The 57,671-nt window shown below is 38.7% G+C and carries 66 protein-coding genes and 4 tRNA genes (1 of these 70 running past the window's edge); 3 read left to right on the forward strand and 67 right to left on the reverse strand.

Going from position 1 to position 57,671, the window contains the following annotated elements; all coding sequences use genetic code 11:
- From PHO70_04895 to hisG, 11 genes are all read right to left on the reverse strand, one after another.
- Positions 1-104: aminoacyl-tRNA hydrolase (locus PHO70_04895; GenBank protein ID MDD5432308.1), on the reverse strand; the 104-nt coding region annotated here is incomplete at its 3' end.
- A gap of 3 nt (positions 105-107) precedes the next feature.
- Positions 108-809 (reverse strand): 50S ribosomal protein L25, encoded by a 702-nt coding sequence (locus PHO70_04900; GenBank protein ID MDD5432309.1) that lies wholly within the window; start codon positions 807-809, stop codon positions 108-110.
- A gap of 37 nt (positions 810-846) precedes the next feature.
- Positions 847-1,785, reverse strand: coding sequence for a ribose-phosphate pyrophosphokinase (locus tag PHO70_04905; GenBank protein MDD5432310.1), 939 nt, complete (start codon positions 1,783-1,785; stop codon positions 847-849).
- 9 nt (positions 1,786-1,794) lie between these two features.
- Positions 1,795-3,042: an NTP transferase domain-containing protein gene (locus PHO70_04910; GenBank protein MDD5432311.1), complete on the reverse strand. Its 1,248-nt coding sequence runs from the start codon at positions 3,040-3,042 to the stop codon at positions 1,795-1,797.
- Positions 3,043-3,062: 20 nt separating this feature from the next.
- Positions 3,063-3,133, reverse strand: a tRNA-Gln gene (locus PHO70_04915).
- 51 nt (positions 3,134-3,184) lie between these two features.
- A complete protein-coding gene (locus PHO70_04920; protein MDD5432312.1) occupies positions 3,185-3,568 on the reverse strand; it encodes a SpoVG family protein in 384 nt (127 codons plus the stop codon).
- 76 nt (positions 3,569-3,644) lie between these two features.
- On the reverse strand, positions 3,645-4,544 hold the full coding sequence (gene ispE / locus PHO70_04925; GenBank protein ID MDD5432313.1) for a 4-(cytidine 5'-diphospho)-2-C-methyl-D-erythritol kinase: 900 nt from the start codon (positions 4,542-4,544) through the stop codon (positions 3,645-3,647).
- Positions 4,545-4,568: 24 nt separating this feature from the next.
- Positions 4,569-5,498, reverse strand: coding sequence for a transketolase family protein (locus PHO70_04930; GenBank protein MDD5432314.1), 930 nt, complete (start codon positions 5,496-5,498; stop codon positions 4,569-4,571).
- 5 nt (positions 5,499-5,503) lie between these two features.
- On the reverse strand, positions 5,504-6,325 hold the full coding sequence (locus PHO70_04935) for a transketolase (GenBank protein MDD5432315.1): 822 nt from the start codon (positions 6,323-6,325) through the stop codon (positions 5,504-5,506).
- Positions 6,326-6,327: 2 nt separating this feature from the next.
- Complete coding sequence (locus tag PHO70_04940; GenBank protein MDD5432316.1) at positions 6,328-7,305, reverse strand: tetratricopeptide repeat protein; 978 nt, start codon at positions 7,303-7,305, stop codon at positions 6,328-6,330.
- 144 nt (positions 7,306-7,449) lie between these two features.
- A complete protein-coding gene (hisG, locus tag PHO70_04945; GenBank protein MDD5432317.1) occupies positions 7,450-8,334 on the reverse strand; it encodes an ATP phosphoribosyltransferase in 885 nt (294 codons plus the stop codon).
- 289 nt (positions 8,335-8,623) lie between these two features.
- Here hisG and PHO70_04950 point away from each other — a divergent pair, with 289 nt between their 5' ends.
- On the forward strand, positions 8,624-10,021 hold the full coding sequence (locus PHO70_04950) for a SurA N-terminal domain-containing protein (protein MDD5432318.1): 1,398 nt from the start codon (positions 8,624-8,626) through the stop codon (positions 10,019-10,021).
- 131 nt (positions 10,022-10,152) lie between these two features.
- Here the strand turns inward: PHO70_04950 and PHO70_04955 are convergent, their stop codons facing one another.
- The 49 genes from PHO70_04955 to PHO70_05195 form a co-directional block, all read right to left on the reverse strand.
- Complete coding sequence (locus PHO70_04955) at positions 10,153-10,335, reverse strand: ferredoxin (protein ID MDD5432319.1); 183 nt, start codon at positions 10,333-10,335, stop codon at positions 10,153-10,155.
- A gap of 63 nt (positions 10,336-10,398) precedes the next feature.
- Entirely contained in the window at positions 10,399-10,878 is a 480-nt protein-coding gene (locus PHO70_04960; protein MDD5432320.1) for a ferritin-like domain-containing protein, read from the reverse strand.
- Between the two features lie 32 nt (positions 10,879-10,910).
- Complete coding sequence (locus PHO70_04965) at positions 10,911-11,786, reverse strand: thiamine pyrophosphate-dependent enzyme (protein ID MDD5432321.1); 876 nt, start codon at positions 11,784-11,786, stop codon at positions 10,911-10,913.
- Complete coding sequence (gene porA, locus PHO70_04970) at positions 11,779-12,960, reverse strand: pyruvate ferredoxin oxidoreductase (protein MDD5432322.1); 1,182 nt, start codon at positions 12,958-12,960, stop codon at positions 11,779-11,781. Before porA ends, PHO70_04965 begins: the two co-directional genes overlap by 8 nt.
- 3 nt (positions 12,961-12,963) lie before the next feature.
- Positions 12,964-13,239, reverse strand: coding sequence for a 4Fe-4S binding protein (locus PHO70_04975; GenBank protein MDD5432323.1), 276 nt, complete (start codon positions 13,237-13,239; stop codon positions 12,964-12,966).
- Between the two features lies 1 nt (position 13,240).
- On the reverse strand, positions 13,241-13,786 hold the full coding sequence (locus tag PHO70_04980; GenBank protein MDD5432324.1) for a 2-oxoacid:acceptor oxidoreductase family protein: 546 nt from the start codon (positions 13,784-13,786) through the stop codon (positions 13,241-13,243).
- A 78-nt stretch (positions 13,787-13,864) separates the two neighbouring features.
- A complete protein-coding gene (locus PHO70_04985; protein ID MDD5432325.1) occupies positions 13,865-14,899 on the reverse strand; it encodes a hypothetical protein in 1,035 nt (344 codons plus the stop codon).
- A complete protein-coding gene (locus PHO70_04990; protein MDD5432326.1) occupies positions 14,896-15,357 on the reverse strand; it encodes a pyridoxamine 5'-phosphate oxidase family protein in 462 nt (153 codons plus the stop codon). The genes PHO70_04985 and PHO70_04990 overlap by 4 nt, the downstream gene beginning before the upstream one ends.
- 4 nt (positions 15,358-15,361) lie before the next feature.
- Positions 15,362-15,748 (reverse strand): hypothetical protein, encoded by a 387-nt coding sequence (locus PHO70_04995; protein ID MDD5432327.1) that lies wholly within the window; start codon positions 15,746-15,748, stop codon positions 15,362-15,364.
- A gap of 5 nt (positions 15,749-15,753) precedes the next feature.
- Positions 15,754-16,050, reverse strand: coding sequence for a YbaB/EbfC family nucleoid-associated protein (locus PHO70_05000; protein MDD5432328.1), 297 nt, complete (start codon positions 16,048-16,050; stop codon positions 15,754-15,756).
- Between the two features lie 13 nt (positions 16,051-16,063).
- Entirely contained in the window at positions 16,064-16,690 is a 627-nt protein-coding gene (locus PHO70_05005) for a lactate utilization protein (GenBank protein MDD5432329.1), read from the reverse strand.
- A gap of 15 nt (positions 16,691-16,705) precedes the next feature.
- Positions 16,706-18,064: a nicotinate phosphoribosyltransferase gene (locus PHO70_05010; GenBank protein ID MDD5432330.1), complete on the reverse strand. Its 1,359-nt coding sequence runs from the start codon at positions 18,062-18,064 to the stop codon at positions 16,706-16,708.
- A gap of 1 nt (position 18,065) precedes the next feature.
- Positions 18,066-18,530: a TlpA disulfide reductase family protein gene (locus PHO70_05015; GenBank protein MDD5432331.1), complete on the reverse strand. Its 465-nt coding sequence runs from the start codon at positions 18,528-18,530 to the stop codon at positions 18,066-18,068.
- Positions 18,530-19,198: a cytochrome c biogenesis protein CcdA gene (locus PHO70_05020; GenBank protein ID MDD5432332.1), complete on the reverse strand. Its 669-nt coding sequence runs from the start codon at positions 19,196-19,198 to the stop codon at positions 18,530-18,532. The genes PHO70_05015 and PHO70_05020 overlap by 1 nt, the downstream gene beginning before the upstream one ends.
- Positions 19,182-19,493, reverse strand: coding sequence for a divalent-cation tolerance protein CutA (locus tag PHO70_05025; protein MDD5432333.1), 312 nt, complete (start codon positions 19,491-19,493; stop codon positions 19,182-19,184). The genes PHO70_05020 and PHO70_05025 overlap by 17 nt, the downstream gene beginning before the upstream one ends.
- Before the next feature lie 169 nt (positions 19,494-19,662).
- Complete coding sequence (locus PHO70_05030) at positions 19,663-20,139, reverse strand: NAD(P)H-dependent oxidoreductase (protein ID MDD5432334.1); 477 nt, start codon at positions 20,137-20,139, stop codon at positions 19,663-19,665.
- A gap of 20 nt (positions 20,140-20,159) precedes the next feature.
- Positions 20,160-20,393 carry a hypothetical protein gene (locus tag PHO70_05035; GenBank protein ID MDD5432335.1) on the reverse strand — a complete coding sequence of 78 codons (234 nt, stop codon included), beginning with the start codon at positions 20,391-20,393 and terminating at the stop codon, positions 20,160-20,162.
- 14 nt (positions 20,394-20,407) lie between these two features.
- On the reverse strand, positions 20,408-21,118 hold the full coding sequence (gene pgeF / locus PHO70_05040) for a peptidoglycan editing factor PgeF (GenBank protein ID MDD5432336.1): 711 nt from the start codon (positions 21,116-21,118) through the stop codon (positions 20,408-20,410).
- Positions 21,111-21,329 carry a DUF167 domain-containing protein gene (locus PHO70_05045; GenBank protein MDD5432337.1) on the reverse strand — a complete coding sequence of 73 codons (219 nt, stop codon included), beginning with the start codon at positions 21,327-21,329 and terminating at the stop codon, positions 21,111-21,113. The genes pgeF and PHO70_05045 overlap by 8 nt, the downstream gene beginning before the upstream one ends.
- The gene (locus PHO70_05050) at positions 21,326-21,631 is read right to left on the reverse strand and encodes a hypothetical protein (protein ID MDD5432338.1); all 306 of its coding nucleotides are present in this window, start codon (positions 21,629-21,631) and stop codon (positions 21,326-21,328) included. The genes PHO70_05045 and PHO70_05050 overlap by 4 nt, the downstream gene beginning before the upstream one ends.
- A complete protein-coding gene (locus PHO70_05055) occupies positions 21,624-22,610 on the reverse strand; it encodes a DNA recombination protein RmuC (GenBank protein ID MDD5432339.1) in 987 nt (328 codons plus the stop codon). Before PHO70_05055 ends, PHO70_05050 begins: the two co-directional genes overlap by 8 nt.
- Positions 22,611-22,640: 30 nt before the next feature.
- A complete protein-coding gene (locus tag PHO70_05060) occupies positions 22,641-23,360 on the reverse strand; it encodes an ATP-binding protein (GenBank protein ID MDD5432340.1) in 720 nt (239 codons plus the stop codon).
- Between the two features lie 525 nt (positions 23,361-23,885).
- Positions 23,886-25,715, reverse strand: a complete 1,830-nt coding sequence (gene malQ / locus PHO70_05065) for a 4-alpha-glucanotransferase (protein ID MDD5432341.1) — start codon at positions 25,713-25,715, stop codon at positions 23,886-23,888.
- 8 nt (positions 25,716-25,723) lie between these two features.
- A complete protein-coding gene (locus PHO70_05070) occupies positions 25,724-26,533 on the reverse strand; it encodes a prepilin peptidase (protein ID MDD5432342.1) in 810 nt (269 codons plus the stop codon).
- Entirely contained in the window at positions 26,530-27,381 is an 852-nt protein-coding gene (locus PHO70_05075) for a shikimate dehydrogenase (protein ID MDD5432343.1), read from the reverse strand. Before PHO70_05075 ends, PHO70_05070 begins: the two co-directional genes overlap by 4 nt.
- Positions 27,378-27,827: a hypothetical protein gene (locus tag PHO70_05080; GenBank protein ID MDD5432344.1), complete on the reverse strand. Its 450-nt coding sequence runs from the start codon at positions 27,825-27,827 to the stop codon at positions 27,378-27,380. Before PHO70_05080 ends, PHO70_05075 begins: the two co-directional genes overlap by 4 nt.
- The gene (locus tag PHO70_05085; GenBank protein ID MDD5432345.1) at positions 27,817-29,319 is read right to left on the reverse strand and encodes a 2-isopropylmalate synthase; all 1,503 of its coding nucleotides are present in this window, start codon (positions 29,317-29,319) and stop codon (positions 27,817-27,819) included. The genes PHO70_05080 and PHO70_05085 overlap by 11 nt, the downstream gene beginning before the upstream one ends.
- A gap of 42 nt (positions 29,320-29,361) precedes the next feature.
- Positions 29,362-30,354, reverse strand: coding sequence for a ketol-acid reductoisomerase (gene ilvC, locus PHO70_05090; GenBank protein MDD5432346.1), 993 nt, complete (start codon positions 30,352-30,354; stop codon positions 29,362-29,364).
- A 16-nt stretch (positions 30,355-30,370) separates the two neighbouring features.
- Positions 30,371-30,844 carry an acetolactate synthase small subunit gene (ilvN, locus tag PHO70_05095; GenBank protein ID MDD5432347.1) on the reverse strand — a complete coding sequence of 158 codons (474 nt, stop codon included), beginning with the start codon at positions 30,842-30,844 and terminating at the stop codon, positions 30,371-30,373.
- Positions 30,844-32,511, reverse strand: a complete 1,668-nt coding sequence (gene ilvB, locus PHO70_05100) for a biosynthetic-type acetolactate synthase large subunit (protein ID MDD5432348.1) — start codon at positions 32,509-32,511, stop codon at positions 30,844-30,846. The genes ilvN and ilvB overlap by 1 nt, the downstream gene beginning before the upstream one ends.
- Positions 32,508-34,160, reverse strand: coding sequence for a dihydroxy-acid dehydratase (ilvD, locus tag PHO70_05105; GenBank protein ID MDD5432349.1), 1,653 nt, complete (start codon positions 34,158-34,160; stop codon positions 32,508-32,510). Before ilvD ends, ilvB begins: the two co-directional genes overlap by 4 nt.
- 23 nt (positions 34,161-34,183) lie before the next feature.
- Positions 34,184-35,509, reverse strand: coding sequence for a class II fructose-bisphosphate aldolase (locus tag PHO70_05110; protein ID MDD5432350.1), 1,326 nt, complete (start codon positions 35,507-35,509; stop codon positions 34,184-34,186).
- 27 nt (positions 35,510-35,536) lie between these two features.
- On the reverse strand, positions 35,537-36,496 hold the full coding sequence (pfkA, locus tag PHO70_05115) for a 6-phosphofructokinase (protein ID MDD5432351.1): 960 nt from the start codon (positions 36,494-36,496) through the stop codon (positions 35,537-35,539).
- The gene (gene ahcY / locus PHO70_05120) at positions 36,496-37,752 is read right to left on the reverse strand and encodes an adenosylhomocysteinase (GenBank protein ID MDD5432352.1); all 1,257 of its coding nucleotides are present in this window, start codon (positions 37,750-37,752) and stop codon (positions 36,496-36,498) included. Before ahcY ends, pfkA begins: the two co-directional genes overlap by 1 nt.
- Positions 37,753-37,784: 32 nt before the next feature.
- Positions 37,785-38,951, reverse strand: a complete 1,167-nt coding sequence (metK, locus tag PHO70_05125; GenBank protein MDD5432353.1) for a methionine adenosyltransferase — start codon at positions 38,949-38,951, stop codon at positions 37,785-37,787.
- A gap of 32 nt (positions 38,952-38,983) precedes the next feature.
- Positions 38,984-39,727, reverse strand: a complete 744-nt coding sequence (locus PHO70_05130; protein ID MDD5432354.1) for a nucleotidyltransferase family protein — start codon at positions 39,725-39,727, stop codon at positions 38,984-38,986.
- 1 nt (position 39,728) lies between these two features.
- A complete protein-coding gene (locus PHO70_05135) occupies positions 39,729-40,808 on the reverse strand; it encodes a bifunctional phosphoglucose/phosphomannose isomerase (protein ID MDD5432355.1) in 1,080 nt (359 codons plus the stop codon).
- Complete coding sequence (gene ptsP / locus PHO70_05140) at positions 40,805-42,538, reverse strand: phosphoenolpyruvate--protein phosphotransferase (GenBank protein ID MDD5432356.1); 1,734 nt, start codon at positions 42,536-42,538, stop codon at positions 40,805-40,807. Before ptsP ends, PHO70_05135 begins: the two co-directional genes overlap by 4 nt.
- Positions 42,535-42,804 carry an HPr family phosphocarrier protein gene (locus tag PHO70_05145; GenBank protein ID MDD5432357.1) on the reverse strand — a complete coding sequence of 90 codons (270 nt, stop codon included), beginning with the start codon at positions 42,802-42,804 and terminating at the stop codon, positions 42,535-42,537. The genes ptsP and PHO70_05145 overlap by 4 nt, the downstream gene beginning before the upstream one ends.
- Before the next feature lie 2 nt (positions 42,805-42,806).
- Positions 42,807-44,051: a uridine diphosphate-N-acetylglucosamine-binding protein YvcK gene (gene yvcK, locus PHO70_05150; protein ID MDD5432358.1), complete on the reverse strand. Its 1,245-nt coding sequence runs from the start codon at positions 44,049-44,051 to the stop codon at positions 42,807-42,809.
- An 18-nt stretch (positions 44,052-44,069) separates the two neighbouring features.
- The gene (locus tag PHO70_05155; GenBank protein ID MDD5432359.1) at positions 44,070-44,540 is read right to left on the reverse strand and encodes a PTS sugar transporter subunit IIA; all 471 of its coding nucleotides are present in this window, start codon (positions 44,538-44,540) and stop codon (positions 44,070-44,072) included.
- A gap of 48 nt (positions 44,541-44,588) precedes the next feature.
- Positions 44,589-44,661, reverse strand: a tRNA-Gly gene (locus PHO70_05160).
- 38 nt (positions 44,662-44,699) lie between these two features.
- Positions 44,700-44,781: transfer RNA gene (locus PHO70_05165), tRNA-Leu, on the reverse strand.
- A 38-nt stretch (positions 44,782-44,819) separates the two neighbouring features.
- Positions 44,820-44,892 (reverse strand) — tRNA-Lys (locus PHO70_05170).
- Between the two features lie 7 nt (positions 44,893-44,899).
- Complete coding sequence (gene frr / locus PHO70_05175) at positions 44,900-45,457, reverse strand: ribosome recycling factor (GenBank protein ID MDD5432360.1); 558 nt, start codon at positions 45,455-45,457, stop codon at positions 44,900-44,902.
- 31 nt (positions 45,458-45,488) lie between these two features.
- A complete protein-coding gene (pyrH, locus tag PHO70_05180; protein ID MDD5432361.1) occupies positions 45,489-46,211 on the reverse strand; it encodes a UMP kinase in 723 nt (240 codons plus the stop codon).
- Positions 46,212-46,237: 26 nt separating this feature from the next.
- The gene (gene tsf, locus PHO70_05185; protein MDD5432362.1) at positions 46,238-46,762 is read right to left on the reverse strand and encodes an elongation factor Ts; all 525 of its coding nucleotides are present in this window, start codon (positions 46,760-46,762) and stop codon (positions 46,238-46,240) included.
- Between the two features lie 27 nt (positions 46,763-46,789).
- Positions 46,790-47,689 carry a 30S ribosomal protein S2 gene (rpsB, locus tag PHO70_05190; GenBank protein ID MDD5432363.1) on the reverse strand — a complete coding sequence of 300 codons (900 nt, stop codon included), beginning with the start codon at positions 47,687-47,689 and terminating at the stop codon, positions 46,790-46,792.
- Between the two features lie 194 nt (positions 47,690-47,883).
- Entirely contained in the window at positions 47,884-49,674 is a 1,791-nt protein-coding gene (locus PHO70_05195; GenBank protein ID MDD5432364.1) for an ABC transporter ATP-binding protein, read from the reverse strand.
- A gap of 205 nt (positions 49,675-49,879) precedes the next feature.
- Between PHO70_05195 and PHO70_05200 the strand changes: the two genes are divergently transcribed.
- Together PHO70_05200 and lpxB are read left to right on the forward strand one after the other, a co-directional pair.
- Positions 49,880-50,806, forward strand: coding sequence for a Gfo/Idh/MocA family oxidoreductase (locus PHO70_05200; GenBank protein ID MDD5432365.1), 927 nt, complete (start codon positions 49,880-49,882; stop codon positions 50,804-50,806).
- The gene (gene lpxB, locus PHO70_05205; GenBank protein MDD5432366.1) at positions 50,785-51,918 is read left to right on the forward strand and encodes a lipid-A-disaccharide synthase; all 1,134 of its coding nucleotides are present in this window, start codon (positions 50,785-50,787) and stop codon (positions 51,916-51,918) included. Before PHO70_05200 ends, lpxB begins: the two co-directional genes overlap by 22 nt.
- Before the next feature lie 54 nt (positions 51,919-51,972).
- On the opposite strand, the gene PHO70_05210 is transcribed toward lpxB, so the two are convergent.
- From PHO70_05210 to PHO70_05240, 7 genes are all read right to left on the reverse strand, one after another.
- Complete coding sequence (locus PHO70_05210) at positions 51,973-53,112, reverse strand: hypothetical protein (GenBank protein ID MDD5432367.1); 1,140 nt, start codon at positions 53,110-53,112, stop codon at positions 51,973-51,975.
- Positions 53,113-53,151: 39 nt separating this feature from the next.
- Positions 53,152-53,829, reverse strand: coding sequence for a transposase (locus tag PHO70_05215; protein ID MDD5432368.1), 678 nt, complete (start codon positions 53,827-53,829; stop codon positions 53,152-53,154).
- 83 nt (positions 53,830-53,912) lie between these two features.
- A complete protein-coding gene (locus PHO70_05220) occupies positions 53,913-55,022 on the reverse strand; it encodes a M48 family metallopeptidase (GenBank protein ID MDD5432369.1) in 1,110 nt (369 codons plus the stop codon).
- Positions 55,022-55,276: a 50S ribosomal protein L27 gene (locus PHO70_05225; GenBank protein MDD5432370.1), complete on the reverse strand. Its 255-nt coding sequence runs from the start codon at positions 55,274-55,276 to the stop codon at positions 55,022-55,024. The genes PHO70_05220 and PHO70_05225 overlap by 1 nt, the downstream gene beginning before the upstream one ends.
- Before the next feature lie 76 nt (positions 55,277-55,352).
- Entirely contained in the window at positions 55,353-56,747 is a 1,395-nt protein-coding gene (locus PHO70_05230; protein ID MDD5432371.1) for an MBL fold metallo-hydrolase, read from the reverse strand.
- Positions 56,737-57,432: a VTT domain-containing protein gene (locus tag PHO70_05235; protein ID MDD5432372.1), complete on the reverse strand. Its 696-nt coding sequence runs from the start codon at positions 57,430-57,432 to the stop codon at positions 56,737-56,739. The genes PHO70_05230 and PHO70_05235 overlap by 11 nt, the downstream gene beginning before the upstream one ends.
- A 26-nt stretch (positions 57,433-57,458) precedes the next feature.
- Positions 57,459-57,671, reverse strand: partial view of a DUF1846 domain-containing protein gene (locus tag PHO70_05240; protein ID MDD5432373.1) — the end only. The gene runs 1,314 nt beyond the window's last position; only the last 213 of its 1,527 coding nucleotides appear in the window; its start codon lies off the right edge, out of view; it ends in the stop codon at positions 57,459-57,461.

Below are 57,671 nucleotides of genomic sequence, written 5' to 3' on the forward strand. Positions count from 1 at the left end.
ATTTTATAAGCTTTTGCCAAAGACTTGATTGCGGAAAACCCGATATTGTGCCTTGAATCGGCGTATTTATCTCCAGGGTTGCCTAAGCCTACAATTAATTTCATTCCTTATTTATTTTCTTCCTTCTTTTCTTCAGATTTCTTCTCTTCGCCGCCTTCAGCAGGGACTTCTTTCTTCTCTTTAATAACTTCCGGTTCCTGCTTAGCTTCACCTTCAACAGCTTCAGGCACAACTTCTTCTTTCATCGGAGCGGCAATCGTTAAGACAATTGAACCCGGGTCGCTTAAAACTTTAATGCCATCCGGCAGAACAATATCTTTTACGTGGATAGAATCCCCCATCTTTAATTGGCTAATATCTATCTCAATATTCTTAGGAATATTCGTAGGCAAACACTCAACCTCAATTTCCCAGAGGATATGCTCCAAAGATCCGCCTTCCTGCTTGACGCCGATAGATTCACCCTTTGTTTCGACAGGAATATTAACTTTAATAGCCTTAGTCAAAGATATCTCATTAAAATCAACGTGCACAATATCTCCATGCACCGGATCATACTGAATTTCTTTGATCAAACAAGGCCGCGGCTTATTTTTTTTGTCATCTTTTACGTTAAGATTAATAACAACACCTTCAATTCTGTGCTCATGTATTAATCTAATCAATACACCCTTAGAAACCTTAAGCGGCATTGATTCTTTACCGTCTTTATAAACGACCGCGGGGATAAAACCCTGTTTCTTTATGCTATTAACCTTTCCCCTTCCTACACCTTCTCTTTGTTCAACGTCCAAAAATAATTCTTCCATTTTTCCTTTCTTCCTTTCAATGCATAATTAACTGCTATTAATCAAATAATGAACTAACCGATTCTTCAATATGAATCCGTCTTATTGCCTCCCCCAAAAGCTGGGCAACTGACAAAACTTTAATCTTAGGATTAACCTTGCCGTCTGTAACAGGAATACTATCCGTAATTAAAAGCTCTGACAAATCTTTGCAATCATTAATCCTTTGTATCGCAGGGCCTGACAAAACACCATGCGTTATTGCAGCCCTTATAGTCTTTGCGCCGAAATTCTTTAAAGCTACCACTGCTTCAATCAAAGAACTTCCCGTCGCAATCAAATCATCGGTGATAATAGCATTTTTGCCTTTGACTTCACCGAGTATATGCATTACTTCTGTTTTCTCCGGAGAATCCCTTCTTTTATCTATAATCGCAAGGCCTGCGGAAAGCCTTTTTGCGTAAGCACGTGCCATTTTAATACTACCCACATCGGGAGACACGATAACCAAATCAGGTAGATTTAATTTTTCAAGGTAATCTTCAAAAACACCTATTGAAAAAAGATGGTCTACAGGAATATCAAAGAATCCTTGTATTTGCCCTGCATGCAAGTCCATAGTTAAAATCCTGTTTGCTCCGGCAGTAGTCAATAAATTAGCAACGAGCTTTGCGGTTATAGGAACACGCGGCTGGTCTTTTCTGTCCTGCCGGGCATAACCAAAATAGGGAATTACCGCTGTAATGCGATTAGCAGACGCTCTTTTTAAAGCGTCAATCATTACCAAAAGCTCCATAATATTCTCGTTTGAAGGAGGGCAAGTCGGCTGAATCACAAAAACATCCTTACCTCTCACATTCTCATTAACCTTGACCCGGACTTCACCTTCGCTAAACCTTGAGACTAAGGCATCTGACAACTTGATCTTAAGAGACTCACAAATATCTTTTGATAATTGCAAATGTGCATTGCCGCTAAAGACCATTAATTTATCCATCTATTCCCCTTATTTTTTTATCGGCCTGGCCGGGATACCGACAACTGTCGTGTTATCTGAAACATCCTTGATAACTACAGAGCCCGCTCCGGTTTTAGCAGATTTTCCAATTTTTACGGGAGCAACCAATATAGAATCCGAACCTATAAAAGCATTATCTTTTATTACGGTAGGATTTTTCTTTTTGCCGTTAAAATTGGCAATTACGACGCCTGCGCCAATATTAACGTTATCACCTATTGAACTATCTCCAAGATAACAAAAATGTTTAGCAAAACAACCACTGCCGATCTTTGAACGGGCTATTTCAAGAAAATTGCCTACAAAACTTCTATCGGCAATCTCTACATCCTCTCTAAGATGGACAAAAGGGCCCACAGAACAGCATTTACCAATTTTAACACCCTTTTCTATGACTGTAAAGGGATAAATCGTCGTATCTTGGCCGATCTTAGTGCCAAAATTAATGAAAGTTGAAGCGGGATCTACAATAGAAACCCCTTCTTTCATCAATTCTTCGTTAATCCTTATCTGCATAATCCTGTTTGCCTTAGCCAATTCAATGCGCGAATTAATTCCCATAGCCTCATCAACGTCACAAACCTTAACAGAATCAAGCAAGCCTTTGTTATTATAAATAATGCCAAAAGTATCGGTAAGATAATATTCTTTTTTGCGGTTATTAGGCTTTACCTGCTTAAGGGCGCTGATTAATTTATCTTTTTTAAAACAAACAATGCCTGTATTAATCTCTTTGATTTCCTTTTGCACTTCATCAGCGTCTTTTTCTTCTACTATTCCGCAAATCGTATTGTATTTATCCCTAAGAATCCTTCCGTATCCCTGCGGCTTATCCACATTTGCCGTTAAAAGCGTAGCATCCAGATCGTTTGCAGAATGATGCTTAATTAGCTTTGCTATAGTTTCTTTTCTTAGTAACGGGATATCCCCGTAAAGGACGAGAATCGTCCCCTTGAAATTCCCTAAAGCAAAAAGGGCAATCTTAACAGCACTTGCAGTGCCATCAACCTTCTTTTGGATTACTGTTTTAATCCCGCTTCTTAGGACTTTACTTACTTCTTGATGCTTATGCCCGAGTACAATAACGGAATCCTTGATTTTTAAATCACGCACAGTATCCAAAACAAATTCCAGCATCGGACGGCCGCAAACAGGATGCAAAACCTTCGGGAGCTCGGATTTCATCCTCTCCCCTTTGCCTGCTGCCAAGATTATCACTGCCACTTTATTTTTCATAGTTTTTTTAAGTTTCCAAATTGCCCGGCAAGGATTCGAACCTTGACAGTCAGACCCAAATTCTGATGTGCTACCATTACACTACCGGGCAGGTATTAAAGTTCGATCCTACTTTAAAAGTATTGCTATTGTAAGAGAATAATTAGACCTTAACCTTCTCTCTATCAAACGCCTCTAGAACCTTCCTCTGGAGCAAATCTCTAAATGACTGCGTTATCGGATGGGCAATATCTTTATGCTCTAATTGAGCACTACTTGATGATTCCTGCGCCAACGGCCTTGTATTAACAGGCAATTGCAGGCCGCACTGATTACAATATTTGCTCCGCAGTTCATTTTTAAAGCTGCACTTTGTGCACGGCTGCTTTATTTTCCTTGAAGGCATAGCGATGAATAAACCTGTTGTGCCTTCAATAACCTTAATATTCCTAACCACGAAAGAATTATCAAAAGTAACGGTTGCGTAGGCTTTTAATTTTTTATCCGGTGAATCTTTAAGAGCGATCCTAACCTCGGTAATCTCCATTACCATCCTCCTTCAATGAACTCAAAACTTATGGAGTATAAAAACATAAGCTTTGTTTTGCTTAATTTGCTCTATACTAAAATGTCCTCGCCACAAAAACTTCTTTCCGAATATCAAAATTTAAAAGTTTTTTACGCAGCAATTCAGCTTTCTTTTTTGAAGAAACAATTGCGAAAACCGATGATCCGCTGCCGGACATTAATATTAGCTCGGCACCTGATTGAGCGAGCATATTTTTGACTTTTTTAACTTTTGGATAGAGACTAAACGTAATATCTTCCAAGCTGTTAAGTAAAAGCCCCGTCATTGAAGAAAGATCAAATCTTGCTAATGTTGAAGTTAATATTTTAACACTTGAGCAGGGTATTGTCAACCCTACTTTTTTATTTTTTATACGGTTAAAATCATCCCATTTTTTGTATATTTGAGCGGTGGAAACATGTATTTTAGGCGTAACTAAAATATGCCACAGGCGTATGTTTTTTAACCCATTTAAAGGCTTAATTACCTGCCCCCTGCCTTTTCCAAGGGCAAATGGGGTATTATAGATAAAAAAAACCACATCGCTACCAATCTTACTCCCGAGGGCAGCAAGCCTTTTATTATTTAATCTAAGGCGCCACAGCTTATTTAGCCCCAAAAGCACAGTTGCGGCATTGCTTGAACCTCCCCCCAAGCCAGCGCCAACAGGTATACGCTTTACAATCTTAATATCCACACCCATTTTAACATTCTGGCTTTCCTGTAAAAGCTTGGCACTTCGGTATGCTAAATTTGAACAGTCTTTAGGGATATTGGATGAGCTGGAAATGATTCTAATTTCTCCGTCAGGGCGGGATTTAAGGATTATTTTATCGCAGAGGTTGATTCTTTCAAAGATTGTTTCTATATCATGGTAACCGTCGGATCGCCTCTTTAAAACTTTAAGGTAAAGATTTACCTTAGCATAAGAATTTAAAACTAAACTTTCCGCCAATTTACCACCGCTTACTTCTGGTTATTAGGATATTATGCGCAAAACCGCTTTTTCTATATCAGAGCTTGTAAGATTATATTCTTTCAGGAGCTCGGCAGGCTCTCCTGACTGGCCGTACCTGTTTCTTATTCCGATGCGGATAACTTTGGTAGGATGATTCTCTGCCACAACTTCATCAACGCTTGAAGCAAGGCCCCCTATTACAGCATGCTCCTCGCAAACAACAATACCCTTAGTCTCTTTGGCTGCTCTTAAAATTTCCTCGCTATCCAAAGGTTTTATTGTATGAATATTGATAACACGGGCATTAATGCCTTTTTTTGCCAAATTATCCGCGCAAGCTAATGCTTCCTGAACGAGGATCCCACAGGCAATAATAGTTACGTCATTACCCTTGGTTAAAACTTGCGCTTTACCAAACTTAAACTCACCCTTGTTTTCCAATGTAGGAAATTTAGACCTTCCTAAACGCACGTAAAAAGGCCCTTTTGTATTCACTGCGGCAATAATCGCTTCCCGCGTCTGAGGCCCATCGCAAGGGACAATAATATTCATATTCGGGATAACCCGCATAAGAGCGATATCTTCAAGTGCCTGATGGCTTGCTCCATCCGGCCCAACAGTAATTCCGGCGTGAGTTGCCACTATTTTAATATTAAAATTATTATAACTTACGGAATTCCTTACCTGATCCCAGGCGCGGCCAGTAGCAAATATGGCGAAGGTTGAAAGAAAAACAATTTTCTTACAGCTTGCTAATCCAGCGGAGGTTGCCATCATATTCTGCTCTGCAACCCCAAAATTAATAAACCTATCGGGAAATTCTTTGGCAAACATACTCGTACGGGTAGAGCTTGATAAATCCGCATCTAAAACTACAATATCATTATTAGCCTTTCCAAGCTCAACTAACGTCTTACCGTAAACATCCCGTTGGTATAATTGTTCAATCATATTGTCTACTCCAATTCTTTCAATGCTCTTTCTGTTTCTTCCTTGGTAGGAGCCTTACCATGGAAATCACAAACATTCTCCATGAAAGAAACGCCTTTTCCTTTTATGGTCCGGGCGATAATTATTGTCGGCTTCCCTTTTAAGGTTTTTGCTTTTTCATAAGCCAAAAGGATTTCTTCCATGTTATGCCCGTCAATTTCAATTGTATTCCAGCCAAAAGCCTGCCATTTTGCGGCTAAAGGTTCTAACCCCATAACATTGCATATTTTTCCATCAATTTGGAAACCATTGTAATCTAAAATTGCACAAAGATTATCGCTTTTAAAATGCGCACAAGCCATTGCCGCTTCCCAAATATTACCTTCTTGAGTCTCGCCATCCCCCATAAGCACATAAACACGGTAATCCCTCTTATCAATCTTACCTGCTAAACTAATGCCTAAACCCACAGATAAACCTTGGCCCAGAGACCCTGAAGCTGATTCAATCCCCGGAGTCCTTCTATCCGGATGGCCTTGCAATAAAGAACCCAGCTGCCTTAAGGTCATAAGTTTTTCTTTAGGAAAGTATCCTGATTCGGCTAACACTGCATACCACAAAGGGCAACAATGGCCTTTTGACATATGGAACCTATCCCGGTCAGGCCAACTTGGGTCCTTAGGGTTATGTTTTAAAACTGAAAAATATAAAGCTGTAATCAAATCTGTCGCGGAAAGGCTGCCTCCGGGATGCCCAGAACCTGCTTTACCAAGCATTTCTATAATAAGCCTTCTGATCTGCTTTGCTTTATCCTGTAATTCTTTTATTTGAGCCTGAGAATATTCCATAATTATTTTTTTAAAGTAACCCCTGCTAATTTTTTCTTTACCTTATCCTGCTTAGGGTCAAGGCTTAAAGATTTTTCCCAGTTAGATTTTGCTTTTTGTTGATTCTTTAACTTATAATAAGTATCTGCCAGGTGGTCATATATTATCGGATCATCTTCCAAACTAGCAGCTTTCTCTAAATTCTTCAATGCCTGCTCAAAATTGCCTTTTTTAAAATAATACCAACCCAAGCTATCAATATAAGCCCCGCTATTAGGCTCTAGCTCTATCGCCTTATTTATCAAAGTAAAAGCCTTATCTAAATTCTTGTTTGCTTCTACATAAATATAGCCCAAATAATTCAATGCTTCGTGATAATCAGCCTTAAGCTCAATTGCGCGTTTTAATTCTTTCTCGGCAAGATCAAATTTATTCAACTCATTGTAAATACTTCCAAGATAAAAATGCACTGAAGCATCATTGGGAGACAAACCGAGAACAATCTTATAGTTTTCTTCAGCTTCTTTAAATTTTCTCTGCTGCAGATAAATTGCCCCTAAACTCTTAAAAATATCTGCATTCTTAGGCTGGAGTTTGGCCGCATTCTTTAATGCTGCTTCATACTCCGATCTGGCTAAATCAATCTTATTTTCTGAAGTATACAGGATAGCTAAGATAGCATGCGGCTCAACTGCTTCTGGGTCAAGACGGATAGCGGTATTTAATTCTGTTGCAGCCTCGGAAAAGTTGTACTTTTTTATAAGCCCTACGGCCAGATTCAAGTGGATAACCGAACTTTCATTATCCGACTTCAAAGCACTTTTATATTCCTGCAGCGCTTTGTCAAGGTCGCCAAAATCATCATACATAACACCCATTATATAATGACTGACGGCTTCCGAATTGCAACTATCAGAAGAAAAAACTTCTGAATTTATAAATAAGCTTGCCAAGAGGAATAAAAACATTACTCCTGCAAACTTCTTATTCCAAGAAGTCATAATTTAACCAAATTAGACTTTAAAAGAAATTACGCCCAGGCTCTCTTCTTGATATGGCGAAGACGGCGACGCATCTTCTTTCTTTTATGAGTCTTTATTTTCTGTCTTTTTCTTTTCTTACCGCAAGGCATTAATTGCTCCTTATCAATAAATAACTTTATTTAACGGGTATTCAATAATTCCTGTTGCACCGGCATTCTTTAATTCAGGAATAAGAATACGGACAATTTTTTCATCTATAATGGTTTCAACCGCAAACCAGCCGTCTCCGGAAAGGCCGGATATGGTTGGATTCTTTAACGCAGGGAGCTTTGATAACACTGCCTTAAGATTTTCTTTTCTAACATTCATTTTAAGGCCAACCTTCTCTTCAGCAGCAATAGCTCCTTTTAATAGAAGGGCGATTTGTTCCATTTTACACTTTTTCCAAGCGTCTTTATATGAAGATTTATTTGCAATAAATTGAGTCGTAGATTCACAGAGGGTTGCGATTTCAATTAATTTATTTGCCTTTAAGCTTCTGCCTGTTTCAGTTAATTCAACAATAGCATCAACTAAGCCAGCACTCACCTTTACTTCAGTTGCTCCCCAGCTAAACTCCACCTCAACATTAACCTTGTTTTTCTTGAAGAAATTCTTGGTCACGTTAACCAGTTCAGTAGCAATCCGCTTACCCTTAAGGTCCTTTGCAGATTTAAAACCTGAATCCTGAGGAACAGCCAAAACCCATCTTACTTTATTAAGGCTTTGTTTTGCGTAAATGAGCTCTGAAACCCTAACTACATCCGAACCATTCTCTAAGACCCAATCGTTGCCGGTTATTCCGCAATCTAAAGCGCCATCTTGCACATATCTGGACATCTCTTGCGCGCGCAAAAGCACTACTTCAATCCCCGGATCATCTATAGACGGGAAATACGACCTTTCACTGGATAATTTTACATTAAAACCAGCCTTCTTAAACATCTTGAAGGTTGATTCCTGAAGGCTTCCTTTGGGCAAACCTAATTTTAATATTTTATCTTTCATCGCAGATTATCCTCAATTTTGCTTTTTCTTTTAACACGGATAGTTATTATACTTATATATTAATATTTTGTAAAGCAAATTATTTGAAGATAAAATTGAGAAAAAGTAAGTCCTCAGCGGATGGACGTTCAAGACAGAGCCCTTGCCGCGCGCAGTGGGCGAGCACGGCGAGGTGGCTTGAACGGCCAGCCGCTACCCCCTAGTTTTTATTGCAAAATTATGGTTTTAAACTATAATAAGTGAGTATTTGGCGCACTATTTAACTAAAGCAGCTAAAGGAGAGAATTAAATGCTTAAAATACTTAGAGATAAGAAATTACGAAAGACAGTTTTTATTGTTTTAAGCCTCATTATTATCCCCGCTTTTGCGCTGTGGGGCTTTATTGATGCAGCCCACAAGAAGAAAGAACCAGCTTCCATAGGAAAAATCTTCGGCCATAACATAACCCCTCTTGAATTCAAGGAGGCAGCGGATGCAGTAAGAATATCAGCAATCATGCAATTTGGAGATAAGTTTGAAGAGGTAAAGAAATACCTGAACTTTGACCAGCAGGCATGGGAAAGACTGATATTAATCTATGAAGCAAAAAATCGCAATATCAAGGCAAGCGACAAAGAAGTTATAGAATTAATAGAAAGCTACCCATTCTTCCAACGCAATAAGCAATTTGACCAGAAAATTTATGCCGAGATATTGCGTTACGTTTTTCGCATACAACCAAGGGCATTTGAAGAACAAACCCGTAAAAATATAATCATATCCAAACTATACAAACAAATTACCGATAAAGTAAAAGTAACCGATACCGAGATTAAAGAAGAATACCGTAGAGCCAATGAAGAAATCAGTGTTTCCTATATCGCCGCAATTCCTTCTGAATTAGGCAAAACCTTGAATCCTGCTGATTCGGAGGTAAAAGAATATTTTGATAAAAATTCTTTGCAATTCAAACAGCCTCTTTCTTTTAACCTTATCTATGCAACAGATGAATCCGATAAAAAAATTAATAACTTGCTTGAGAAAATAAACAAAAAAATAGACTTTAATCAGGCAGCAAAAGAATTATCTCTGGAGGTTAAAGAAACTGGTTTCTTTAACTCAAATGAACCTATACCGGGAATTGGCTGGGCTATGGATATCTTAAAACAGATAAATAATCTGGAAATCGGGAAACATACTCCGGTAGTTAATATTGAAAAAAAGTACTACTTGTTTGAGCTTAAAGATAAAAAGGAAGCTTTTATACCTGAATTTGATAAAATAAAAGACAAAGTTAAAGAAACGCTCATAAAAGAGCAATCTTCAAAAATCGCAAAAGAAAAGATTGAAAAAGCACTAAGCGAATTAAAAGAAGCTTCTAAATTAAATAAGAATTCCGTTAATTTTGAGAAAGTTGCAAAAACAAATGGCCTAAAGGCTGAAAATACAAAACCGTTTAAATACGGAAGCTACATTGAAGGAATCGGCGGCACTGACAATTTCTGGACTCAAGCGCAATTGCTAAAAGAAAATGAATTTAGCCAGGTAATCAACATGCCTTCAGGTTATTTTATCATTAAAATGAAGGCCCGCCTCCCAGTTGACGAAAAGAAGTTTGAAAGCGAGAAATCGGATTTTAGCAAACAGTTACTTTCACAAAAACAACAGGAAGAATTCGGGAAGTTTATTGAAAAATTGAAGAAGTAATACTTTTACATAATAAAACCCCGCTTCTCTTTTAAAGAAAAGCGGGGTAAATAAAAGGGACGGTTCTATTTTTTGAACTTTGATTTCTTAAAAAATAGAACCGTCCCCTTTATTTAATTTTTTGTATTTGATTAACTTACTTTGATTGCAGTTACAGGGCATTGATCCGCAACTTCTTGAAGATTACAGCCTGCACAATCCTGTTTCTTTACATGTGCGATACCGTCTCCTTGCACCTCAAAGACTTCAGGGCAAACTTGTTCACATAATCCACATCCTACGCAAGTTGAAGCATCAACTGTTACTTTTGCCATTTTTTACTATCTCCTTCTTAAAAACGGGGTTAAGATTTAATTATGTCCCCTTGGTCTTAAAACTTATCTTTCCACCAAATTCTCAAACATCTCTTCGTGATTTACTTCTTCAGAAAGGATGTGAGTTACTAATTGATACGTAACATTATCTTTTCCTAAAGTCTTTTTGGCAATTTTATTATAAACCTCAATTGCCCCAGCTTCTGCTTCAGCAACTATGCGGATAATTCTATTGATATCTGCTGTATTCTTTGGAGGCATTAAATAAGGAGCATTTGCATTCTTTTCTAATTCCATAGGATTAGCTATCGGGGTATCGCCGAGTTTAACGATTAAATCCGCAATTTCAGTCGCATGTTCCAATTCATCTTTTGCAATTTTATTCAGCATCTCTGCAATATCTTCATAAGCCTTGCCGGAAACAGTCTGCGCCATAAACCAATAAAGATAAAACGCAAGCCACTCATCAGCATAAGCCTTATTCAAATCTTTACACAATTCTTTTAAGCTTAAATCCACGATTGCCCTTGCCTGTTTTCCCATAACTTACCTCCCTCTTGCTTTTTGCGCTACTATTATGCTTGGACTTTCAAGCCGTACTTATTTATATTAAAATCCGCTATCCCCTGAATCTGTTTTATTGCTTCAGGATTATTCAGCAGATGTTTAAACCTTCCTTGTGCTTTCAGGTATTCCTCAACCGGCTTAGGAGTAATCTGTTTCTTTGAGATTAAAACTCCATTCTCATATTCAATCAAAGGATAAAGCGCTGTCTCAACCGCAAGCTTAGCAACTTCCTGAATCAAACTTGCTTCGTAACGCCAGCCTAAAGGGCAAGGAGAATGAATCTGCATATATTTAGGGCCTTTGATTGATAAAGCTTTTTTTACCTTTCGCTGTAAATCTTGGGGGAATGCCACAGAACAAGTTGCAACATAAGGAATACCATGTGCCAAGGCAATTTCCGGCATAGGTTTCTTGGGCCTGACATTACCTATTGATTTTACTCCGATAGGGCTTGTGGTAGTATTGGTATCGTAAGGCGTTAACCCGCTTCTCTGAATACCGGTATTCATATAAGCTTCGTTATCATAGCAAACATATAGAATATCATGCCCTCTTTCAAGCATTCCTGAGAGCGCCTGTAAGCCGATATCAGCGGTAGAACCATCTCCACCCTGCGCAATCACATTGATATTTTCTTTTGTTCCTAAATATTTCAAACCCGCCTCTACACCTGAAGCAACTGCAGCGGCATTTTCAAAAAGAGAATGCATCCATGGGACATTCCAAGCTGATTCAGGGAAATTTGTGGAAAACACTTCGAGGCAACCGGTATTATTTACAACTACCGTATTCTTACCAGCAGCATCAATAACTAATCGCGCTGCCAATGATTGGCCACAGCCAGCACACGCTGTATGCCCAGGGCTAAATAGATAATTATTCATAGCTTTCCTTTAATAGTTCTGGTTTTAAATCAATGAATTCGCCTTCAATTTCTTTAGTAGTCAACAACCTGTATATTTCTTTAATTGAGTCTTTAGTGATATCGCGGCCGCCTAAGCCAACTATAAAACTACTAATAACCTCAGGGGTTTTTTTCTTGCCAAAGAATGCACCTTTTACCTCTGAAACTAAAGGCGCCTGAGCACCTAAAGAAACAGCCCTGTCTAAAACTGCGATTTTAGGAACCGCTTTAAGTGCATTATAAATTGCCTCCGCGGGAAACGGCCTATAACTAACTATTTTTAATAAGCCGACCTTTTTGCCTTTTGCGCGCAAGTCATCAATAACATCTTTAATCGTCCCGCAAACCGAACCCATCGCTATTATTACTCTTTCCGCGTCTTTAACCTGGTATTCTTCAACTAATCCGGGATAATTTCTTCCGAATGCTTTGGAGAAATCAGAAAAAACCTGCGGAATAAATTTCAAGGCTTCTTCAAGGGTCTTTTGCAGAGCATAGCGTGTTTCCATGTAATAATCAGGGCCTACTAAGGGGCCGATAGTCATCGGATTATTTACATCTAGGTGATAAAGCGGTTTGTAAGCAGGGAGGAATTTATCTACTTGCTCCTGAGAGGGGATATCAACTGTTTCAATTCCATGAGTAAGGATAAAACCATCCATACACACCATCACCGGAAGCATCATACTCTTATCTTCAGAAATTCTGTAAGCCATGAAGTGCAAATCTACTGCCTCCTGGATATTCTCGGCAAAAAGCTGAATCCAGCCGGAATCACGCAAAGAAACCGAATCCTGCTGATCATTCCAGATATTAATCGGAGCTGAAATAGCGCGGTTTGCGCAAGTCATAACCAAAGGCATGCGAAGCCCGGCTATATTAAAAACAACCTCCATCATATAAAATAACCCCTGAGAACTAGTCGCTGTGTAAGAACGAACTCCTGCTCCAACTCCTCCCAAGACTACAGAAGCTGCGGAATGCTCAGATTCTACATTAACAAACTGTGAATCAAGCTTGCCGTCAGCAACCATCTGCGCCAAGTCTTCAACGATATGGGTCTGAGGAGTAATCGGATACGCTGAGATAACTCCCGGCCTGCATAATTTAACCGCTTCCGCTACTGCATGAGAACCTTCAAAAAACTCTTTCATATTTTATTCCTTCTTCCCTTCCGCTGATTCTTCTTTAATCATCACAATATCTTTTTTTGGACAAATAAACGCGCAAAAACCGCAGCCCTTACAATAATTATAATCACAAATATAGGTATTCTTTTCTGTGCCTGAAATACAACCTTCGGGACAGACCGAAAGGCACATTTTGCAACCAATGCAATTCTTCTGCAGGAATTTCGGCTTTAACTCTATTCGCCAAGAACCTGTTTTATTATTCTTACTTGAACCCGATTTTACAATTAACGGACCAAACATATTATTTTCCTTTTTTTATGAATTCAAAACCTTCTTTTACAGCTTGAATATTTGCTTCCTGAGCCTTACCGGAAAACCTTCTTTTTATCGCCTCAAGCAGCGCTTCCAAAGTAAGCTCTCCTGTTGCAGCACAAAAAGCGCCCAACAAAGCAGTATTTCCTAGAGGCCTACCGATTGTTTTCATCGCGATATCATTAGCTGGAACCATAAAAACCTTCTGTTTTGCTCCAACCTTAGGTGCAACATCTCCCTCTTTCTGATTAATAATGGCAATCCCATTCTCTTTTAATCCAGAAAAACAGTTGAAACCTCGCATTAATGTAGCATCCATGATAACCAGATAATCAGGTTCATAAATCTGGCTTCTTAACCTGACAGGCTTTGAGTCAACACGGACAAAAGCATTCATCGGAGCACCCATTCTTGCTGCTCCAAAATGCGGGAATGCATAAGGATACATCCCTTTTACAAAATATGCATAACCCAATAATGTCGCCGTTGTAATGGCTCCCTGGCCTGCCCTTGCGTGTATACGTATCTCTTTCATCTAATTAAGCTCCTTCTATGGTAACAAAGTGAGAATCTATAATATAATCTTTATCCTGATTTGTCAAATAATTTATTTTTATTGGTTTTTTCTCAAAATCTGGGAGGTTTCAGCAAGAAGGCTAAATCTTGCTTCGGCTTCTTCAACGGTTAGCGTTCCCAAGCCGCAAGCAGTGCTTAAAGTCAAGTTTTCGAAAGCTAAATCTCTATCTGCACCCTTTTTCACCAAAATATCTGCCCCTTCAGCAACCTTTTTAGCTAAAGATGCTGCTGTTTCTTTGTCGCTAATACTTTGAGTCGGAACAACGCCCCAGCAAATCAAGCCGTTTCGCTTAAGAAAGGCGTTCAAATCTTTCGCGTAAAGCAGGAATTTATCCTGAAAATCAAAGGCATCAAAGTTAATAATATCAATGGCTTTAACATCCGTGAACATGGACCAATCGGTATTCCCGCAGCAATGAATACCCAGTAAACAATCCTTGGAATCAATAGCTTCTGTAAATTCTACTAAGCCTTTTACCACAGCCTCCCTGGTAAGAGGCGTATAGGCAGAGCCAAAACAACCTAAATAAGGTTCATCAATAAAAATAATGAGTTTCTTGCCAAACTCCCTGAATAAATCCAGCTGCCAACGAGCCTTCATGATCAGGCCCTTCATTATGACCTGCCAGAAGACTTCGTTATGCAATAAGGCAACACCATTTTCATCATTTAAACCCGCAGCAAAGGTAAACGGGCCGGTAACCTGGCATTTGATGTACTTAACTTGACTAAGGTCTTCCTTCTTAAGACGCTGGTATAATTTACTCAAGCCTAAAGCAAAATCAGAGCTTATTGAGAAATAATCCGAATTATTAGAAATTACCTCTTCGTAGAATTTTTCTAATTCCGCCTCTTGATTTTTCGCATTAAAGAATAGCCCTTCAGGAGAGATCTTAAGACAGGGTAGATTCTGGCTAAACTGAGCTATCATGCCTTCACAAATATCCCGTTTAGGTAATTGCGGCCAAAAAGGGACTTCGGGCAGGTATTTGAAAATTAAATCTAATGCAGAATCAGCATCGCGGTGAGGCAGGCTCCCAATCCCAATTGCCAAAGCTCTTAAATCGTTCATACGCTTTCTCTTTTTACACCGCTTGGCCCAATCTCTACTGCCTCTTCTATGCTTACCTTAAAAATAACAAACTTCTTAGGGATGGCGAGTTCATAACTTTCATGCCTTTTACCGGTAGTAATAGCATTAATAATTCTTTCTGTAGAAAGATTTATCTCTTTTTGTTCTAACTCCTTCACAATATCATCATATTCAGCGCCTTTTTCAAGTATTTGAACCGAACCATTTATCTGATAACCTCTCAAGCTCTCAGTATCCATAAAAGACAACCCAACACGCGGATTCATCTTAAGATTCTCCCAGGTCCTGCCAATTGTATAATCAACAAGATATATAGTGCTGTCTTCGCACCTAAGCAGGAATTTAGGCGCTGCGTTCGGCCGGCCTTTAAAATCGCAAGTGGCCACACTGATAAAATTCCTCATTTTTAATAATTCATTAATGCGCTTCTTTATCATTTGATTAAATATCCTTTATCACAAGGTCTTTTAGGACATTCCCAAAACAATCATTAAAATCATAGACGTCTTTGAAATCATCTATTGAATCCTCGTCGGTCTTCGCAAGAATCTTTTCCTTAACCATATTAAAGACAATATTGCCAAAATCCTGCGTTTTAAAAACTCCCCAATGGGTCAACACAGTCTTAGCCATCGGGCCGTATTGGTCAATTGCAAGGTCACGCAATCCCTCTAAAAGCTCTTTGCCACTGACATGAGTTTCTTTCTTCAGTTTGTTTTGAGTATAATGAAGGCCTTGCATTACAAACTCATAAGCATCCGGTTTATAACGCTTGTCCTTAACACTGAGAGCTTCAATAACTTTATAGAAATCCTTTTTTTCTTCCATTTATTTTAAGTCAAGCCCGGGATATTAAAACCGGTTACCTCTTTCATCTTCTGTGCTGCAACATCATGAGAACGCTTAATCGCTTTATTATAAATATCTTTAAAGGTTTTTTCAAGGTAAGTTTTATCCATAGAGCTAATCCCATCTTGAACCGACACTTCTTTTACTTCCTGAGCGCCATTCATTGTAATTTTCACCAAACCATCGTTTGAGGCAATCTCAAAATTAGTATTTTCTAATTCCCGCTTAACTTCCTGCATCTTCTTTTGCATATCCATAAGCTGCTTCATCTTATCAAACATATTTCTCCTTTGTTTAAAACCCTAATTTTTCACCAACCAAAATAACCTTAAGCCTGCCCGGCACAACTTCCGCTTCAATAATTAAGACTTGGCAACACATCCTCTTATAATCAGAGGGCAAACACACTTCAGGATTACAAACTCCCTCTTTTAAACAATAGCTCGGCCAATTCAGCCGTTTGCAATTAAGGGGAGTCGCGTATTCCCTTGCTCTTTTAAGAGCCGCTTCGACATTCGGGGTAATTTTATTAATTCCACAGACTACGATAACGTTTTTTGCGCTGGAAATTCCTGCTATGCGATTTCCATAGGCACTTAAAAAAATCAGTTCTCCTGATAAGGATAACGCGTTTGCACTGGTTAGATAATAATCTGCTTGCGAACCTTTATTCCTTAACTCTAAGCTTTCTTCTCTTGTTATCCCTGGCCTATATTGGTTAAAGACCTTGTTCCCGCGCAGCTCAAGGTGTTTTACAATCTCCAACTGGTCCAACGTAACCGATCCTGAAATCCCGACACTCGCAGCCAAGGGGATAGCCGACAAGACCCTGCCTCTTGCCTCTGTAATATCATTAGTAAAAATTCCGGAAATATTCCTTTTTTGCCAATTCCCAATTATCGTTTTTATTTCTTGTTCCATATTTAACTTTAAAATCTATTGCCTGCGCACCAATTGTTTTGATAAATCTTTTTTTAGTTTCTCTAATCCGGGGCTAAACAAGACTGGATACCTATAATCAGAATCAATTTCTTTCATTGCCACCGGGAAATATTTAAGATTTTGTTTTAGGTATATCCTTGATTGTTCAAGAGCAGGCGCTTTATAAACCAAGTTACCACCATGAATTACTTTCTTTAATAAAGGCTTGCCTTTTATCGCTTCATCCCAAAGGCCAATAATATCCTTAACAAACCTGCCTCGTTTATCTTTTATCCTATAAACTTGTTTTCTGCCCGGATAGGTAGCCTTACCTTTGCTGATTTTCATCTTAGGCTGAAACTTTCCGAATTCATCTGTAACTTCGCTTAATTTATATACAACATCTAAGACCGGAGCGTCAGTACTTGCCCCCATATTCGTCCCTACGCCGAAACTATCAATACAGGCCCCCTTAGAAAGCAAAACCTTGATTTTAAATTCATCCAAGTCTCCGCTGGCATAGATCTTAACATCTCCAAGCCCCGCTTGATTTAGCTTATGACGCGCAATCTTAGATAATGAGACAAAATCTCCGCTATCAAGCCTGATTCCAACTAATCTATGGCCCTTTTCTTTAAGAAACAAGCCGACTGTTACCGCATTTTCAATACCTTTTAATGTATCATACGTATCAACAAGAAGAATTGTTTTCTTAGGGAAAGTCTCTGCATACGCAAGAAAACTATCCAACTCGTGTCTAAAACTCATTACAAAAGAATGCGCCATTGTGCCGGCAACAGGTATTTTATACATCTTACCTGCCAATACATTTGATGTCCCGCTAAAGCCTGCCAGGTAAGAACTTCTTGCCACTTTTAAACCTGCCTCCGGGCCATGAGTCCTTCTTAAAGAAAAATCATAAACATTGGAAGACTTAGCACTCAGCACTATCCGTGAAGCTTTACTTGCAATCATTGACTGCAGATTAACTGTATTTAAAAGAACACTTTCAATGAGTTGGGTTTGAATAATTGGCGCTGTTACCCTTATTACCGTCTCCTGAGGAAAGAAAACCTCGCCCTCCGGAAGAGCCCAAAGATGCCCCTTAAAACGAAAATCTTTAAGATAACCTAGAAAATCCGGAGTGAAAAGTTTCAGGCTTTTTAAATATGCTAATTCGGCATCAACAAATCTTAAGTTCAAAACATACTTTAATATATCATCTAAACCTGCAGCAACCAGGTATGAACGGTTTTTAGGAAAATCGCGCACAAATAAATCAAAAGTAGCCCAAGTATCCTCCCGATAATGGAAATAACACTGGGCCATAGTAAGTTCGTATAAATCAACAAGAAGCGCATAACTATTATACATTTTATTTAGTAATTAATAACCTGTAAGCATCTTTTGAGAAAGAATTATCCTTGAGGGCTATTTCTCCTGCTTTAGTAATAAAAACATACGTTGGCACTCCAAGAAGTTCGTAAGACTGAGAAACGCTGGAATCATTGTCCAATAAAACATTTAGATTAAGGCTGCGCGCTTTAAGAAAACTCTCCACTTTATACTTCTCCTCCCCAACATCAATCACCAAGAGTTCAACCCCGTCTTTCTTAAAGTCTCCCGATAAATTCATTAACTCTTTTAGCTCTGCCCTGCAATATGGGCACCAAGTAGTCCAGAAGAATAAAATAACCGGCTTATTACCCTTCAAACTAGAGAATGATACCTCCTTGCCGGATATATCATTGAGTTTAAAATCCGGAGCATTCTGGGCAAAAAGCGGGTTTAAACAAAAAAACAAAGAAATAATAAACACCGCAACAAACGATTTTCTCATTAAAAACTCCTTATAGATAGATAAATAAAATATCCGCCCATGCCAATCAAGACAATCGCGAATAATACTTTGATGATTTTAAGCCATTTACCTGACTTTGGAAGATTAATTAATGCTGCACTAAAAAAACCTATTACAATTAAAACAAACCCCATACCAAAAGCAAAGGTAAACAAAAGAGTAGCGCCATACAACAGGTTCTTCTTTGCCGCTAAATAAGCCAATATAGAACCTAAGACCGGAGTCAGGCACGGAGAGACAACTAACCCGGAAACTAAACCGAAAATGAATCCCGATAAATATCCTTTTTTAGTAGAAACCGGCAGTTTTATTTTTATGGGAAAATTTAATGCAAAAAAATCCAACATTGACAGGCCAAAAATAATGATGATAATACCCACAACCAGATAAGTAACAGGATTAGTGCTAAAACTGCCAAATATTTTTCCGGACAATGACGCGATTAATCCCAAAATTGAATATGTAACCGCAACACCTGTTACATAAACTAAGCCTAAACTTAAACCTTTAAGTTTTGAACCACTGGAACTTATTCCGATGTAGCTTGCGCTAATTGGTATAAGAGGATATATACAAGGCGTGAAACTAACTAAAATTCCGCCCAAAAAAGCTAATAAATAATCTATTGGGCTACCTGAGAGCTGCATCAATCCACCTTAAGTATTTTTCTTCACCACTTACTATGGGTAAGGCAATTATTTCCGGGACTTCATAGCTATGCAGGGACTTTACAAGCTTAATAATCTTTGGCATATTTGATTTCTTTGATTTAATTATCAAGAGTGACTCTTTCGCCTTATCAACTTTCCCCTGCCATGTAAAAATTGAACTAACTCCGTCAATAATATTTACACAAGCAGCGAGCTTTTTTGAAATTAACCCATCAGCTATACACTCAGCTTCCTTTTTACTTGAAGCAGTAACAAAAACTACAACATACATACATTTACCCCTTTTAAAAGTTATTATATGAAGATTAACCTGCTATATCAAGAGCTTTTGCGCACTTCGTCCAGCGGGTGACGCCGAGCCGGGGCACCCCACCGGGCGCAGTGGGCGAGCACGGTGGGGTGGATCGGCGGCAGGACCCGCTGGAAAAATTTACACGAAATTACTTACAAAGCTTTTTTACTAACTGCGCTGTTCTTTCTCCAAGCCTAATACATTCTTTTGTGCTTCTTGAGTCGGGTGAACCTATCGCAACAGGACCGTAATGATCTCCCTGGGAATCCCCAAGAATAACCATCCCATGGATTAACATTGCCTTTAAAATATCCAAAACGGTTGTCTCATTGCCGCCTCCGACATTTGCGCTTGAGGAAAAAGCAGCTCCGATTTTTCCTTCTAACTTTCCATGAATTTTAACCGTATCATCAAAAAGCTTTTTTATTTCAGCTGACATTGTCCCATAATAGGTAGGCGAACCGATGATTATCCCCTCAACTTTCAATAATTCATCGACTGCTACGCCTGACACATCTTTAATTACTGCTTCAACCCCTTCTTTTTTAATTCCTTCAACTACTAACTCAGCCATCTTCTTTGTATTTCCTGAGCGAGAGTAATAAATTACCAGTATTTTTGCCATAACCATTCCCTCCCTTAGCTTTATTCTTCGTTAATTTTAATTTCCTTAATCCTGCCAAATTGAGAACAGACATCAAATATCAATGTCGGATCAAGAGTTTTTGCTGTTACCTTAAAATTACAGCTTTTTGTGAATTCCTCATTCTTAATCTCGCTTACCTCTAACTCTTCCGCGAATTCTTTAAGAGAATTTCCCACTGTTTCCTGCGTTGATCCGTAGGTAGTCAAAATAAATTCTAAAGAATATTTTCCCACATTAGCCTCTCTGACTATTTTAACATTATTACTGAAAGCATTCTTGCGCTCTTATCGCGTTCTTTGCGATAAGAAAAATATTCATTATTCCGGCAAGAAGTACAGATCCCAGAATCAAAAATATTGCCAGAGCTTAATCCTGCGGCCAAGAGCTGTTCTTTATTAGCCTTAATTAAATCAAAATAAAAACGCCCATCTCTTTCAATCAAAGCCCCTCCAAAATCCTTTCCTACCTCATAGCAACAATTTCTTATTGCGGGGCTAAAGCTTGCAGAAAGATTCTTTGGCTGCGCATCAAACTTCTCTTGCATTAATCTAATAGTTTCTAATACTATGTTTTCTTTGGTGCTTTTCCATCCGGCGTGTACAATCCCTACTGAAGGCCTGGACGAATCAAACAAAGAAACACACAAACAATCCGCAGTAAATATTGCTAAAGGTAACTTCTTGATATCGGTAATAAAAGCATCCGTATCGGGGATTGATGAATCGTAGGTTAAAGCTCCCTTTCCCCTATCTTCTTCAGTTACATAGACAACTTTATTTGAATGGATTTGTTTAGCGCAAACTAAATCTCTATAATCAATGCCTAATGTTTCTAAAAAACCTTTTCGGTTATCAAGCGAATGCTCTATGTTTTGATAAAATAACGACGTATTCCCGTGTTGCCTGTTACTTGTTGCGCAAACTAAGATTTGATTCTCTAAAAGAGGGGCATTAACCATTGATTTCAACTAGCTTTTCCCTGCTGGTAAGCCCTTTAATTATTTTAATATTATATTTCTTAATTTTGAAGTGCTCAGACAATAACTCAATAAGTTTATGGTTTGCAAGCCCTTCCTGCGCTGGTTTAGTAAGATAAACTTTTAATTTATCGCCTTCTTCCTTGACCAGGTTCCTGCTTGCCCGGGGGATGACGCGGACACTTATAATCATTTTCTTGCAGCAGTGCGGTATGCATCAAGTATGCTATATATCCCTGCCATTGCACAAATAGTTAAACCAAGCAAAAACAAAACAACACCAGTAACTAGAATTTTTAAACCCAGAATCTTTCCCAAAAGAAGAAACGCAATAAGAATACTGCCGGAAACCAAAAACATAATACCAATAGCAGAAATCATCATAATCAAAATACCTTTAAAGATTTGCCCATTATAAATCTGCCCTAAGCCGCTAAATATAAAAGAGAGAACTGCTACTAATCCGGGGTTTGTCCTTATGTTTTCATTACACATTTTCTTTAACCTCCTCTTTTGACTCAATCTGCTTTCTCTCAACCGTTGATATGATTTTATCGCTTAGCTGGGTAAGCTTAGTCCTTGCGTCATTATATTTCTTTGCTGCGTTGGTTAAATGACCGCCTACCAGGTCAAAATCTTCCTGAAATTTATTAATATCAACGCGCAGGCTCCCAAGCTCTGAGAATATTTTCTGAATATCGCGCTGGATATTTATTCCGCGCAAACCGTAAAGAATAGCCTGCAAATACGCGTAGAAAGTATTTGGAGAAACAAAAACTACCTTTTTAGATTTTGAATATATGCTAAGCTCTTCATCCTTAGAAATATGATAGTAGACAGCTTCTGCCGGGATATACATAAGCGCAAAATCAAACGTCCCTTCATCCGGAAGGATATATTTTGAGGCTACTTCATCAATGCGGTTTTTTACATCACGCAAAAATACCCGGTTCGTTAGCTTACGCTCCTCATCAGTAACAGCATCTTGAAACTTACGAAAATTTTCCAAAGGGAATTTTGCATCAATTGAAATAATGTTTTTCCCTATGATAATGGCAGCATCCACAATATCGCCGCTTTTAAATCTATGCTGGAGCTTTATGTTTTCTTTAGGCAGGATATCTTCTAGTAATTTACCAAGCAGAGTCTCCCCCATCTCACCTCTAAATTTAGGGGCGCGCAAAAGATCCTGCAAGCTGGTTATATCTTTGCTAATTTCGTAAATCTGCTTGTGGGTTTCTTCAAGGCGGCCTAAACTTTTTTGCACATCACCAAAAACTTTTGTCGCAGAGTCCAGCCTTTCGCCGACTGTGCGATTCGCAACTGCCAAGGCGTCAGAGGTATCTTTCAGCCTCTGATTAAGCTGGTTATTCATAGAGCTAAGCTGTGAATTCACTTGCTGGGAAATCTTCATCACAAGGAATACAACTACAGTTAGCCCTAAAGCAAATATTACCACAATTATCCAAATCATGGGCTTATTATACCACCGAGCTAATCGTTCTTAAAGCAAATAATCTTTCTTTATGCGCTTAATTGACCGGAAGATGTTTTTCTTTACATCGGGGCAGACTTTTTGCAGGTCAGCGATAATACGGGCTATCTTTGTGCGGCTTGAAGTGTGGTAATTCGGGCAGATGCAGTCAAAAGTAGAAATCTTTGCGTCTTCTATAAATCGCCTTACCTGGCGCTCTTCAACATAGGCAAGCGGACGGATTAAGGTAATTTTTCCTTTAAATAATTCCTGCTTTGGCGCCATTGCGGAAATTTCACCCTGAAAAAATAAGTTTAAGAGAATAGTCTGGATAATGTCGTCAAAATGATGCCCCAAGGCAATCTTATTAAAACCAAATTTATCTGCCTGCTCAAATAAAGCCTTTCTTCTATTCCATGAGCACCAAAAACAGTTTATATCTTTCTTCTTAGTCTTTTTCAAGACATCAACTTTTTCAATATGATATTTAACGCCGATTTTCTTAAAATATTTCTCAAGCGCCTTTGCACAGGACTTAGGATAACCCTGGTCTATATGCAGCGCCATTAAATCATACTTAACCGGGACAAAGCTCATCCTATCCTGCATCACTTTTAACAGTGTCAGACTGTCTTTGCCACCGGAGACAGCAACAGCAATCTTATCGCCATCCTGGATCATATCATAATCCCCGATAGCCTTGCCTATTTTATTAGAAATATAATATTCCGAACCTTTAATGTTTGACATAGTGGTTAATTATACTCTCCAAACTCAAAATTCTCAATTATTATCTCTTTGCGTCTGCCTTTGCTTGCTTCTCGCAGGGACGTTCGCCAGCCCCAGCGTGGCTGGCTCACTCTCGAAAATTCTCGCTCTGCCTACATTCTATTTAGCGGGGCAACCTTGCCCGCTCGAATTTCCGGAAGCCCTGCTGCGAACCAAGCAAAGGCATCCGCTAAATCTCTTGCAATACCAAACAAAAACCCCAAGCGTTTTTAGTGCTTGGAGTAGTAAAAACCAGAACCGTCCCTATTATTTTTAAATGAATCTGGCGGCTTTTCGAGCGAATGTCGATTTTAGGCAAAGCAGCTTGAGCATTGAGGGAATCCCGATGCCGCGACCGACAGGGCGCGGCAATATCGGGATGGCGATGCTGTTCGAGCGCCGAGTGAGAGCACGAGGCGCGAGTTCAGCAGCCACCGAAATGCGAAAGACCTTTGGCGGCCCCGAAGGGGCAAAATCTACCTTGAGCGAGAAAAGACGGCAGATTCATTAAACCCTATTCGAATCAACAACCATCTTCTTGATTTCGCCGGTAACGTGGTGCCGGAGCAAATCATCCAATGAAATCGGAAGGCGCATGGACCAGTTTTTATTGCTGATAATTCCCGGAGTATTAATCCTGTATTGGTAGGGGTCGCCCTTAAAGATTCCCGCAATACTTAGCCAGTCTGTAATTAACTGGATACAAAATATTGCCTGGGATTCTAAGGTAAAGTTTAAAGCAGCATAAATTAATTCATTACCGGCATCTTCCTGCATCTTTCCCGGCATCTCTAAAATGCTCCAGAGCTTTTCTTTCTCCTGATAAGTATCAAGATATAAACTTATAAAATCCCCCACCTTCTCTCTCGGCTTAGCTAGTACATGCAAAAGCGCATCTACTGAATCAATGCTATCAAGCCAGCGCAGCCTTCCATGACAAGATAGATTTAAATCAAAAAGATTATCCCTTGCATAACTAAAATCAATCCCTCTGTCATTACATTTTCTTACGAATAATGCTTCATCAACTGTGCCTGCCTCATATTTCCACCAAGCTGACCAGTTTGTCGTATCATGCGTTGAAAGCATGGCAACTGAAAGCGCCCTGTAGTCTTGCGGCATAAGAAAATCGTGTTTAACACTCCAATCCTTTACCCAGCGCTGCACATCATTTCCGGGAATTCCTAATTCTTTCAATGTGTCAGTGCAACACTTTGGTATTGTCCCTAAATCTTCGGCGCACAAAGCCATCTTGCTTGAATCGAGCATCACATTTAGAATCTTCTTGCCCTGCCCGCACCATTTACTCTCATCACTCGGGTCAAAAGATCCATGCAAACCCTGATTTTCTTTTGGATCATTATAAGGAATACTCCAAATCCTAAATAAACCAACCACGTGGTCAATCCTTAAAATGTCATAAAAATTCTCAGCGTATTTTAACCTTTCTTTAAGATACCTAAAACCATCCTGTTCAATCTTTTCCCAATTATAAGTCGGCATCCCCCAACGCTGGCCCTTTGCGCAATACATATCAGGCGGAGCGCCTGCTGCAAAATCAAGCTTAAAAAAATGCGGCTGCTGCCAGACATCAGCGCTGTCGCGGGAAACCAAGATCGGGAGGTCGCCCTTTATAAGAATATTCTTTAAGGCAGCATAATCTTTTAAATCCTGGAATTGCTCAAAAAGAATCCACTGCAGCCACATCTGAAAAGTAATTTCTTTTTCATGGGCTTTATAAAAACTATCCAACGACTCTTTATTCCTATCTCTGTAACCCGGATCCCAATCATACCAAGCGCTTTCGCCGTGACTACTCTTTAATGCTTTATAAAGCGCGAAATCAAAAAGCCAATAGGAATTTGCTTCCTGAAATTTATTAAATTTCACGGCATCCATAACTCCATTTATAGAAAAAATCTCCCAGAGTAAATCTAATTTCTCCTTCTTTACCCCGTAATCTACATTGGAAGTTGTGGAAGGAAAATTTTTTGAAAGTGCATCTATTCTCGCAAGGATTGTTTTATTTTTAGGAAGGAATTTATCCTTAAGGCAAATATACGAAGGCTCCAAAGCAAAGGAGCTTACCGAATCATAAGGGCAGAATACTCCCCCTAACTCATTCATCGGCAAGAGTTGAATAATTGAATTACCGGATTTAGCTGCCCAGTCAACTAGGAGCTTTAAATCATTAAGGTCGCCAATGCCTTGGCTTTGTTTTGAACAAAGCGAGAAAATCGGGGCTACAACTCCCACTCTCTTACTTAAACCAATCTTCTTCCACTTTTCCTGTGATTTTGTGGCAAGAAGATACTCATATTTAGTCTCTTGCGTCATCTTTTAAATTAGTGCATAAAAAACGTAGCAATTATTTTATCTGCGTAGAATATTGAAATGACTGCCGCTATTGACAAAAATGGGCCATAAGGAATAGTATGGTCTTTTTTTAACAAAAGATTATAGACGCCAATTATTATCCCTAAGAAAGGCGCTAAGAAGAAGGTAATCAAAGCTAATTTCCATCCAAGGAAAGCGCCGATCATCGCTAAAAGCTTCACATCTCCCCCGCCCATAGACTCTGTTTCACCCTGAATAGGGGGTTTCTTTAAAAGCTTAAAATAGACTACGTCAAAAAGAAAACCGGTTAAATAAATAATACCGCCTCCTATAATAATACCCAAAAGAGAATTACGCAGGGGCGCCCAACTCCAAGTAAGTGGCGCAAGCGAAAAACCTTTAACCGAACTTAATATAAAACCGATAATTATCCCTCCGACAGAGATTTCATCAGGGATTATACGGTGTTTTATATCTACGAATGTCGCGATAATCAAAGCACAGACAAAGATTGAATAAAAAAAGAACTCATAACTTAAGCCATGGATATTATAAAAAGTTAAAAAGGTTGCAGCACTTAGCAGCTCTACTAATGGATAACGCAAAGAAATTCTCTTTTTGCAAAACCGGCATTTGCCGCCTAAAAACAAGAAGCTTAAGAATGGGATATTATCGTACCCGGGGATTCTCTTCTTGCACTGAGGGCAATGCGAACGCGGCCAAACAACCGATTCACCAAGCGGCATACGATGGATACATACATTTAAGAAGCTTCCGATAATTGAGCCAAAAAGGAAAACAACTATTTTTGCTATCATAATTTCTTAACTCCTTCTTCTAAAGCTGCTCTCATTATTTCGACTGGGGCCTTGCCTTCAGTCCAAATCTCAAAAGCAGCTACTCCTTGGTATAAAAGCATCCCTAACCCGTTAGAAAATCTTGCGCCCTTTTCCTTAGCAAGCTTTAATAATTTTGTTTCTTTAGGATTATAGATTACATCGTAAACCAATAAATCTTTATGGATAAGCTCCTCTCTAACAAGACAAGGATCATTCTCCCTCATCCCTATAGGTGTCGTATTAACCAATAAATCACATTCCTTTATGCCAAGGCTATCTATCGAAGAAGCTGAATTTATCTTAATTGCCTTAAAATTATTTCTTAGTTGGCTGACTAAAGCGTCCATTTTTTTACTGTCAATATCAAAGATTGAAATCGATTTTACTTTTGCATTTGCCAAAGAAACTGTAACTGCCTTTGCTGCGCCTCCTGCGCCGATAATACAAACCGATTTTCCTTGAGGAGAGAACTTTAAGTCTTTTGTAAGATGCATAATAAATCCCGGGGCATCAGTATTAAAGCCTGCTAATTTATTTCCTGAAACTTTGATTGTATTGACCGCACCAATTAATTTTGCTTCATCGGACAACAAACTTAAGAAAGGGATTATTTGTTCCTTATAAGGCACAGTAATATTAAGCCCGGAAATATTGATCTTGTTTAACTCCGAGATAAATTTTTTTATTTCTTCCGGTTTTAGTTCAAATAATTGATATTCTGCATTTATTTTTAATGCCTTAAAAGCGGCATTATGCATGGCAGGAGACAAGCTGTGTTTTACAGGATTTCCTATTAATCCGTAAATTTGTTTATCTTGCGGGGTCATTTTTTAAAGATGACTTGGTATAAACTACTCCAATGAGAATCTTGGTACATAAGAAAAGGCTGTGGATAGAGTGAAATTAATTCACTGGTTATTTCATCTTCGGTTAACTGCCTCATTTTATTGGGAAGCCCCGGCTTACCTGCGGGCTCTTTAGGAAATAAACCGTACATCAAATTCCAAAACTGGCTCCATTCTTCTCTTGTAAAATCAGTAAATGGTTCTCCGAAATAGGATTGCAACTCGGATTCCCTTTCACTAAATGCTACCGGTCGTTTTCTTTCAAGGTTTGGATTTGCTTTCGCAAAAAAATTATCAAAATTAATTTTCGCTTTCTCAAGGCTAAATCCGCCCTTATCTTTTAAAACTCCTTGAAATTTAAAGATTAAAAAAAGGGAAACAAAACCAAAAATAAGAAAAAGCTTTATTCCAATTTTTTTAGACAGCATATTTATTGACTGCGTTTAGGTAAGCCAAAATAGAAGCCTCAATTATATCGGTACTTGACCCTCTGCCAGAGAATTCTTTATTCTTTATTTTAACACGGAGATTTACCTCGCCGATTGCGTCTTTTCCTCTTGTAACTGCTTCAAGTCGGTAATCAAGCAACTCTCCTTTTATTCCGGCAATTTTATCAGCAGCCTTAAAACAAGCATCCACCGGACCGTCTCCAGAAGAAGAGCCTTCCATAATCTTGCCTTTTTTCTTTAGCTTTACTATTGCCTGAGGAGAAAGGTCGGTACCGGAGTCAACACGGAAGCTATTTAATTGCCAAAGAGGCTTTATTACTCTAATCTCCTCTTCAACTATTGTAATTAAATCGTCATCAAATATATTCTTCTTTTTATCAGCTAGCAGTTTAAAACGTTCAAAGGCCCGTTCAAGCTGAGTATCGGAAAGCTTAAAACCAAGAGCCTTTAATCTCTCGTTAAACGCATGCCTTCCGGAATGTTTCCCTAAAACCAAGCCTTCTCCATAGAAACCAACGTCTTCCGGACGGATAATTTCATAAGTAGAGCGTTCTTTAAGGACTCCATCCTGATGTATACCTGATTCATGCCGAAAAGCATTTGTTCCGACGATTGCCTTGTTAGGGGCGATAACAAAACCTGTAAGCTTGCTAACCAAACGCGAAGTCTTATAAATTTCTTTTTTATTTATGTTCGTAGTCAGGCCAGAAAAGATATCTTTGCGGGTTGCAATTGCCATTACAATCTCTTCCATGGAAGCATTTCCCGCGCGCTCTCCTATCCCATTAACCGTGCATTCAACCTGGCGCGCCCCATTCTTTATTGCCTCCAAAGAATTTGCAACCCCTAACCCTAAATCATTATGGCAATGCACTGAAATAACCGCATTGTCAATATTCGGGACATTCTCTTTTATCGCAGAAATCAATGAGCCGTATTCCTGAGGCTCAGTGTATCCAACAGTATCAGGGATATTAACCGTTGTCGCTCCGGCAGCAATAACAGCCTCCACAACCTTAAAAAGAAATTCTCTTTCCGTGCGGGAAGCGTCTTCCGGAGAAAACTCTACATCAAAACATTTTTTCTTTGCGTATTTAACAGAATTGATAGCAAGGCGCAAAATCTCATCCTCGGCCTTCTTCAACTTATACTTCATATGTATCTTAGAAGTTGCCAAGAAAACATGCACACGCGGATGCCTGGCGTATTTAACCGCCTGACAGGCTGCGTCTATATCACTATTAATGGCTCTTGCCAAACCGCAAATAATAGAACCCTTAATTGATTTTGCAACTGCCTTAACCGCCTCAAAATCTCCTTTTGAAGAAATGGGAAAACCTGCCTCAATTACATCTACTCCAAGGCTTGCGAGCGCATATGCAATTTCCAGCTTCTCCGCTTGGTTAAGGGACGCACCCGGGGCTTGTTCTCCGTCGCGAAGCGTCGTATCAAATATTAATATTTTTTCCATAGTTTATCCTGCAACCTGAAACCTGAAACTTGAAACTTATAATTACTTCTTCATCCATGGCATCATTTCACGAAGTTGCTTTCCAACCTTCTCAATCAGATGCTCATCGCCTGCTTTAATTAATTTATTAAAATTCGGCCTGCCTTCTTCATTTTCCTTAATCCACTCTTTGGCGAATTTGCCGGATTTAATTTCTTTTAATATCTTTTTCATTTCTTTGCGGGTTCTTTCGGTAATTATTCTTGGGCCGCGGCTTAAATCTCCATAACAAGCTGTGTTTGAAACTCCACGCCTCATCCCGGAAATCCCTCTTTCCTGGATTAAGTCAGTAATTAGTTTTAACTCATGCAAAACTTCAAAATAAGCGATCTCCGGCTGATAACCTGCTTCAATCAAAGTATCAAAACCTGCCTTGATTAATTCAGAGGCTCCTCCGCAAAGAACAGCCTGCTCGCCAAACAAATCAGTTTCAGTTTCTTCTTCAAATGTTGTTTCAATTACTCCCGCTGTAGTTGCTTTAATGCCTTTTGCATAAGCTAAAGCAATGTCAAGCGCTTTGCCGCTTGCATTCTGATAAACTGCAACTAGTGAAGGAACTCCTTTGCCCTCTTCATACATTTTACGCACCAATGCACCGGGTCCTTTAGGAGCAACCATAAAAACATCTACGTTTTTCGGAGGTTTAATCTGTTTAAAACGAATATTAAACCCGTGCGAAAAACAAAGTGCTTTACCTTTTTTCAAATTTGGCTTGATGCTTTCATTATAAACCTTAGCCTGAACATGATCCTGGGTTAAAATCTGGATAATGTCGGCTGCAGCAGCTGCCTCAGTTGCTGATACCGGTTTAAAACCATCCTTAATTGCCTGCTCAAAATTCGGAGTTCCGGGCATTTCAGAAACAATTACATTAAGGCCTGAATCACGTAAGCACAAACTTTGTCCCCGGCCTTGAATTCCATAACCAATAATTGCAATTTTCTTATCTTTTAATAAATTCAAATCCGCATCCTTGTCATAATAAATCTTTGCCATTTTTGTCTCTCCTTTTTTATCTTTCTATCGCAATCTTACCAGTTCTAATTAATTCCTTAACACCAAATTTCGCTACTACAGTTAAAAGTGCTTGAATTTGTTCCTGCTCGCCAACTGCTTCAATAATCGCAACATTATTTTTAAATTGGATTACTTTAGCGATATATTTTTTTAAAACAGCTTCCAATTTAGCCTTATCCTTCTGGGCACAGTTTACTTTAGCCAACACAAGCTCTCTCTCCACATGTTCTTTCTTGGTAAAATCCGTTATTGTGATAACATCAATAAGTTTATTTAACTGCTTTTTAATCTGCTCTAAAATCTGCTCATCTTTAGTGTCAACTACTATGGTCATATAAGAAATTGACGGATCAAGCGTTTCGCTGACTGCCAAAGAAGAAATATTATATCCTCGAGCGCTAAATAAACCTGAAATCCTGGCAAGGACTCCAAACTTATTCTCAACTAAAACCGAAATTGTATGTTTCATTATGCTAACCCCTCTAACATCTTATTGATTGCTTCGCCTGCCGGAACCATCGGAAACACATTCTCTTCAGGCTCAACATGAAAATCAACGAAAACAGTATTTTCTATTTTAAGCATTTTCTCTAAAGCAGCTCGCACGTCTTCTTTTTTAGTTACACGCATCCCAACTGCATTATAACTCTCTGCTAATTTTACAAAATCAGGGCTCGTGATACACACGCCAGAATAACGTCTCTTATAAAAGAGCTCCTGCCACTGCCGCACCATTCCTAAATAACCGTTGTTCAAAATAACCACCTTTACATTTATCTTATTACACACACAAGTAGCGAGCTCCTGGATATTCATCTGGATTGAACCGTCCCCCGCTATATCAATAACTTGCTTTTCCGGGCATCCAATCTTTGCTCCCATTGCAGCAGGAAAACCAAAACCCATTGTGCCTAATCCCCCGCTTGAGAGAAAAGTGCGTGGCTTAATATATTTATACCATTGCGCTGCCCACATCTGGTTTTGCCCGACTTCAGTTGTAATAATTGCGTCTCCCTTGGTCAAATCCCAAAGTTGTTCAATAACATACTGCGGCTTAATAATACCCGCGCTATCTTTATATTTAAGAGGGAATTTTTTCTTCCAACCATCTATTGTCTTAAGCCAAGCTGAAGTATCGGCTTTCTTCTTTATCTCTTCTAATAATTCTCCAAGGATATTTTTAGCATCTCCTACAATCGGGATGTCCACCCGGATATTCTTGCTTATAGAGGATGGGTCAATATCAATATGGATTACTTTTGCTCCAGGCGCGAATGTATCAGTTCTACCGGTAACGCGGTCATCAAAACGAGCACCAACTGCGATAATTAAATCAGCCTCGGTAATTGCATGATTTGCATAGGCTGTCCCATGCATACCAAGCATACCCAAAGACAACTCGTTTGTCGCCGGAAAACATCCAATACCCATTAAAGTCCAGGTTACCGGGGCTTGAATCTTTTCTGCTAAAGCCTTTAATTCCCGATGAGCACCCGAAGTAATTATCCCGCCACCTGCATAAATTACAGGCTTTTTTGCGTTAACAATAAATTTAGCTGCTTTTTTAATTTGACCGGGATGCCCAAAAAGCGTTGGCTTATAACCTTTAATTTCTACTTCCTCGGGCCAGATAAATTCCGTATCCTGAAGCTGCACATCAGAAGGAATATCAATTAAAACCGGGCCGGGCCTGCCAGTTGAAGCAATCAAAAAAGCTTCCCGTACAGTCCTTGCCAAATCCTTAATATCTTTAACTAAATAATTGTGCTTTGTAATCGGGCGTGTTATACCTGTAACATCAGCCTCCTGAAAAGCGTCATTACCGATAAGAAAGCTTTTAACTTGGCCCGTAATTGCCACCATTGGGATTGAATCCATATAAGCATTGGCAATACCAGTAGTAAGATTAGTTGCTCCGGGCCCGCTGGTTGCAAGGCAAACTCCAGTTTTTCCGGTTGCGCGAGAATAGCCATCAGCAGCATGCGCTGCACCTTGCTCATGGCGCACCAGGATAAACTTAATATCTGAATCATAAAGCTTATCAAACAAAGGCAAAACCTGTCCGCCCGGGTAACCAAAAATCACCTCAACGCCTTCACGCTTCAAACACTCAATTAATATTTGTGCACCTGTCATTTTAATACCGCACCTTTATCCGCTGAAGAAACTAATCTTGAATAACGCGCCAAATATCCTTTTTTAATCTTTGGCTCAATCGGTTTCCAAGCCTTTAATCTTTTTTGAATTTCTGTATTCGTCAATTTTACGTCTATTTTTCTATTCGTAATATCAATTGTGATTATATCACCGTCTTTTAATATAGCAATGGGCCCGCCCGATTTTGCCTCAGGAGAAACATGCCCTATACAAGGGCCTTTTGTCCCTCCAGAGAAGCGTCCATCAGTAATTAAAGCAACTGAATCAGTCAACCCCATACCAACAATTGCTGAAGTAGGCGCTAACATCTCACGCATACCAGGCCCTCCTGCTGGGCCTTCATAGCGGATAACTATAACCTCGCCGCCTTTGATTTTCCCATTAAGGATTGCCTGCATTGCTTCTTCTTCCTGATTAAACACAACGGCTTTGCCAGTAAACTTCATCATCTTTGCATTCACTGCTGCCTGCTTTACGATTGCGCCATCAGGAGCAATATTACCAAATAAAATCGCAAGCCCGCCTTCTTTATGATATGCTTTGTTAAACGGACGAATCACATCTTCATCATAAATTTCCGCAGAATCCGCGATATCATATACTTTTTTACCGCTTAATGTTAATGTATTATTTAATTTGCTCTTTAACCTCTTAAGAACAGCGGGAATCCCTCCTGCATATTCCAAGTCTTCCATATAATGAGCTCCCACCGGCTCTAAAGAAGTGATATGCGGGGTAGTTTTGCCGATTTTATCAAATGATTTTAAATCAAAATCTACTCCTGCCTCATGGGCAATAGCCATTAAATGCAAGACTGTATTACTTGAGCCACCTAATGCCATATCAACTACAATTGCATTCTCTATAGATTGCTTGGTAATAATATCAAGCGGCTTAATATCTTTTTTCACCAATTCAACAATGCGTTCTCCGCTTGCCTGTGCAATCCTGCGCTTTTTTGCAGAGGCTGCTAAAGCAGTGCCGCATCCGGGTAATGACATACCCATAGTTTCGGTTAAACATGCCATGGTATTTGCTGTATATAACCCCTGGCAAGAACCAGCGCCCGGACATGCTTCCTGCTCAAGACAAACTACTTCTTCCGGAGAAATCTTACCTTGTTTTGCCAAGGCAACAGCTTCAAAAGTATCATGCACAAAAGCAAGCTTTCTTTGTTTGTAGCGTCCTGAAAGCATTGGTCCTGCAGTAACAATAATCGCTGGAATATTTAAGCGCGCAACACCCATAAGCATACCGGGAGTAATTTTATCGCAATTAGTAAGACAAACTATGCCGTCTAATTGATGCGCATTACAGACTGTTTCAATTGTATCAGCAACAATTTCACGAAGAGCCAGAGGATAACACATCCCCAAATGCCCCATAGCAAGCCCGTCGCAGATACCAGGCACACCAAACAGAAAAGGTACGCCTCCGCCATAGCAAACGCCGCGTTCAATAAAACGCTCAAGGTCCCGCATACCAACATGGCCGGGAATCAAATCAGTAAAAGATGTAGCAATCCCAATAAATGGCCTATCTAAATCTTTTCTTGATAAACCGGTTGCATGCAATAATGCGCGATGCGGAATCCTCTCAACACCTTTTTTAATTTTATCTGAACGCATATTAAATCTCCTTGTGGATAAAACTAATCAGCACCTTCTCCGTCATGAACTACCCCGGAATCTTCAATAGGCTTACGCACAATAACGCGTTTTAAAACTGTATATTTATCAACCAATTCTTTATTATTAACATTGTTCAATTGCTTAAATAGAAAATCAAACTTCGCCTCTATCTGGGCAGCAATCTTTCCACGCACATCATTAGGCAAACTCATTATGTCTTTCTTGAATTGCCCAAGTGCTTTTTTACGTGCCTTATAGAAAAACTGCTCATCGCTTTCGCCTTCTTTTCTTTCTGAGGCAGCATTTATCTTTAACCAATCATACATTTTTGCTTTCAGGTCTTTAGGAAAATATTCACTATCAAGCATCATATTCTGAAAACCTGTTGCTAAATGCACTTCTGCAGCATCAGATTCTGAGAATTTATGGAATGCTTCGTCCGGCAAAGTTGAAGCGCCATGCTGAACTGCACCGGCTAAGCCATATTCTTTTTTCGCAAGTTCAGAAATTGTCTTTAATGTATTAAAATCAAGCGCAACAGTAGCTATTGAGCCATCAGGTAAGACTACTCCGCCATGTGAAGTACCTGTTTGAATGCTGATCTTGCTTATCCCGATTCTTCCTTTACGTAATTTTTCTTTAAACCCGTCCATAAATGCGCGCAAATCTTCGGGAGTTGAATTCTGATGCCCTACTTCACCGATTTCACCGCCGACTGAAACCTCAATCCCTCGCGGCTGGATCTGGCGGATAAATTGAGTAAGCTTTGCACAAATTTCATAATTAAGTAGCTGCTGCTTTTTAATATCGGTCTTTGACAAATCTACTACAGTTGAAGAATCAATATCAATGTTATAAAACCCTGCTTCAACAGCGTCTTTAATTAATGCTTTTAAAGCCTCCAATTCCTTCTCCGGGTCTTCCTTATATTTCTTTGCATTAACCTGAGTGTGGTCCGCCTGAATAAAAACAGGGCCCTTGTGCCCTTCTTTAAGAGCTGCTGCCAGCACAACTGCAGAATATTCCTGAGGAATCTGGTTGGTATAGCCCATTTCAGACTTGGCAATTTCAAAAATAAATGCACTAGTGTTATTCTTCTTACCTGTTCTAAATAAAGCGCGTGCCAAATCATAAGTCATACTTCTTAAATTTATCGCAGGCACTGTAAACCCGCTAAATTCACCCTTACCTCTTGCCATATAAAATTCATGGATACTCGCCGGATAAACTCCATTTTTATAAGCGATATCAAGTATTTTCTTTGATAATGCTTTCTTCTTCGCAACATCATCAGTCATTATTAAATCCATTGCTATTTTTTCTACATCCAAAGGCCTTCTCCCCATCTTAAATCTACCTCCCCTTTATTCTTTTTAAGTTAACTGTTTAATTAAATTATATATATTTTCAACTTCATATTTCTTTTTTTGTATCGCAACTTCCAAATCTACAGCAACTACCTTGCTGCAGTATAATCCCACTGCTTTATCGCGTTCACCATTTAATAAAGCATCAACCGCAGCCTTACCAAGCCTAAGCGCCAAATCACGGCTAACCGCTGTTGGCTTTCCGCCTCTTTGTATGTGACCCAACACAACTGTTCTTGTTTCAAGAGAAGTTATCTCGGTGATTTTCTTGGCAATGTCAGCTGCATGCCCCGCTCCTTCTGCAACAACAATAATCCAACTTATCTTCCCCCGGATATTCCCCTCTACAATTTCATGGCACATTACTTCTATATCAAATTTCCTCTCGGGTATAATTACATCTTCACAACCTCCCCCAAGTGCAACAGCAAGCGCGATAAAACCACATTCCCTTCCCATAACCTCTACAACAAAAACCCGCTCCATTGAAGTGGATGTATCACGTATATTATCTATTGCATTAAGCGCTGTATTTATCGCAGTATCTGCTCCTATCGTATAATCTATCCCGTTAACATCATTATCAATTGAAGCAGGTATCCCGATACAAGGCAGATTATATTTTGTCCCGAATAAATGCGCTGCAGCGAAACTTCCGTTTCCTCCAATGACTACAAGCCCGTCAATACCGAATTTTTTTACGGTTGCATATGCTTTTTTCTGGCCTTCTTCAGTTGCAAATTCAGGGCAGCGGCCGGTCTTAAGAATTGTCCCGCCGAGATTAATAATCCCTGATACAGAACGATGGTCAAAAAGTTTCACCTCTTCGTTAATTAAACCCCACCAGCCACGGGATACACCCATTACTTCTAATTTCTTATTTATCCCGTATCTGACAACCGAACGGATCGCCGCATTCATTCCCGGGGCATCCCCTCCGGTAGTTAAAACCGCTATCCTTTTCATCAGGTCCCCATCTCCCAACTTGCTAAATATTTTTTCTGTTCATCGGTCAATGTATCTATTCTTATCCCCATAGACCTTAGTTTAAGGTCTGCGATTCTTTCATCAATTTCTTTGGGGACAACATAAACGTCTTTCTTTAATTTCTTGTAATTCTTACTCATATATTCGGCACTTAATGCCTGGTTCGCAAAAGACATGTCCATAACAGAAGCAGGGTGCCCCTCTGCTGCAGCCAGATTGATCAAACGGCCTTCACCTAACAAATAAATCTTGCGGCCATCAGCTAAAATATATTCAACAACAAAATCACGGATGATTTTCTTGCTTTTTGCTAATTTTTCAAGCGCTGGAATATCAATCTCTACATTAAAATGCCCGGAATTGGAAACTATTGCTCCGTCCTTCATTAAAGAGAAATGCTCTCCTCTTATTACATTTATATCTCCGGTAACTGTAACAAAGATATCCCCGACTTTAGCAGCATCCTTAATCGGCATGACATCAAAGCCATCCATTGTTGCTTCTAAGCCCCGCAATGGGTCAACCTCAACCACAATAACTTTTGCACCCATCCCTTTTGCGCGCATTGCAACACCTTTACCGCACCAGCCATAACCACAGACCACAAAATTACTCCCAGCAACTAATTTATTTGTAGCCCTGATTATCCCGTCAAGAGTAGATTGCCCTGTACCATAACGATTATCAAATAAATGCTTGGTCTGCGCGTCATTTACCGCAACAATCGGATAACGCAGCTTACCTTCATTAGCAAGCGCCCTTAATCTGATTACGCCGGTTGTAGTTTCTTCAGTGCCACCAATAATATTGCTATGGACTGAAGCTGGACGCTGATGAATTGCGCTAACCAAATCAGCTCCATCATCCATAGTAATATTAGGCTTAACCGCTAAGACTGATTCAATATGTTTATAATAAGTTTTTGTATCTTCGCCTTTAATCGCGAAAACATTTATTTTTAAATCCTTGGCTAAAGAAGCTGCGACATCATCCTGAGTTGATAAAGGATTGGAAGCGCAAAGAAATATTTCTGCACCCCCTAGTTTTAAAACATCCATCAGAACACCGGTTTCGGTGGTAACATGCAAACAAGCAGCGACTTTTAAACCTTTTAAAGGCTGTTCTTTTTTAAAACGCTCTCTAATTAGTGCTAAAACAGGCATATTATTTGAAGCCCACTCAATCCTTAATATACCTTTTTTTGCAAGCTTAATATCCTTGACATCATAATCCATGAATTCTCCTATTTTTCAATTCTTTAATTTAATTATAATTTAGCTGCTGCTTTCTTTAATGCTGCTACTTTATCTGTTTTCTCCCACTTAAAATCATCTCTTCCAAAATGCCCGTAGCAGGCAGTTTTTCTGTAGATAGGTTGCAGTAAATCCAAAGAACTAATTATCCCTCTAGGAGTAAGTTCAAAATTTTCTCTGATAAGCTTTACTAACCTTTCATCGGTTAACTTTCCAGTGCCATAAGTATCAACGTAAATAGATAAAGGCTCCGAATAGCCGATAACATAAGACAACTGCACCATGAATTTATCCGCTAAACCCGCAGCTACCATATTTTTTGCAATGTAACGACAGGCATAGGCTGCTGATCTATCCACCTTAGTCGGATCCTTACCGGAAAAAGCGCCTCCGCCATGCGGAACGCTTCCACCATAAGTATCTACAATAATCTTTCTTCCGGTCATACCGGTGTCAGACTGAGGCCCGCCTACAACAAATTTTCCCGTCTGATTAACGTAATATTTCGTATCTTTATCAATCAAGTCTTTTAAAATTGGCTGCGCAATAACTTCAATCATCTCCTGCCGCGCCTTTTGAGTGATATTTTTTCCCGTCTTATCCAAAATATCCTCGGTATGCTGGCAAGCCATTACCACAGAATCAACTCGTTTAGCAACTCCATCGTGGTACTCAACTGTCACCTGAGATTTAGAATCAGGGCCTAAGTACTTTAAAGTATTCGATCTACGCACATCCGCCATACGCTTTACTAATCTATGCGCTAACATTATAGGAAGAGGCATGTATTCCTCGGTCTCTTTACAGGCATAACCAAACATAATACCCTGATCCCCTGCTCCACCGGTATTTACACCCTGTGCAATATCAGGAGACTGGCTATTAATAGTATTGATAATTGCGCATGTCTCATAATCAAAACCGTACTTTGGATGAGTATAGCCGATTTCTTTGATAATGTTGCGCGCGAGTTTCTGTATATCTATATAGGCATTGGTCGTAATTTCACCGCCAACGATTAAAAGCCCCATCGTAACATAAGTTTCACAGGCAACCCTACTTACTTCTTTCTTAGGATCAAGCTTCAAAACTTCATCTAATACACCGTCTGATATCTGATCGCATACTTTATCCGGATGCCCCTCGCCAACTGACTCTGAAGTAAAAAAATGTTTACGCATTTTACCTGTTTCCTCCCTTTCTTTACAACTGGTTAATTATTAGCAAATTCTTCCTTAGCTTCATTATAATACTTGTAGTCTCCAATATCAAACCATCTGCCGCGAAATACAAAACCATAGACTGAAACTTTTTTTCTTAGCCAATCAATATAAAGGCCTGTTGCATCATGCTTGTTGACACGGCTATCCATATATTCCTTAATAAGCCTCAACTCTTTAGCAGGAAAATAATATAAACACATTGCAACTAAGGTAGATTTAGGAAATTTTGGCTTTTCTTGAAAATCAATAATCTTGTTTTCCTTATCTACTTTAATCACTCCGTATTTTTTTGCAAAAGACTTTTTACCAATGTCATAAGCACCGATTACGGGGCTAGGCTTATTCTTTTCTGCAAATGAAATAAAATCGCTTAATGAACCATCAAAAATATTATCCCCACCTACAACCAATAAATCATCCTTAATCTTTCTATCCTTTATAGCAAAAAATGTATCCCCAATTGCACCTCTTCTATCCGTTAAATCCTTGGTTAAATCATCAACCAGGCTTAAGGTTTTCTTGGTTTTAATTTTTTCCGCCCAAGACTGGAAACGATGGATAAACTTAGAATTTGTCACAACAATAATTTCATCTATCTCAGGGACTTGCGACAACCTATCTACTATATAATCAATTATCGGCCTTTTGCCTATATGAAGTAGAGGCTTTGGATAATCCTTTGTTAAAGGATAAAGCCTTGTTGCGTACCCTGCTGCTAAAATTAATGCTTTCATTTTATGAATTTAACTTACCCTTGGCAAGCTCCTGCTTTAGATAATTAATATTATCAATTGGCGTTGGGTCAATTCCGCGAAGAATCGCAAGGTAAAACGAAATAAAGTCCCCAATATAAACAAGAGAGAATATCCTACTTAACAGCTCCGTTCCTCTACTATGAATCTCATTAACCTCAACACCTCTTTTACGAATCAAATCCCGGACAATATCCATTCTTTTTGAGATTCTCGGGTTAATAAAATTATCCCTAAACATAATTACTGAAACATTTTTTAATATTCTTCTTTCGGCTTGCCACCCCATAATCTCATTATGGCTTACTTCAGGGAACACATTGCTGGACGCAAGAACTTTTGAATTTTCGTTAAGCTGCCCCTTAAAACGCACTGCACAAGCCTCAAAGTAAATTGAAGGAGCATAAATAACCGGAAACCTGTTATATAATCTAAAAGCGATGTGCTTGGCTATGTTATCTTTTTGCCCTATATGTGGATTAAGATTCAAATCCCGTAATGATTCAAGAACGCTAGACAACCTTATCACTTCATCACGAACATCTTTAATTAAGCCAAGTTTGGCCAAGATACATAAAGGAATTATACTTAAATACCCAAGACCGCATCTAGGAGGGATATTAGGCGGAACTTCTATAAACACCTCCTTATCCCTTAAGGCACATTCTTTTAGTAACCCACCGGAAGAAACAACGATTACTTTCCCACCCAGTTCTACGGCACTCTTGTAAGCACTCAGCGTCTCTTCAGTGTTACCTGAATAGCTTACAACAAAAACAAGCGTATTGTTGTCAATATAAGCCGGAGGATCATAATCCCTTATTACCGAAACAGAAACCTTGCTTTCAAAATATAGATATGACTTTACAAGGTCGCTGCCGATAGCTGAACCGCCAGAACCAAGAAAAACAACCTTAGTAATATCCTTGAAACTCGCAGGCAATGAAACTTTATCCGCAATACTTATTGCAACTTTGCACTGAACGGGGAAATCCAACAAAATATCCAATAAACCCGATTTATCAATTTTATTTATAGTGCCGAGAGAAAGGCTTCTTCTCACTTTAAAATCTCTTTGACTTTCAACTGACTGAATTCTTCAACTTCTTTTCCTGTAGAAAGCTTTAAGGCTTCCAAAGCAATCTCCTGGGCCTGCTTTAAAGTAACAGAACGAATAATATACTTTAACTCGGGGATAACTTGCGGTGGCATACTAAATTCATCAAGGCCCAATCCTAGAAGTATCAAAGCAAAATTTGGCTCCCCTGCCATTTCTCCGCACATCCCTACTTTAATATTTGCATTATGAGCTGAATCAACAATATTTTTTATAAGCCTTAATACTGCTGGATGCGCAGGATCATAAAGGTAAGCCACCTTTTCATTTGCACGGTCGACAGCAAGCGAATACTGAATCAAATCATTTGTTCCAATGCTAAAGAAATCCGCTTCCTGTGCCAAAATATCAGCAGTCAAAGCTGCTGAAGGAACTTCAATCATAGCACCAACCTTGATATCGTTATTAAATGGGACTCCTTTACTTCTTAATTCTTCCTTAGCTTCTTCTAATATCTTATTAGCTTGTTTTAATTCTTCAATACCAGAAATCATCGGATACATTAACTTTAGATTTCCATGCACAGAAGCTCTCAATATCGCCCTCAACTGTAACTTAAATGTATCCGGCTGGGCAAGGCAAAACCTGATAGCGCGCCAGCCAAGAAACGGCTGCATCTCATGAGGGACTTGGAATTGCGATAAGAATTTATCTCCGCCCAAATCAAGCGTACGTATAATTACAGGGTAAGGATTCATTTCTTTCGCTACATATTCATAAGCCTGATAGTGCTCCTCTTCAGTAGGGGCATCTTTTCTATTCATATAGAAGAATTCCGTGCGATACAAACCAATCCCTTGCGCACCATGTATTTTTACCGATGGAACTTCATCAGGGAATTCTATGTTTGCGGTTATTTCAATCCTCTTTCCATCAAGGGTAACTGCCTCAAGGTCCTTAGCCGACATGAATCCTGCGGCGACTCCTTTTAACCTCTCCTCCTCCTTCTGATAGAAACGTAAAGTCTCTTCATCGGGATTGATAATAATAACCCCTGTGCTTCCGTCAACTATTAATATATCCTGCGGCTTAATCTTAAGAGTTGCGTCTTCCACTCCGACGACTGCCGGGATTTCCAAAGATTTTGCCATAATGGCAGTGTGTGACGTCTTTCCTCCTACATCAGTTACAAAGCCAGCTACATTTTGCTTATGCATTGCCGCTGTATCCGAAGGGGAAAGATCGTGGGCAACAACAATTACTTTTTCTTTTAAATCACTTAAACCGACTCGTTCCTTGCCTCCTAAAAGATGCCGTAAAATTCTCTTACCAACATCATTAATGTCTGAAATACGTTCCTTAAGATACTCATCTTCAATCTTAGAGAACACCTCAATATATTTCTTTAAAACTCCGGAAAATATATACGCTACATTTACCTGTTCTTTTTTTAGGCGAGAAATTACTTCCTCAATAAGCATCCTGTCTTCTAAAACCAAAAGATGCGCGTCAAAAATCTGAGCTTCCTCCTGCCCCATCTCGGCACTGATTCTTTTCTGCAGCTCAATAATCTCCCTGCGGGTTTTAATTAAGGCTTCTTCAAAAATCTGTATCTGCAAAGGTATTTCTTCCTCGCGGATTGCCTCCTTGGGGATCTCAAATTCCTCCCTGCCTACTTTATAAGCAGGAGCAATACTTATCCCGCTTGCCGCAGCTATACCTTTTATCTGAATCATATTTCTTCCTCGCTTACTATTATCTTTTCAAGCTCGCCTAAAGCAGCTTCTGCATCAATCCCATCTGCCTCGATAATGATAGTGCTTCCTCTTTCAGCTCCAAGCATAAGAATACCCATAATTGATTTCCCGTTTACCTCTTCTTCATCATGTTTAACAGTAATGCGGGAGTCAAATTTATTAGCAATCTGCACAAATAGCGCAGCTGGCCGCGCGTGCAGGCCTTGCTTATTCTGTACAGTTAACTTCTTTTTAAATACCGGCATTCTTAAATTTCCTCAATTAAACCTAAAACAATTCTTGCTAATTTCTGGGGATCATGCCTAACCACATCTGTTTCAACTATGCCAAAATCGTCTTCAATAACACGATACCCCATATTCTCAATTTTTTTCCGATCATTAACGACAAGATAAGAACCCTGTTCAGCGTAACGTTTAAGTATCTCTTGTGAAATCTCCCCGGTATTTACAACACAATAATCAATTATACGCGGGCTACTGTGAGTAACAAGAGTCTTAATATGGTCGGATGCACTAAATCCATCAGTTTCTCCGGGTTGAGTCATAGCATTACAAACATAAACTTTAATCGCACTGGAAGCAGCGATAGCGTCAGAAATTTCTTTTATTAAAAGATTCGGTATAATACTCGTATACAAAGAACCCGGACCCAAGATAATAAGCTGGGCATCATTAATAACCTTTATAGCCTCGGGAGTCGCTTGAGGATTAGCCGGATTAAGATAGACCTTATCAATAGGCTTAAGAGCTTTAGGGATCTTTTCTTCTCCCTCAGTCTTCGAGCCATCTTTATGCAAAGCTACCAAATTTACATTGCTTAACGTTGAAGGAATTACCTGCCCTCTTAAAGCCAAGACTTTACTTGTTTCCTTTATCGCCTTCTCAAAATCTCCGGTTAACCTGGTCATCGCTGTAATAAAAAGATTTCCGAAACTATGCCCCGCAAGATCGGAATTCTTATCAAACCGGAATTGAAATAAGTCGCGCATCAAAACAGGCGCATCTGCTAACGCTACAAGGCAATTACGTATATCACCCGGAGGGAGAATATCAAACTGCTGCCTAAGCCTGCCGCTTGAGCCTCCATCATCTGCAACAGTAACGATTGCGGAAATATTGGATGTATATTCCTTTAAACCCATCAACAAAACAGACAAACCAGTACCACCACCAACCGTTACAATCTTAGGCCCCCGGCTTAGATGCTTTTTCTTATATAAAATATCAACTATGCCTGAGGTATCTTTGGAAGAAGGCATTATTACAGCAAAGAAGGAACGAATAAGCCTTTTAACACCTAAAATTAAAATTATTATTCCCGAAAAAACTATTCCTGCATCAAGTATCTGGATCAGCCAAAATGCATCATTGCGCAGATAAGCAGTGCCTAAAATTAGCAAAATAACTCCGAAAGCGCTTAGGCCTACCCAGCGCTTTATCCCTATACCGGGATACAACCATTTAAAGATGCCGCTTACTCTTTTTACCATAATTTAACCGGCACTTTCTTAAAGCTTTTTTTCGTCTTCTTCGGTGATTATTTTTACTACACTTTTATCGTCAGCGCAATTGCGTAAACTTTCACGAAAATATTTGTCTTTTAATAAACGCGAAATACGAGCCAATGCCTTTAGATGTGGACCTGCGGAATCTTGAGGAGCGACCAATAAAAAGAAAATATATGCCTGTTCTCCATCAAGAGAGTCAAAATCAACACCCTTTTTTGAGAGACCAAAAGCAGCAATCAATTTATCAACACAATCGCATTTAGCATGTGGAATAGCGATACCTTGCCCAATAGCAGTTGAGCCCAAAGACTCCCTATTCATCAATGCCTCAATGAGTTTGTTGCGGTTTTTCTTATCAATATCTCCCGAATTAATCAAAGCATCCACCAATTCTTTGATAATGTCTTCTTTCTTTGTGGACTTGATATCGGTAACTATTGCTTTCTTTGACAAAAAATCCATTATCTGCATAACAATTCTCCTTTATTATTCTTCTTCAATAATGATTTTGAAAGAAAAAGCGGGAGACGGGATTCGAACCCGCGACATTAACCTTGGCAAGGTTACGCTCTACCAACTGAGCCACTCCCGCGTTGTTCGTTGTTACTTAAAAACTTTTTAAAAAACAAATGGGCGGAAGAGGATTTGAACCTCCAAGGGTTGCCCCAATAGCTCCTAAGGCTATCGTGTCTGCCAGTTCCACCACCCGCCCTTAAAAGGCGAAAAAATTGACTCATTTGAAAAATTAAATGAGCCTCCCGAGACTCGAACTCGGCACACGCGGCTTAAAAAGCCGCTGCTCTACCGGATGAGCTAGAGGCCCAAATTTATTAACCTAAGATTTCTTTCTCTTTACTCTTTAATATCTCTTCAACTCTTAGGATATATTTATCTACAAGTTTTTGCAATTCTTCTATTCCACGAAATCTATCATCTTCAGAGATTACCTTATCTTTTTCTAATTTTTCAACCGACTCTTTGGCATCTCTTCTTATTGTCCTAAGGGAAACTCTTCCTTCTTCAGCCATTTTATGCGCTACTTTAACCATCTCTTCGCGCCTGTCTTTTGATAATTGGGGGACAGACAACCTAATTACTTTACCGTCGTTAGAAGGAGTTATTCCTAAATTAGATTTTAAAATTGCCTTTTCAACTTCCGGTATGGCGCTTACATCCCAAGGCTGAATTATAATCAAATGAGCGTCGGGAGCGGAAATTGAAGCTAATTGCTTTAAAAGTGTAGGCGTGCCATAATAATCTACATGCAGCCCTTCAACCAAATTCGGGCTTGCTCTGCCAGTCCTAACTTCGGAGAATTCGCGGGTAACTGACTCTAAGGCCTTCTTCATCTTTTCTTCTGTATTATGTAAAATTTCTTTTGCTGTCATTTTACCCTCCTAAACAAACCATTACATAAATTTATTCTACAACCGTACCAATCTTCTCGCCCATAACTACACGCTTTATATTGCCTTCTTTATTAAGATTAAAAACAACTATCGGCAATTTATTAGTCATGCATAAAGTTACGGCTGTCGCATCCATTACATTTAAATTCTTTTTTAAAACATCAATATACACTAATCTATTAAATTTTTTAGCGGTTTTAACTTTCATCGGGTCATCAGAATAGACCCCATCTACTTTTGTTGCTTTTAATATAACATCAGCGTGTATCTCAACTGCTCTTAAAGCTGCAGCGGTGTCTGTTGTAAAATAAGGATTTCCCGTGCCTGCCACAAAAATAATAATTCTTCCCTTCTCCAAATGCCTGATCGCCCTTCTTCTAATATAAGGCTCTGCGATTCTCTGCATCTCAATTGCCGTCATAACGCGCGTCGGAAGGCCGGTCTTTTCTAATACATCCTGAAGGGCTAACCCATTGATCACAGTTGCAAGCATCCCCATATAGTCAGCAACAGACCTATCCATGTTTAACCCTCTGGAACCGGTGTTCTCTTGCCCGCGGAATATATTTCCGGCACCCAGGACAATTGCCACCTCAACATCCATAGCCCTGATTTCTTTAATCTGACGAGCAATAGAAATTAGGACTGCCTGGTCAATACCGTGTGATTTCTTGCCCTGCAACGCTTCACCGCTTAATTTTAGGACTATTCTTTTGTAAATTGAATGAGGCATTATGAAGAAAAATATGCTATTAGGACTTATTCGCCAATCTTATAGCGGATAAATCTGCGGATTACAATATTTTCACCAATTTTAGAAACTATTGTTCCCAAATAATCATTGATAGTAATACTTGGATCCTTCACAAAAACTTGATCCAAAAGACAATGATTCTTATAAAAATCTTCTTTGCTCTTTTCCTGTTCCAGCACTTCTGCCGGGACTTCATCTCTTTTAATATAAAGAGGGCTTGTTGCTGCAATCTGCATGGCAACATCTTTGGTAAACTGTGTGAATTCGGCATTTCTGGCAACAAAATCAGATTCACAATCTACCTCAAGCAAAACTCCAATCTTATTCCCATGATGCACATATGATTCAATCCTGCCTTCTTTTGCGGCGCGTGATTGCTTTTTCGCAGCAATCTCCAGGCCCTGTTTACGAAGTAAAGTTGCTGCCTTCTTAATATCCCCTGAGGTTTCTTCAAGGGCTTTCTTACAATGCGCAACTGACGCGCAGGTTAAATCCCTTAATTCTTTGATTGCTTCAACTGGCACTTTCATCTCTCAAGACTTCCTTTCAATAATAAATTATATTTTTTTTCTTAGTTTTGGCTTCTCGTCAACCGGTTTTGCGCGACCCTTCTTTAAAAGCTTGGCTTCATCGGTATCCGGTTCGGTAGTTTCTACTAATTCTTCAATCTCTTTGATTTTTACCTCTTCCTCTGGAAGGACTATCGGAGCAATCTCTTCTTCCTTTTTCTCCTCTTTCTTTGCCGCAACGCCTTCCTGCGACAAATAAGATAAGAATTTCTTCCTTCCTTCAATAATAGTATCGGCGATTATAGAAGTAACTGCCTTGATTGATTTCGTAGCGTCATCATTTCCCGGAATAGGAAAACTCACATAATCGGGATTTGAATTAGTGTCAATCAATGCGATTATCGGGATACCTAATCTATTTGCTTCTTTAACTGCAGTATCTTCCTTTTTAGTATCTACGATGAACATCGCTTTTGGAGAACGTTCCATTTTGACGATACCAGAGAAATTCTTGTTAAGCTTAGCTAATTCTTTTTCTAAGCGAGCTACTTCTTTCTTGGTAAGCTTTTCAAATGTTCCGTCCTCGCGCATCTTTTCAATTTCCTTCAGGCGGTTTATGCTCTTCTTTATTGTAGCAAAATTGGTAAGCAATCCTCCCGGCCAGCGTTCAGTGACATAATACATGCCGCTTCTTATCGCTTCCTGCTGGACTACTTCCTGAGCCTGCTTTTTTGTGCCCACAAAAAGGACAAATTCCCCTTTTGAAGCTATATCCATCAGGAAATCTCTCGCACGGTTTAAACATTCTTCGGTTTTTTCCAAATCAATGATATAGATTTTGCTTCTTTCGCCAAAAATAAATTTCTTCATTTTAGGGTTCCAGCGTTTTGTCTGGTGCCCAAAATGTACTCCTGCCTCTAAAAGTTGTTTGATTAATTCTGAAGCCACTCTTTATTCCCCCTTCTTTGTTAACTCCAAGCTTTAAACCTTAATTAAAAGGCTTTTATCCCAAAATTTGTTTGTTTTTGGCAAACTGCTTTGAAAAAAGTTAACAAAAACTATGATTGTTAATTTTAACTCATGCCATACCTTTAGGCACATAGTTAATTCTATCAGTATAACACAAAAATGTTTCTTTGCAACTATTTTTGTAACTCTTGCATCTGGTAAAGCCGTTTATATAAACCTTCTTTATTCAGTAATTCTGTATGGCTACCCTGCTCAACGATTAAACCTTTATCTAAAACAACGATTGTTTGTGCATTACGCACAGTTGAAAGCCTATGAGCTATAACAAATACGGTTCTTCCTTGTATTAACCTGTCTAATGCCGCCTGTACAATCCGCTCTGCCTGAGAATCTAATTGAGAGGTAGCCTCATCCAGGATTAGAATAGGTGGATTTTTAAGTAGCGCCCTTGCAATAGCTATTCTTTGACGCTCTCCCCCTGAAAGCCGCATTCCTCTGTCACCGATTACCGTGTTATAACCATTTGGCGTATGCTTAATAAATTCATGTGCGTGCGCCTGAGTTGCTGCATCTTCAATTTGGCTGTCCGTAGCTTCAGGATGGCCATAAGCAATATTAGCTCTTATAGTATCGTTAAATAATATAGTCTCCTGCGTAACTATACCGATTTGCTCCCGAAGAGACTTTAAGCTTACTTCCTTTATATCTATTCCGTCAATAAGAATCCTTCCATTAACGGGGTCGTAAAAACGCGGGATTAGGTCTACCATCGTGGTTTTTCCTGACCCGCTCGGGCCGACAATAGCCAACATTGAACCTTTCCTAACCTCTAAATTAACACCTTTTAAGATTTCATTATCCGCATATTTAAACCAAACGTTTTCAAAAGCTACTTTTTCTTTAAAATTTCCCAACTCTAAAGCGCCTTTCTTTTCAACTACGCTTGGGTTTGTTTCCAAAACTTCGTAAATTCTCTCGCTAGCTGCCACTGCCTGCTGGTTTAATGAATGCACCTGGCTTAATTTCTTAAACGGCCTGATTAATGAAAGTAGTGACCCTAGGAATAAACCGAATACACCAAAAGACAGTTTTCCTGCAATTACCTCTCTTCCTCCCCAGAAAAAGACCGTTACACCGGCAATACACCCTAATATTTCCGTACTAGGGCTCAAAAGCAGCAACTTCTTTATAGACTTCATAGTGATTTTATAATAATCTTGATTAACGCGGTTAAATTTTTTAATCTCGTATGGCTCCATATTAAAAGCTTTAACAATCCTTGCGCCGATTATAGTCTCATAAAGCAAGGAGTTGATATCAGCCATCTTTTCTTGGGAGCTTCTTGAGAGCTTCCTTAATTTTTTCCCGACCATAACGATAGGCATGCTGATAAGCGGAACTAAAATAATTGATATAACCGCCATCTTTAAATAAATGAAAAAGGTTAAGAAAGCGAATATAACAACCTGAAGCGTTTGATAAACGATGTCCGTTGAGCCATAAGAAACCGCGTTTTCCACGATTTTCACATCATTAGTGATTCTTGAGATCATTTCTCCGCCGCGCTTATGGGTGTAATAATCCAAGGAAAGATGTTGGAACTTGTCGTAGAGCTTAGCCCGGATATCCCGCACAACCCGCTGGCCTATGTCGGACATTAAATAACTTTGTAGGAAACCAAATAACCCCTTAAAAACAAACATCAAAACAATGCCTATCGCCATATAATTAAGCATATCTGCTGATGGGGTAGCGTTTATTTTATCTATAAAGCTAGAAAGAAAAGGCGGTAACTTGGTTGGAATAATAATCTGTTTATTAGTTAAGACCTTATCCGACAAAGGCACAATCATTGCCAGCTGGAATCCGTCAAAAATCGCGGAAAACGCCATACAGACAATTGCAATAGAGAACTTACCTATATATGGCCGGACAAATCTTAGTAACTTCAAATAATCCCGCATGTTTCATTCCTCCCAAAAAGAAAGTGTATTGTAGCACAATCACCCTATGTATGCAAATTATTTTAGTTGCCCACATCTTTGTCGTTCCCGCAATCTTTTTGTCATTCCCGCGAAAGCGGGAATCTACTATTTAGCCTGGATCCCTGCTTTCGCAGGGATGACATTTTAGTTGCAAAACCTCCCCTGCTTTGTTATTATGCTTAACATGGATAAAATAAGAGTAGGAGTAATTGGGGTTGGGCATTTAGGCAGTATACACGCAAAAATCTATAAAGATATCAAAAACTGCACTTTGGCTGGAGTCTGCGATACTGACGCGAAGCGGCTTCAAGAAATATCTAGAAATTTACGCGTCCCTGCTTTTTCCGATTTTCACCAATTTTTCGGCAAAGTTGACGCGATAAGCGTTGCTGTTCCAACTAAATTCCATTATGAGGTTGCAAAAACTTGCCTAGAAAATAATACTCATATACTTGTAGAAAAGCCTTTTACTACCAATCTTGAAGAAGCTGACGCGCTAATTAAGCTTGCCAAAGAAAAAAATCTTATATTACAAGTTGGCCACATTGAGCGTTTTAATTCCGCTTTCTCAGCAACACAAAAATTAATCAAAGATCCTAAGTTTATTGAATGCCATCGTCTAAGCCCGTTTCCAAATCGTTCTTTGGATGTTGGAGCTGTGCTTGATATTATGATCCACGATATTGATATAATTTTAGGCCTCGTCCCCTCTCCTGTTGAAAAGATTGAATCCGTAGGCATAAATGTTTTAACTCAGTTTGAGGATATCGCAAATGCTCGCATTACATTTAAAAATGGCTGTGTAGCAAATTTAACCGCAAGCAGGATCTCCGATGAATTTATGCGTAAAATCCGGATTTTTCAGGAAGCAACATACATCTCCCTTGATTACAAAGATGCCAAAGCCTGCATTTATAAAAAAACCGGCTATTCAATTTCAAAAGATAACATCCCTATTGAAAAAGAACAGCCTCTGCAAAAAGAGCTTCAAGCCTTCATTGATTGCGTGCAAAATCATAAAGAGCCTTTAGTTTCAGGAGAAGTAGCCAGAGAAGCCCTTGCAGTTGCACTCATAATCCAAAACCAGATATGGCAGAAAAACAAATCCTAATTGTCTGCGGGGAAGCCTCAGGCGATTTAAACGCAGCCAACCTTGCAAAAAATATCCTTAAGATTAATCCTAAAATTAAAATCTTTGCAGTTGGCGGGAACTTGCTTAAACAGGCGGGCGCGGAAATCATTTATGACATAAAAGATCTTTCAGTAATGGGGTTTTTTGATGTTTTAAAGAAACTCCCTAATTTCTTCGCTCTTAAAAAATTCGTTTTAGAAAAAATAGCTCGTATCAAACCCGACTTAATAATCTTGGTTGATTTCTCCGGATTTAATTTAAGGCTTGCCAAAGATATTAATAAATCAATCCCGATAATTTACTATATTAGCCCGCAGGTCTGGGCGTCGCGAGCTGGCAGGATAAATACTATAAAAGAATATATTTCAAAGATGATTGTTCTTTTTAAATTTGAGGAAGATTTCTACAAAAAACATGGTGTTAATGTTGACCTAACAGGACACCCCCTTCTTGATATAGTAAAGCCTTCTATGGATAAAAATGACTTTATTTCCAAATATTACATATCTGGAGCAAAAAAAACAATTGCTATTTTACCCGGTTCGCGCAAAGCTGAAATTAAAAACATCCTGCCAATTATGCTTGAGGCTGCAGAAATTTTAAGCAAAAAAATCCCGGATATTCAGTTTGTTATTGCAAAATCTCCACAGGTAGATATGAAAGACTATAAATCCATTATGAGTAGCTTTAACTTTGATATTAAAATTATCGAAGGGAAAACTTACGATTGTTTAAATGTCGCAGATTTCTGCTTTGTCTGCTCGGGTACAGCAACCCTTGAAACAGCTATCATGCAAAAACCATTCTGTATTATCTACAAGATGAATTTGCTAAATTACTTATTGTACCGTCCGCAGGTAAAAATTCCTTTCATCGGGATGGTTAATATTGTTGCCGATAAATTGATTGTTCCTGAATTTATCCAATTCCGTGCAAGGCCCGAAGATATTGCAGAAAAAACATTGGAGATAATAAATTTACCTTCCGAAATTAACCGCATCAAAGACGAACTTGCTAAAGTTAAAGACTCCCTCGGAGAAACTGGTGCAAGCGCCCGCGCCGCAAAAATCGTCGTAGATTATCTAAAATAAAGGGGACGGTTCTATTTTTGTTCTTCTTCAAATTAAAAAATAGAACCGTCCCCTTTATTTCTCATTTAATGAATTCTCAAGAATAACAACAGGACTCTTCCCAAAAGTAATTAAACCTATCTGAAATGTATTTAAATCAAATAGAATAATTTGATTATCCCCCAACTGACAAATAACCTGATCATTTGGTAATACTGTTACTTTAGTCACTGGCCACATTAAAAAAGGAGTCTCAAGAGCAATCCGTAAGGACTTTCCTGTATGTATATTGTCCGCCCGCAATCCTTCTATAGCCCAACTTCCCGCATAAACATACCAATCACGCTCATTTTCTGCTCTAAAATCAATAGGTTCCCGACTATAAGGCCCGATATCTGAACTACAAGGTTCATTTGCAGCCGTCATTCCATTAATATCATCTAACAAAACTCTTGAATAATCATAATAAAGCTCGGATTTCTTATTATATTCAAACCAATTAATACTTAATTTCCCTTTGCCTCCTTTATTGCAGATGTAAAGCGTTGCTCCGAGTTCATCTTTAAGCATAAATTCTTTAACTTTTTCCTTAGAACTACCGTCTGCTCTAATTCTATACAAACCGTCACAATCCGAAGAAACATAATAAACCCAAGCATTATTAGATTTAAGAAAAAATGCCGGTTTATCAACTTTGGTTTTAGTTATTAAACTTACTCCACTAACAGAAAGATAAATAGGTATGAATATACCATAGGATATTGTCTGTAAAACAATACTAGCCTTGAATGATAGCCTATCTCGATCGGTTTTTTCTTTCATAATCCAAAAACAAAAAGGCCATTCAATAAAGATTGTTAATACGTAAGAGAACAATAAGATAAATACAAGCATACAAAAAACATTGTTTATTGAAACGAAATTGTCAACTATTCCTTGCGAGAAAATTATCCCAATTACTCCAATAATCATTGAAAAGTAATTTGCTAATATCATTATTAAAATACTTCTCATTGTTTTCGTTCCAAAATAACGAACTAGGATTTTTCCTTCAATTACACCAATGAGAGTATTACCTAAAAGCAAATGACCGACACCTAACCATAACAAAGCTGTTCCTGCATTTGCACAGGCAAAAGAAGGATAAGCAAATAAAACAGCTAAGAAAAACAAACTAGCAAACCTTACTTTTAACTTATTCACATCTTTCTCCATTCTGCTAAACTATTTCTTACCAAGAAAAAAATGACGGTTCTAATATTTGTCTTTGGGCGGCCTTCCTTTGCTATCTCTCCTATTCTTCGTCTGATAATATTCCTGTAACTTATCGATAAAAGCTTGGCTGCCAATATACAGTTTTTTCGCGAGTACATCTGAATTAATTATACTGCCATCAATTACAAAATCAATAAATTGCTTTTGCCTTGAGGTAGCGGAATCAGATAATCCCAAATAAGCCGGGCTTAGGGTAATAAGCGAATCTGGTTTACCTTTCGCATAGCAATTATAACTAGAGAAACGATACTCTGCTGGATGGCTGACCACTCCCGCGCGCACAGGATTCAGTTCAATATATTTTCCGCACTGTAATAGATAAGAATCGACCTCAATAATGTTGCTTTTAAACCTATCTTGCCATAAATGGCCACAGTAATCATATAATTTACTATAATAATAAAAGTAAGTTAAATTTAGCTGTTTCATGAATCTTGACAATTTACTTTCCGGCTTAAGATTTAAGATTAAGTGAACATGATTATCCATCAAACAGTAATGTAAAATATCTATTTTATTTTCATTCTTTAATTCATTTAACAAAGAATAATACCTTAATTTATCATTATCACAATGAAATACATTATTCTTGTTATTCCCCCTACAAATAACATGTAAAGCTGAATTACAAGAGACTATTCGTTTAATCCTTGGCATAAAAAATCCCTCCTTCTACTATAATAGACGTAGAAAAAGGGCAAATCTAACAGATTTATTTTAGAAAAATAGAACCGTCCCCTTTATTTTGCTAATTTGATGCGTTCGTCAATCGGCGGGTGGTCGAAGAAAAAGAATTTAATTATTGGGTGAGGATTTCTGTCTGCGAGGTTTTGGGTTGCAAGCTTATCCATCGTAGAAATAAAAGCTTCTTTCATACCCGTGGTCTTTAGTGCAAGTTTATCTGCTTCTCTCTCAAGCACTCTGCTATAAAAACATGTTAAAGGCTGTGAAATTACTCCAAATAAAACGAAATAAATAAAAACTATTGGCAAAGCTGATATCTGAGACAAAGAATCAAACCCGAATAAATTCAAAACAAAATGATTTGTAATAAAAATAAGATAGAAAACCAGAAAAGTTGCCAACGAATTAACAATTATCAACTTCGTAAGATGTTTAAGCTTATAGTGAGCAAATTCGTGCGCTAAGATAACCTCTATTTCCTCCTGAGAATATTTATCCTTGAGCGTATCAGCCAATAAAACTCTTCTTGAGCGGCCTAAGCCTACAAAAGCAGCATTAGCCTTAAGCGATTTTGAGCTTAAATCAATTTCAAAACAATCCAGCAAACTAACTCCCATTTTCTTAGCCAAATTCATAATCCTCTCTCTTAAGCTCTCATCTGAGAGTTTCTTATACTTAAAGAATAAAGGGATTATAATCGTGGGAGTTAACTTTGCTAAAATTAAGCTAAAAAGTATCCAAAACAAAGAAATTACCAGCCACCAGTTCTGCTGGAAACGATTCAGGATAAAATAAAATGCCGATAACAAGACTAGGCCAATAATATACGAAAGAATAAACGACTTTAACTGATCAATAAACCAATTACTTAGTTTTTGATTTGAGAGGTTAAATTTGTGCTCTACGTAATACGAACCGTAGAAATTAAGCGGGAAACTAAAAAATAGATAAATAACTGATAAAAGGAATAAATAGGCAGGAATTACAAAATAGTTATTCGCAGACAGGCTTAAAACAAAAAGCGCCAGATTCTTAGAAAACCCTAAACCAACAAAAACAAACAAAAGCACCAGTAAATATATTGTATCAATAATTACTAGTGCATATTTTAAGGAAGAATACTCTTTTGCTTTACCAAGAGTATCTTCCTTAACCTGAGAATTCATTACTTTTTGGGCTTTTCTTTAACAATAGTTGGCTGGACGTTAATAAAAGTACGCAATTTACCATGGCTGGTCTTCTTTTTTGTGAAATAAACCTTACCTGGGCAAAGAGCGAAGATTGTTCCAAGCCCTTTTACGTTAACTCCGGGCTTATAAGTAGTAAGGCCCCTTGCGATAATCTGGCCAGTTTTTACCGTAGTTCCGGTTGAAGCTTTAATCCCTCTGTCTCTTTTTCTCGTTGAAAATCCACCTGCCATTTTGATGCCTCCTTAAATAATAGTTTAGTTGAAAGAATTGAAAATTTTTAGGAAAAGCTATAATACCACAAAATTACTAATCTAGCAAGACTTCTTCACCTTTGGTCGGGATATAAGCATTAAGCCCCTTTTGGGTAAGTGTATCAAATAAAGCCTGGGTCTGCTCAAGTTCCCCATGCACTAAGAATATGCGTTTTAGAGGAAGGCAATCAGAAACAAATTCCGCAAGGTCATTTTTATCTGCATGCCCGGAAAAGGCATTAATCACCGCTACTTCCGCGTTTAACTCACATTCAATGCCATAAATTCGCACAAAAGGCACTTTTTCCACAATTCTTCTACCTAACGTATCTTTTGCCATATATCCGACAACCAGAACCGTATTCCGGGAATCTTCAATATTATTTTTTAGATGGTGTAGGACCCTTCCGGATTCACACATCCCGCTTCCTGAGATAATAATCATCGGACGCTTATCTGTATTTAACATCTTTGATTCCTGCTGATCCTTGATAAAACGAAGGTTTAAGAATTCAAAAGGGTTATCCCCTTTGTTTATCGCATCGCATGTCTTTTTATCCATATAGTCAGCGTGGCACTGAAAAGCATCGGTTATATCAGTTGCTAACGGGCTATCCACATAAATAGGAACTATTGGAATCTCTTTTTCTTTCAAAAGCTCATTTAAGAAATAAATAACTTCTTGGGCGCGTTCAAGGGTAAAAGAAGGAATAATAACCTTGCCTTTTCGTTCGATAGTCCGGTTAATCACTTCTTTCAACTTTGACTTTGCTTCTTCTATCGGAGAATGCAGCCTTCCGCCGTAAGTAGACTCCAGGATCAAATAATCCAGCCCCTTTAATACGGTTGGGTCATTTAACATAGGAAGCCCTTTTCTGCCTAAATCAACCGCGTAACCAAGCCGGATTGTTTTCTGCTCTTCCTTTATTTCAAGCACAACAACAGAAGAACCCAGGATGTGCCCTGCATCAAATAAAGTAAAATAGATATCTTTGGTTAGCCCAAGCCTTTGTTTATAAGAAACCGGATGGATTCTTCTTGCTGCTTTACTTGCCTCTTTCATATTATAAAGCGGCTTTCTTAATGGCAGGTTCAACCTTCTGTTAATCTTATTAACATACCTTATATCTTCCTCTTGAATCTTACCCGAATCTTCCAGCATAAGCTTACACAAATCCTTAGTGGCACTTGTTGCAAATATTTTTGAACGAAGCCCTGCCTTAACCAAGCTTGGAAGATTTCCGCAATGATCAATATGCGCGTGGGAAATAATCAGAGCGTTAATTCTACGCACATTAAAATCAAAAGTAGTATTTATCTCATAAAACTGATCACGTTTTCCCTGAAAGAGCCCTATATCAAGCAACACCTGTGAATCTTCTGTTGAAACCAGATGGCATGAGCCTGTTACCGTCCGGACCCCCCCTAAGAATTTAAGATTAACTGCCATATTTTTCCTTAAAAAACCTTAGTTTATAAATCACAGCTAGAATTAATATAATATATGTTAAGCTAAATAGCAAGAAAATACGGTTGTTTAGAAAAAATTGCACAATTAGATTCGGGTCTTTAAAAATATTTACCCCTATATTAGCAATTATATATTGGATCCAAAACATCTTTAGCGGAGTGCCGAAAATAACTGCCGCTAAATACTTTCTAAAGCTCATCCCGGTAAGCCCGGATGCCATATCCATAAATCTATAAGGGATAACCGGAGCAGCACGAAAGATAAAAAGCCAAAAAAAGCTAATCCTGCCCAATTTGTAATCCAGATTCTTATATTTCTTAGACAAGGATTCTTTAACATATGCTCTTCCCAGAAACCTTGAAAGATAAAACAATATATAAGCATTAATTATTTCAGCAATACAAATATATAATGCACTTAAAAATGGGCCGAATAAAAAAGCTCCGGCTATCCAGAAAACATCTTTAGAGAAAAATAAGAAAAAGGTTACTATTACGTATGCTAAGACATATAAAAAAGCGCTGATTAAACCGGGGAAACTGCCTAATTTATCCTGTAAAGCGGGGATATGTATATTAAGCGAGGTGCCAAGCCACCAGAAAACAAATAATGACGCTATCAGAACAAAAAATCCAAACCCTTGCCTGTATTTGCCAAAACCCATAGAATAATTATATCTTAGATAATATTTTATGTCACGAAAAGATTACGGGAGGAGAATTTTCCATCGGTTGTAAGATTTACCCCCAGCCTCTTTAAACCAACTTCATCTCCAGGGGTGGGGATATGAGTCATGTGGACTTCGCAGCCTTTTAACTCACCTAATTTGTTCATCGCAAGTTCCGCAGTATGATTTGTAGTCGCGCTAATTGAAAGCGCTATGAGGGTTTCTTCCAAATCAAG

It is taken from the genome of Candidatus Omnitrophota bacterium, assembly GCA_028715415.1.
Taxonomy (GTDB): Bacteria; Omnitrophota; Gorgyraeia; order Gygaellales; family Profunditerraquicolaceae; genus JAQURX01.

Coding starts and splice junctions, on each gene's coding strand:
- PHO70_04900 (MDD5432309.1), bottom strand. CDS start 809: ATGGAAGAATTATTTTTGGACGTTGAACAAAGAGAAGGTGTAGGAAGG.
- PHO70_04905 (MDD5432310.1), bottom strand. CDS start 1,785: ATGGATAAATTAATGGTCTTTAGCGGCAATGCACATTTGCAATTATCA.
- PHO70_04910 (MDD5432311.1), bottom strand. CDS start 3,042: ATGAAAAATAAAGTGGCAGTGATAATCTTGGCAGCAGGCAAAGGGGAG.
- PHO70_04920 (MDD5432312.1), bottom strand. CDS start 3,568: ATGGAGATTACCGAGGTTAGGATCGCTCTTAAAGATTCACCGGATAAA.
- PHO70_04930 (MDD5432314.1), bottom strand. CDS start 5,498: ATGATTGAACAATTATACCAACGGGATGTTTACGGTAAGACGTTAGTT.
- PHO70_04935 (MDD5432315.1), bottom strand. CDS start 6,325: ATGGAATATTCTCAGGCTCAAATAAAAGAATTACAGGATAAAGCAAAG.
- PHO70_04940 (MDD5432316.1), bottom strand. CDS start 7,305: ATGACTTCTTGGAATAAGAAGTTTGCAGGAGTAATGTTTTTATTCCTC.
- hisG (MDD5432317.1), bottom strand. CDS start 8,334: ATGAAAGATAAAATATTAAAATTAGGTTTGCCCAAAGGAAGCCTTCAG.
- PHO70_04950 (MDD5432318.1), top strand. CDS start 8,624: ATGCTTAAAATACTTAGAGATAAGAAATTACGAAAGACAGTTTTTATT.
- PHO70_04955 (MDD5432319.1), bottom strand. CDS start 10,335: ATGGCAAAAGTAACAGTTGATGCTTCAACTTGCGTAGGATGTGGATTA.
- PHO70_04960 (MDD5432320.1), bottom strand. CDS start 10,878: ATGGGAAAACAGGCAAGGGCAATCGTGGATTTAAGCTTAAAAGAATTG.
- PHO70_04965 (MDD5432321.1), bottom strand. CDS start 11,786: ATGAATAATTATCTATTTAGCCCTGGGCATACAGCGTGTGCTGGCTGT.
- porA (MDD5432322.1), bottom strand. CDS start 12,960: ATGAAAGAGTTTTTTGAAGGTTCTCATGCAGTAGCGGAAGCGGTTAAA.
- PHO70_04975 (MDD5432323.1), bottom strand. CDS start 13,239: ATGTTTGGTCCGTTAATTGTAAAATCGGGTTCAAGTAAGAATAATAAA.
- PHO70_04980 (MDD5432324.1), bottom strand. CDS start 13,786: ATGAAAGAGATACGTATACACGCAAGGGCAGGCCAGGGAGCCATTACA.
- PHO70_04985 (MDD5432325.1), bottom strand. CDS start 14,899: ATGAACGATTTAAGAGCTTTGGCAATTGGGATTGGGAGCCTGCCTCAC.
- PHO70_04990 (MDD5432326.1), bottom strand. CDS start 15,357: ATGATAAAGAAGCGCATTAATGAATTATTAAAAATGAGGAATTTTATC.
- PHO70_04995 (MDD5432327.1), bottom strand. CDS start 15,748: ATGGAAGAAAAAAAGGATTTCTATAAAGTTATTGAAGCTCTCAGTGTT.
- PHO70_05000 (MDD5432328.1), bottom strand. CDS start 16,050: ATGTTTGATAAGATGAAGCAGCTTATGGATATGCAAAAGAAGATGCAG.
- PHO70_05005 (MDD5432329.1), bottom strand. CDS start 16,690: ATGGAACAAGAAATAAAAACGATAATTGGGAATTGGCAAAAAAGGAAT.
- PHO70_05010 (MDD5432330.1), bottom strand. CDS start 18,064: ATGTATAATAGTTATGCGCTTCTTGTTGATTTATACGAACTTACTATG.
- PHO70_05015 (MDD5432331.1), bottom strand. CDS start 18,530: ATGAGAAAATCGTTTGTTGCGGTGTTTATTATTTCTTTGTTTTTTTGT.
- PHO70_05020 (MDD5432332.1), bottom strand. CDS start 19,198: ATGCAGCTCTCAGGTAGCCCAATAGATTATTTATTAGCTTTTTTGGGC.
- PHO70_05025 (MDD5432333.1), bottom strand. CDS start 19,493: ATGTATGTTGTAGTTTTTGTTACTGCTTCAAGTAAAAAGGAAGCTGAG.
- PHO70_05030 (MDD5432334.1), bottom strand. CDS start 20,139: ATGGCAAAAATACTGGTAATTTATTACTCTCGCTCAGGAAATACAAAG.
- pgeF (MDD5432336.1), bottom strand. CDS start 21,118: ATGGTTAATGCCCCTCTTTTAGAGAATCAAATCTTAGTTTGCGCAACA.
- PHO70_05045 (MDD5432337.1), bottom strand. CDS start 21,329: ATGATTATAAGTGTCCGCGTCATCCCCCGGGCAAGCAGGAACCTGGTC.
- PHO70_05050 (MDD5432338.1), bottom strand. CDS start 21,631: ATGTGTAATGAAAACATAAGGACAAACCCCGGATTAGTAGCAGTTCTC.
- PHO70_05055 (MDD5432339.1), bottom strand. CDS start 22,610: ATGATTTGGATAATTGTGGTAATATTTGCTTTAGGGCTAACTGTAGTT.
- PHO70_05060 (MDD5432340.1), bottom strand. CDS start 23,360: ATGTCAAACATTAAAGGTTCGGAATATTATATTTCTAATAAAATAGGC.
- malQ (MDD5432341.1), bottom strand. CDS start 25,715: ATGACGCAAGAGACTAAATATGAGTATCTTCTTGCCACAAAATCACAG.
- PHO70_05070 (MDD5432342.1), bottom strand. CDS start 26,533: ATGATAGCAAAAATAGTTGTTTTCCTTTTTGGCTCAATTATCGGAAGC.
- PHO70_05075 (MDD5432343.1), bottom strand. CDS start 27,381: ATGACCCCGCAAGATAAACAAATTTACGGATTAATAGGAAATCCTGTA.
- PHO70_05080 (MDD5432344.1), bottom strand. CDS start 27,827: ATGCTGTCTAAAAAAATTGGAATAAAGCTTTTTCTTATTTTTGGTTTT.
- PHO70_05085 (MDD5432345.1), bottom strand. CDS start 29,319: ATGGAAAAAATATTAATATTTGATACGACGCTTCGCGACGGAGAACAA.
- ilvC (MDD5432346.1), bottom strand. CDS start 30,354: ATGGCAAAGATTTATTATGACAAGGATGCGGATTTGAATTTATTAAAA.
- ilvN (MDD5432347.1), bottom strand. CDS start 30,844: ATGAAACATACAATTTCGGTTTTAGTTGAGAATAAGTTTGGAGTCCTT.
- ilvB (MDD5432348.1), bottom strand. CDS start 32,511: ATGACAGGTGCACAAATATTAATTGAGTGTTTGAAGCGTGAAGGCGTT.
- ilvD (MDD5432349.1), bottom strand. CDS start 34,160: ATGCGTTCAGATAAAATTAAAAAAGGTGTTGAGAGGATTCCGCATCGC.
- PHO70_05110 (MDD5432350.1), bottom strand. CDS start 35,509: ATGGGGAGAAGGCCTTTGGATGTAGAAAAAATAGCAATGGATTTAATA.
- pfkA (MDD5432351.1), bottom strand. CDS start 36,496: ATGAAAAGGATAGCGGTTTTAACTACCGGAGGGGATGCCCCGGGAATG.
- ahcY (MDD5432352.1), bottom strand. CDS start 37,752: ATGGATTATGATGTCAAGGATATTAAGCTTGCAAAAAAAGGTATATTA.
- metK (MDD5432353.1), bottom strand. CDS start 38,951: ATGCGTAAACATTTTTTTACTTCAGAGTCAGTTGGCGAGGGGCATCCG.
- PHO70_05130 (MDD5432354.1), bottom strand. CDS start 39,727: ATGAAAGCATTAATTTTAGCAGCAGGGTACGCAACAAGGCTTTATCCT.
- ptsP (MDD5432356.1), bottom strand. CDS start 42,538: ATGATTCAGATAAAAGGTATAGCTGCGGCAAGCGGGATAAGTATTGCT.
- PHO70_05145 (MDD5432357.1), bottom strand. CDS start 42,804: ATGCCGGTATTTAAAAAGAAGTTAACTGTACAGAATAAGCAAGGCCTG.
- yvcK (MDD5432358.1), bottom strand. CDS start 44,051: ATGGTAAAAAGAGTAAGCGGCATCTTTAAATGGTTGTATCCCGGTATA.
- PHO70_05155 (MDD5432359.1), bottom strand. CDS start 44,540: ATGCAGATAATGGATTTTTTGTCAAAGAAAGCAATAGTTACCGATATC.
- frr (MDD5432360.1), bottom strand. CDS start 45,457: ATGACAGCAAAAGAAATTTTACATAATACAGAAGAAAAGATGAAGAAG.
- pyrH (MDD5432361.1), bottom strand. CDS start 46,211: ATGCCTCATTCAATTTACAAAAGAATAGTCCTAAAATTAAGCGGTGAA.
- tsf (MDD5432362.1), bottom strand. CDS start 46,762: ATGAAAGTGCCAGTTGAAGCAATCAAAGAATTAAGGGATTTAACCTGC.
- PHO70_05195 (MDD5432364.1), bottom strand. CDS start 49,674: ATGCGGGATTATTTGAAGTTACTAAGATTTGTCCGGCCATATATAGGT.
- PHO70_05200 (MDD5432365.1), top strand. CDS start 49,880: ATGGATAAAATAAGAGTAGGAGTAATTGGGGTTGGGCATTTAGGCAGT.
- lpxB (MDD5432366.1), top strand. CDS start 50,785: ATGGCAGAAAAACAAATCCTAATTGTCTGCGGGGAAGCCTCAGGCGAT.
- PHO70_05210 (MDD5432367.1), bottom strand. CDS start 53,112: ATGGAGAAAGATGTGAATAAGTTAAAAGTAAGGTTTGCTAGTTTGTTT.
- PHO70_05215 (MDD5432368.1), bottom strand. CDS start 53,829: ATGCCAAGGATTAAACGAATAGTCTCTTGTAATTCAGCTTTACATGTT.
- PHO70_05220 (MDD5432369.1), bottom strand. CDS start 55,022: ATGAATTCTCAGGTTAAGGAAGATACTCTTGGTAAAGCAAAAGAGTAT.
- PHO70_05225 (MDD5432370.1), bottom strand. CDS start 55,276: ATGGCAGGTGGATTTTCAACGAGAAAAAGAGACAGAGGGATTAAAGCT.
- PHO70_05230 (MDD5432371.1), bottom strand. CDS start 56,747: ATGGCAGTTAATCTTAAATTCTTAGGGGGGGTCCGGACGGTAACAGGC.
- PHO70_05235 (MDD5432372.1), bottom strand. CDS start 57,432: ATGGGTTTTGGCAAATACAGGCAAGGGTTTGGATTTTTTGTTCTGATA.